At 57.7% G+C, this 42,556-nt stretch carries 28 protein-coding genes and 1 pseudogene; 14 read left to right on the top strand and 15 right to left on the bottom strand.

The features are described from left to right. The first annotated feature begins 228 nt into the window (after window positions 1-228). Complete coding sequence (locus HY011_35545) at window positions 229-675, top strand: four helix bundle protein (GenBank protein ID MBI3428269.1); 447 nt, start codon at window positions 229-231, stop codon at window positions 673-675. A 106-nt stretch (window positions 676-781) separates the two neighbouring features. Here HY011_35545 and HY011_35540 read toward each other — a convergent pair whose 3' ends face one another. The 3 genes from HY011_35540 to HY011_35530 all read right to left on the bottom strand — a co-directional run bounded on the left by HY011_35540 (window position 782) and on the right by HY011_35530 (window position 8,299). Continuing rightward, window positions 782-4,123, bottom strand: coding sequence for a TonB-dependent receptor (locus tag HY011_35540; protein ID MBI3428268.1), 3,342 nt, complete (start codon window positions 4,121-4,123; stop codon window positions 782-784). Window positions 4,124-4,293: 170 nt separating this feature from the next. Further along, window positions 4,294-6,990 (bottom strand): PIG-L family deacetylase, encoded by a 2,697-nt coding sequence (locus HY011_35535; protein ID MBI3428267.1) that lies wholly within the window; start codon window positions 6,988-6,990, stop codon window positions 4,294-4,296. 130 nt (window positions 6,991-7,120) lie between these two features. Beyond that, on the bottom strand, window positions 7,121-8,299 hold the full coding sequence (locus tag HY011_35530; protein MBI3428266.1) for an MFS transporter: 1,179 nt from the start codon (window positions 8,297-8,299) through the stop codon (window positions 7,121-7,123). Between the two features lie 458 nt (window positions 8,300-8,757). On the opposite strand from HY011_35530, the gene HY011_35525 reads away from it, so the two are divergent. From HY011_35525 to HY011_35510, 4 genes are all read left to right on the top strand, one after another. Further along, window positions 8,758-10,134: an MFS transporter gene (locus tag HY011_35525; protein ID MBI3428265.1), complete on the top strand. Its 1,377-nt coding sequence runs from the start codon at window positions 8,758-8,760 to the stop codon at window positions 10,132-10,134. 15 nt (window positions 10,135-10,149) lie between these two features. Continuing rightward, complete coding sequence (locus HY011_35520; protein ID MBI3428264.1) at window positions 10,150-11,097, top strand: hypothetical protein; 948 nt, start codon at window positions 10,150-10,152, stop codon at window positions 11,095-11,097. A gap of 4 nt (window positions 11,098-11,101) precedes the next feature. Beyond that, window positions 11,102-12,157 (top strand): hypothetical protein, encoded by a 1,056-nt coding sequence (locus tag HY011_35515; GenBank protein MBI3428263.1) that lies wholly within the window; start codon window positions 11,102-11,104, stop codon window positions 12,155-12,157. A gap of 107 nt (window positions 12,158-12,264) precedes the next feature. Beyond that, entirely contained in the window at window positions 12,265-13,476 is a 1,212-nt protein-coding gene (locus HY011_35510; GenBank protein MBI3428262.1) for a hypothetical protein, read from the top strand. A gap of 108 nt (window positions 13,477-13,584) precedes the next feature. Here HY011_35510 and HY011_35505 read toward each other — a convergent pair whose 3' ends face one another. From HY011_35505 to HY011_35460, 10 genes are all read right to left on the bottom strand, one after another. Beyond that, window positions 13,585-15,096 (bottom strand): AMP-binding protein, encoded by a 1,512-nt coding sequence (locus HY011_35505; GenBank protein ID MBI3428261.1) that lies wholly within the window; start codon window positions 15,094-15,096, stop codon window positions 13,585-13,587. Between the two features lie 12 nt (window positions 15,097-15,108). After that, the gene (locus HY011_35500; protein MBI3428260.1) at window positions 15,109-16,857 is read right to left on the bottom strand and encodes a hypothetical protein; all 1,749 of its coding nucleotides are present in this window, start codon (window positions 16,855-16,857) and stop codon (window positions 15,109-15,111) included. Window positions 16,858-16,864: 7 nt separating this feature from the next. Next, window positions 16,865-17,392, bottom strand: a complete 528-nt coding sequence (locus HY011_35495; protein ID MBI3428259.1) for a carbon monoxide dehydrogenase subunit G — start codon at window positions 17,390-17,392, stop codon at window positions 16,865-16,867. A 108-nt stretch (window positions 17,393-17,500) separates the two neighbouring features. Further along, the gene (locus tag HY011_35490) at window positions 17,501-18,574 is read right to left on the bottom strand and encodes a D-alanyl-D-alanine carboxypeptidase family protein (protein MBI3428258.1); all 1,074 of its coding nucleotides are present in this window, start codon (window positions 18,572-18,574) and stop codon (window positions 17,501-17,503) included. Window positions 18,575-18,782: 208 nt separating this feature from the next. After that, window positions 18,783-19,646 (bottom strand): xanthine dehydrogenase family protein subunit M, encoded by an 864-nt coding sequence (locus HY011_35485; protein MBI3428257.1) that lies wholly within the window; start codon window positions 19,644-19,646, stop codon window positions 18,783-18,785. Between the two features lie 45 nt (window positions 19,647-19,691). Next, window positions 19,692-21,158: a heme peroxidase gene (locus tag HY011_35480; GenBank protein MBI3428256.1), complete on the bottom strand. Its 1,467-nt coding sequence runs from the start codon at window positions 21,156-21,158 to the stop codon at window positions 19,692-19,694. 165 nt (window positions 21,159-21,323) lie between these two features. Continuing rightward, a complete protein-coding gene (locus HY011_35475) occupies window positions 21,324-23,642 on the bottom strand; it encodes a xanthine dehydrogenase family protein molybdopterin-binding subunit (GenBank protein ID MBI3428255.1) in 2,319 nt (772 codons plus the stop codon). 30 nt (window positions 23,643-23,672) lie between these two features. Continuing rightward, window positions 23,673-24,143 (bottom strand): (2Fe-2S)-binding protein, encoded by a 471-nt coding sequence (locus HY011_35470; protein ID MBI3428254.1) that lies wholly within the window; start codon window positions 24,141-24,143, stop codon window positions 23,673-23,675. A 658-nt stretch (window positions 24,144-24,801) separates the two neighbouring features. After that, entirely contained in the window at window positions 24,802-25,479 is a 678-nt protein-coding gene (locus tag HY011_35465; GenBank protein MBI3428253.1) for a DUF1080 domain-containing protein, read from the bottom strand. 158 nt (window positions 25,480-25,637) lie between these two features. After that, window positions 25,638-26,780 carry a M48 family metalloprotease gene (locus tag HY011_35460; GenBank protein ID MBI3428252.1) on the bottom strand — a complete coding sequence of 381 codons (1,143 nt, stop codon included), beginning with the start codon at window positions 26,778-26,780 and terminating at the stop codon, window positions 25,638-25,640. A gap of 467 nt (window positions 26,781-27,247) precedes the next feature. Between HY011_35460 and HY011_35455 the strand changes: the two genes are divergently transcribed. Beyond that, window positions 27,248-28,489, top strand: a complete 1,242-nt coding sequence (locus HY011_35455) for a PQQ-like beta-propeller repeat protein (protein MBI3428251.1) — start codon at window positions 27,248-27,250, stop codon at window positions 28,487-28,489. A gap of 120 nt (window positions 28,490-28,609) precedes the next feature. Here HY011_35455 and HY011_35450 read toward each other — a convergent pair whose 3' ends face one another. Continuing rightward, entirely contained in the window at window positions 28,610-29,944 is a 1,335-nt protein-coding gene (locus HY011_35450; GenBank protein ID MBI3428250.1) for a cation:proton antiporter, read from the bottom strand. A gap of 500 nt (window positions 29,945-30,444) precedes the next feature. On the opposite strand from HY011_35450, the gene HY011_35445 reads away from it, so the two are divergent. Together HY011_35445 and HY011_35440 are read left to right on the top strand one after the other, a co-directional pair. Next, entirely contained in the window at window positions 30,445-32,550 is a 2,106-nt protein-coding gene (locus tag HY011_35445) for an elongation factor G (GenBank protein ID MBI3428249.1), read from the top strand. A 239-nt stretch (window positions 32,551-32,789) separates the two neighbouring features. After that, entirely contained in the window at window positions 32,790-33,164 is a 375-nt protein-coding gene (locus HY011_35440; protein MBI3428248.1) for a RidA family protein, read from the top strand. Between the two features lie 108 nt (window positions 33,165-33,272). On the opposite strand, the gene HY011_35435 is transcribed toward HY011_35440, so the two are convergent. After that, window positions 33,273-33,464, bottom strand: a complete 192-nt coding sequence (locus HY011_35435; GenBank protein MBI3428247.1) for a 50S ribosomal protein L28 — start codon at window positions 33,462-33,464, stop codon at window positions 33,273-33,275. Window positions 33,465-33,660: 196 nt separating this feature from the next. On the opposite strand from HY011_35435, the gene HY011_35430 reads away from it, so the two are divergent. The 6 genes and pseudogenes from HY011_35430 (at window position 33,661) to HY011_35405 (ending at window position 42,459) form a co-directional block, all read left to right on the top strand. Next, entirely contained in the window at window positions 33,661-34,809 is a 1,149-nt protein-coding gene (locus HY011_35430; GenBank protein MBI3428246.1) for a SurA N-terminal domain-containing protein, read from the top strand. Between the two features lie 74 nt (window positions 34,810-34,883). Further along, the gene (locus HY011_35425; protein MBI3428245.1) at window positions 34,884-36,815 is read left to right on the top strand and encodes an ABC-F family ATP-binding cassette domain-containing protein; all 1,932 of its coding nucleotides are present in this window, start codon (window positions 34,884-34,886) and stop codon (window positions 36,813-36,815) included. A gap of 6 nt (window positions 36,816-36,821) precedes the next feature. Continuing rightward, window positions 36,822-37,301 (top strand): Cys-tRNA(Pro) deacylase, encoded by a 480-nt coding sequence (gene ybaK / locus HY011_35420; protein ID MBI3428244.1) that lies wholly within the window; start codon window positions 36,822-36,824, stop codon window positions 37,299-37,301. A gap of 158 nt (window positions 37,302-37,459) precedes the next feature. Beyond that, on the top strand, window positions 37,460-37,870 hold the full coding sequence (locus HY011_35415; GenBank protein MBI3428243.1) for an EVE domain-containing protein: 411 nt from the start codon (window positions 37,460-37,462) through the stop codon (window positions 37,868-37,870). A 35-nt stretch (window positions 37,871-37,905) separates the two neighbouring features. Then, window positions 37,906-40,947 (top strand): DEAD/DEAH box helicase family protein, encoded by a 3,042-nt coding sequence (locus tag HY011_35410; GenBank protein ID MBI3428242.1) that lies wholly within the window; start codon window positions 37,906-37,908, stop codon window positions 40,945-40,947. Between the two features lie 144 nt (window positions 40,948-41,091). Next, window positions 41,092-42,459: pseudogene (locus HY011_35405) on the top strand (site-specific DNA-methyltransferase). Window positions 42,460-42,556 lie beyond the last annotated feature (97 nt).

Raw genomic sequence — 42,556 nt, 5'->3', positions numbered from 1 at the left:
GAAAGGGCGACAGCCGTAGGATTGGCTGGTGCCCTTTCAGGGCTGGCCGAACCATTTGCACGACTCCCCAGGGTGCAGCCCTGGGCTGTTGGCTGATCGTCCCTTTGGGGCTTTTCGGAAATTCTTTTTCTTAAAAACTATAGCTTACCAAAAGGCGGAAGTGATTTATGACCTGACTTATCGATTTTGCGGCGCTTTCTTAAACGCGGTGACCGCACAATTGATCAGATGGTGCAGGCGGCCTGCTCCGGCAAACAAAATATCGCCGAAGGCAGTCGAGCGTCGGGGACGTCGAAAGAGATGGAAATCAAACTGACCAACGTCGCCCGCGCCAGTCTGGAAGAACTGCTGGTGGATTACGAAGACTATTTGCGTGTGCGGGATTTACTTCGTTGGGACAAAGATTCCAAAGAGGCGTTGTTTGTGCGCAAGCTCGGCCAACAACAACCGCTGACCTTTGAACTGTTCCGCGAGTTTTGCGAAACGCGCACGGATGAAGTCCTCGCCAACATCGCTCTCTGTCTGATTCACCAGGCCAACTATTTGCTCGACCAGCAAATCAGGCGCTTGGAAAAAGACTTTTTGAAAGACGGCGGCTTGCGGGAACGGATGACCCGCGCGCGCTTAAAAGAGCGTGATAAACAGAAGCAAAAGGGAAAGGGTGATGAGGACTAATGGGACGGATGGGACTAAATGGATGGATGTTACTGATGAGACTGATAACGTCCATCCATCCCGTTAGTCCCATTAGTCCCATCCATCCCATCCGTCCCATCCACAACTAAAACAAAAACCGCAACGCAAACTGCACTTCGCGTTCGCCGCCGCCCGCGACGCCATTCGCGCCGATGGTGCTGGTGATCGAACCGAAGGAAGCCGCTGTGCTGAAATTGGCCGCCGGTTGGTTGAAGTGCGGCGAATTGGTCAGGTTATAAAACTCCGTGCGGAATTCAATGCGCTTGCCTTCGGTGATGGCAAAGCTCTTGAACAGCGAGAAGTCATAATTGACCAGCTTCGGCCCGCGCAGCGTGTTGCGCCCCGCCGTGCCGTACCGCACGGTCGTCGGTGCGGCAAAGGCCGTCACATCGAACCATTGCGTGCCGGGGCCAACCGCGCCGCTGATGGCCGGGTAACGCAATTGATCAGGCCGCTGCGCGTTGCTTGGGCCGCCGTTGAGCGCGGCGTTGCTCATTGAGACGCTGAACGGGCGTCCGCTGAACGCCTGAAAAATACCGTTCGCTTGCCAGCCGCCCAGGATCACGGACGCCACGCCCTTGCTCAAATACTTTTGGCCGCGACCAAAGGGCAGTTCGACCGTATGACTCAGCGTGAAGCCGTGTTTGCGGTCGAAATCGGAGACGGCTTTGTTGTATTCGAGAATCAGCGGATTGCCCAGGCCACCGTTGTTGCTGGTGAAATCAATCGAACGCGACCAGGTATACGCCGCCGTGAATGCGACGTTTTTCGAGAGCCGTTTTTCGGCTGAAGCCTGCAACGAGTTGTACCAGGAATCCACGCCATAGGCGCGCAGGGTCGTCGTCGCGGTGCGACCGAACTTCTGGTTGAGCGGCACACCTGCCAAACCCGTGCCCGGTTGCGAGACCATCAGTTGCCGGTTGTAAGGCTGGTTATAACCGCGATTGCCGACATAACTCAGTTCGACACTCATGCCGGGCAGCACTTCGCGTTGTGCGGTCAGGTTGTAACTCAGCACGGTCGGTAGATTGTTGTGGAAGGGAATCGCAAACAGGCCGATGTTTGGCGCGGGATTGATGATGCCGTTCGTGGGAATCGGCACCGGCGTGAAGGCCGGAATCGTGGTGATCGAACCGGCGGCCAGAAAATCGCCCGCCGCGCCGATGGTCTGATCGGCGATGACCGGGAAGCTGGTCGAGAGCGTCCCGCCCGTGAAGCCGAAGCGCGCCGTGAAATAGCTGATGCCGAAGCCGCCGCGCAGCACGTTACGGTCTTTGTCGCCGAAACGATAGGCAAAGCCGACGCGCGGCGCGAGGTTGTTCCAATCGGTTTTCACGCCCGCCGACAGGCTGACATCGCCTACGCCCGCAACCAGCAGGTTGTTGGTTTCGGGGTCATAGTTGCCCTGGCCGCCCGCCAGCCGCGAAGTGATCGGCGTATAGATTTCATAACGCAGACCAAGGTTGAAGGTCAGCTTGCGATTGAATTGCCAGGTGTCTTGACCAAAGAAGAAGTAGTTGGTTGTGCGATTGGTCGGCGTCGTGGTGAAGACCGCGCGGCCAATTTGATCCGGCAGACCCAGCAAAAAGCTGGCGAAGCCGTTGGCCAGCGTGTTCGGTTGCGAGGGCGCGCCCTGTCTCAACGCCACACCCGAATTGAAATTGAAACGCCCGCGCGGGCCGAAGCTGGACGTGCCTTGAATCTGTAAGCGATCCATGCGGAAGCGGCGGATGTCCGCGCCCCACTTGAAGGTGTGATTGCCCGACACCTTCGTCCAGTTGTTCACGTAGTTGAAAATGTTATCGGCGTTGATCGTCGGCATGTTGGTGGACATGCCAAAGACCGGATAGCCCTCAATGGCGATCAATGCCAGGCCTTTGTGCGCGGGGTCGGATTCGTTGGAGCCGTTGATGCCGACCGATTTTGACAGTTCCTGATCGTTGCCCGGCCCTTGCGCGTTGATGAAATAGCGCGTGAAGCCAAAACGGGCCTCGGTCGTTAGCGTCGAACTGAAGGTGCGTGTCAGGTTCAGCGTGACGACTTGATTGCGGCCTTTGCCGTTGGCCAACGCATCCGCGCCGCCCACCGCCGTCGGCCCTGCCGCAATGCCGAAGATGCCGGGATCGGCCATCAGCGACTGGAAGTAATTGTACTTGCCAAAGAAAGTCGTGCGGTCGCTGAACTGGTGATCAATGCGCGTGTCAAAGGCGTAGGTGTTGAGCGAGAACGGCAGCGCAGGCGGCAGATAGTTATTGGCGAAGCCCGGCAGATTCGGCAGCGGCAGGAACTTCAAGATATTCAACGCCACGGGGCTGATGCGGCTGGCCGGAATCTTGTTGCCGTCAAACGCTGTGCGCAGCGTCGGATTGGCATTGCTGGCCGGATCCCAAATGATCGAAGCCGCCGGCAGCGCGCTGAAATCGCCGTTGCGGAAGGCTTCGGTCGGCACCGTTTGCACGACCGAAGGACGCCCGATGCGTTGATACTGGCCCTGATAATCGCCGAAGAAGAACGTGCGATTCTTGATGATCGGCCCGCCGAAAGTGCCGCCGAACTGATTCTTGATTGCATTCGGTACTTTCAACCGGCCATCGCTGTTGCGATTGCCCGTGAGTTGGAAATAGTTGCGCGCTTTGAAAGCGCTGTTGTTGTGGAATTCGTAAAGGCTGCCGTGAAATTGGTTCGAGCCAGGCTTGGTCGTAACGTTGACCACCGCGCCGACCGCGCGCCCGAATTCGGCGTCGTAATTGCTGGTCGAAACGCTGAACTGTTGAATCGCTTCGGCGGGCGGGATTTGTACGACCAGACCGAGCAGCGGTTCGTTGTTGTCTACGCCATCAATTTGAAAGTTGTTGGCCGAATTATTCTGGCCGTTGACCTGCATAAACTGCGTACCTTGCGGGTTGTCAAAAATGCCGACCTGCGAGTTGGACGGCTGCACGCCCGGCACCAGCGTCAGCAGCGATTGAAAGTTGCGGCCATTGAGCGGCAACTCCTGAATCTTTTTTGCCTCGAAAGATTGATTGACCTCGGCGCTTTCGGTTTGCAGCAACGACGCGGCGGTCGAAACCTCGACGCGTTCGCTGATTTGGCCGACTTCGAGGGCGGCGTTCAGCCGCAATTTTTCGCCCGTCGCCAGCAGCACGCCGGTTTGCACAAATTGCTTGAAGCCATTCTTTTCGACTTCGAGTTTATACGTGCCGGGCATCAGATAAGGCACGACATAACCGCCGTCGTTATTTGTTGCCGCGGTGCGTGCGTTACCAGTATTGGTTTCTGTGATGGTGACTTTGGCTCCGGCGACGGCTGCGCCGGAGTTGTCGGTGACGGTCCCGACGATGGAACCTGTGACGGCTTGTCCAAAAGTGAATGCTGCGCTCAGGAGTACGAACATCGCAGCACTGAGTAAACGAAAACTGCTTTGCATAAACCCTCCTAGTCATTGTCAAAGAAAGAGTCAGCGACCGCGCGCGGTGAGTGCGCCACGGAGTTAATCAATTTGTCAGCGTTGATTCATGCCAGCAGGAAAGCCAGATGCGCCTGATCTAGCGTCAGGCTGTGATCGCGATTGTACGCCCATACAGTGAAAGCGCCAGCTTAACGCGGGCGTTTTTTCAAACTGATGATATTGGAAAACAGCCGGTAACCACCTTGCACCCCGGCAGGCAATTGCCGGTAAAACGCATAGGCCGCATAGACGAACGTCCCTTTGCCATAGGGCGCATACATCAGCCCGCCCTTCTGCGGCGCTTGCTCGCGGTCGTGGCATTCCAGCAAGGGCGTGTATTTCTCGTCCCAAGTGCTCATCCATTTCGAGCCGCGCTCTTCGACCCAGCCATCGAAATCCGCCGCGCTGATTTTGTTCGGCCAGTTGAAAATCGGATTGGCCGTATCCAGCAGCGTGACTTTGGAATCTTCTTCCGAAACCTCTTCGGCGCGCGCGCCCAGTTTGTAGGGATACGGCCCGTAAGGCGCGGCGTCGAATTCCTGCGTTTGATACTGATAAACCAGATTGCCGCCGCGTTCGCAATAGTCGAGCAGGCGTTTGCTATACGCCTTCAAATCGTCGCGCACCGCCGTTGCGCGAATGCCGATGAGAATGGCGTCGTAACCGTCGAGATTGCCTTTCGCCAGATCGTTTTCGCTGAGCAGTGTCACCTTGACGCCAATTTGTTCGAGCGCCTTCGGGATTTCATCGCCGACGCCCATCACGTAACCGACGTTCAAATTCGGCGCGACGTTGGTTTCGATGCCGCGCACTTCCATCGTCGCCGGATGATAAAGGTGGCGCGGTTCATTGTCGCGATGGGCGATGACTTCGTAACCCTCGCTGTATTGTTTGTTGTTGTATTCGGCGACAGCCTGGACTTTGTATTCCTGCCCGGCAGCGACGCGCGGCACGGTTACTTTGAACGAGAAGTTAGCGAGTTCGCCTTCGTGCGTAAAGCTGAACGGGGCTTCGGCGGGCGTGCTTGTCCAGCCCGCAGGCAATTGCAGCCGCACTTTGCCAGTGGCGTTGCCTTTGACGTTGTTCAGCACGTTGACGCTGGCGTCGAAGGTTGAATTGGTTGCCGCGATGGAAACGACGCCGACTTGCGGCGAGAGCGCTACGCTGAGCGCGGGCGCGACGGTCAGCAAGCGGCGCTGTTCGCCCCAGGGCCGGTCAATGTAAGTGGTTTGCGCCGGTTGCGTCAGGTGGAAGCGCACGCCGTTGACGACGTAATTGAACCAGCCCATAACGTCGGGCGGTGCAAAGGGCAGGTGCAACAATTCGGGTTTGTTGATCTGGTAAATGTGCTCGCGCAAGTGATTGGCGCGCGACCAATAGGGGCGCGTGTATTCGGCATTCTCCGGCACTTGCAACTCAAACTGTGCGCGCAAGCGGCTGTTGTTGACGGGCAAGCCGCCTTCGGGCGGTTTGGCGTTGAGGCCCCAGCCTTTGGGCGGCGCGACGATGGTTTCGGCGCGCTCAAAAGCCACCGGACTGCGATTGACGACGCTCAGCGTGAGCGAGAATTTTTGCCCCGGAATCGCGACGTTGAAGGTTTCGCGTGGCCCGCCAAAGCCACCGGGGCCGCCGCCTGTTGCTGGCGGCGGATCAACCAGCACTTCCATTGCCAAGCCCAACGCCTTGTTCATCGCGTCGTTGAATTCGGTTTCCTTGTTGCTGAGCAGGAAGAGCAACTGGTCTTTGTTGTCGGCGGTGATACTGGACGCTTTGACCCTTTCGATCAGGGATAGCGTAGCCTTTTGTCCGGCAGCCAAATCTGTCGCAGTCAACCAGGGCTGGCGGGCGTCGAATTTCTTGATCGCCGCTTCCACGCTGTTGTTGATGGCGCTTAGTTCAGCGTTGACGTTGGTCGAACCGGCGAGCCTTGCCAAGCTGGGAATGGTCGTGTCCAGTCCTTCAAAAATACTTTCTTCCGTCGTGCGTTTGCCCACCAAGCTTTCTTCCAGCAACCACGAAGAGATGGACGAACCGGGCGCGGCCAGTGCGCCACCTCCGTTTTGCGAACGTTGAAAGCCCAGCCCGTAACGCGCAATTTGCAAATAAGAGCGGCCCAGCAACGGGTCATACGCGCCGACATCCACCTTGACTGTCGCTTCCTGTGGCTCCGCTCCGCGACCACCGCCGCCAAAGCCACCGACGCTGCGATACAGTTTCTTGACTTGCCAGGGGCGCAAACCTTCTTTGAAATGTTCGGGGAACATGTTCGGGTCGGCGGCGGCTTTGAAGACCTCGGCGCTCATCAATCCGGCGGTCTGATGATTGCCATGGCCGTCGCGCGGTTTACCGTGAAACCTGGAAATGATCACGTCGGGCCGATATAGCCGCACGGCGTGCACCACGTCTTTCAACACGACCTCTTTGCCCCAGTGTTCGAGCGTTTCGTCCATCCGCTTGGAAAAGCCGAAGTCGGTCACGCGCGTGAACATCTGGTCTACGCCGTAATAGCGCCCGGCGGCCAGCAACTCTTCGGTGCGCAGGATGCCGAGTTGATCGTACAGCTCCGACCCGACCACATTCGCGCCGCCTTCGCCGCGATTGAGCGTGAGCAGCCCGGTGCGCACGCCTTCGTGGCGCGTCAGCCAGGTGAGCATTGCGCCGTCTTCATCATCAGGATGCGCCGTGGTGTGCAAGACGGTGGCCGTCGTGCGCAAACGCAACAACGCGCGCCAGGCGGCTGCCGCGCCGGTGTTTTCGCGTACTTCCTGCACTTGTGCTTGGGTGGAGAAGAAAAACGTTGAACCGAGCAGGCAAAACATCAGCCCGAAGAAGAGTGCTTTTTTCATCGTTAGCTCCCGCGAAGAGCAGCGACGGCTTTTCTGCCCTTCTGGATAGTGTTCAATTGCGAATACGGCTCGTTTGACGATGGTTGACTCTAAAGACGTGAGGTCGTCTGTGACGGTTACATTTCCGTGACTATTCGTTCGGCGTAACCGTTACCGTAAACGCGATAGCCACGGCCACCGAATAAAGCAGGCCGCCCAGCCAGCCCAGCCAGGTCGGATGCACTGCAATGATCCAGCCGCCCAGGATCGGCGCAATGATGCGCGAAAAACTTTCTAAGGAGGTCGCTGCGCCTAATACGCCGCCGCGCCGATTAGGCGGGGCGGCCTGTGTAATCAGACTGGTCAATGAAGGCCGCGCCAACCCGTGGCCTAACGAGAAGAGCAACGCCACGAAGCCCAGCTTCCACCAAACATCTACAAAGGCGACCGCGAACAAGCCGGCGGCGCTCAGCGCCAGCCCGATGAGCAAGGTTTTGTGATCGCCGACCCGCTTTGTCAGCGGGCCAATGGCGCTCGCTTGCCAAATGATGCCCAGCAAGCCGACAAACCCCAGGTAATACCCCGTCTGCTCCGCCGTGAAAGCGAGTTGGGTTTTGGCAAACAGCGCAAACATCGTGACGTAGAGCGAGAAAGGCAGCGCATTGAACAGGAAGACCCAGAGCAATTGGCGCACGGCGGTGAGGTTCAGGTATTCGAGCACGCGCGTATAAGCTCTCACGCCCGTCACGCGCTGTTCGTCGCCTTGATGTTGGGTTTCCGGCAACAGAAAGTACGTCGCCAGAATGCTGGAGAAGGCCAACAACGCGGCGGCCAAAGCGGGCACGCTATACCCCCAGCGCGAGAGGAAGCCGCCGAACGTCGGCCCCAGCAGAAAACCCAGGCCGAAGGAAACACCGATGATCATCCCGAAATTCCGCGCGCGTTCTTGCGGCGCGGAAATGTCGCTGATGTAGGCCTGGGCAATCGTCAGGTTGCCGCCTGAAATGCCGTCAATGATGCGCGAGACGAACAGCCACAATAGCGCGTTCGGCAAATTCGGCGCGAGCGCCAACAGGATGAAGCCTAGCAACGAACCCATCTGGCTATACAGCAGCAACGGGCGGCGGCCATAGCGGTCGCTCCAGGCGCCGAGAAAGGGCGCGGCCAGAAATTGGCAGAGCGAATAGGAGGCCACCAGATAACCGATTGTTTGCGGGGAGGCGCCGACGGTGCTGGCGTAATAAGGCAGCAGCGGCAGGATCAAACTAAAACCCAACAGATCAATAAAGACGACGATAAAGATCGGGATCAGCCGTTTGTCTTTGAACATTATGTCTTTTGCTGGAAAGGGAATTCTTCCTGTAAATCTTGCGGACTGTTGCTGCCCTTACATGAACTTGGCGTGCCAATGCAGTTCAGACCAAGCGCGGCGACTGTGACAGTACCGCGCGTGAGCAAGCGGCACCGTAGGTTTGGCGCAAGGGGGCAACGTTCCAACCGCCGCTTGCTCACGCGCGCGGTACTGTCTCGTTTGCTCTTCCCTGGCGCTGCCCTTGAATTATGCGCAGGAAGAAGGAATTTTGATTGCTTTTGCGATAACGGAGCAAAGCTAGAGCAACGCCGACAACTCTGTCAACGGCGCGTTGTCAAAGCGGCAGGCTTCAGCGACAATGGCGCGCGTTTTTTCCACATCACCTGAATCCATCAACAAGCATTACTTTCGCACGTGACGGCGCTGGCGCGGCAAACCGCCCGGATTTCCCGTTACGGTTGCGCACGGAAGCTGCTATGAAACAACACGCGCAGTCCGCCCCGTCCACCTTATCCACGTCAGCGGGCAATCAACAAGCCTGGTTTGCGTTGACGGTTTTGTTCGCCATCAACACGATGAATTTTTTTGACCGGCAAATCGCGGCTTCTATTGGCAAGCCGGTCATTGATGAATTCAAGCTGACCGATTCTGATTTCGGCAACATGGCGATGGCTTTCACCTTGATCTACGCCTTTGTCGGCGTGCCCTTGGGCCGTCTCGCGGATCGCGGCAGACGCACAAAGATTCTTAGTATTGGAGTGGGATTGTGGAGTCTCTTTACGATGATGGGCGGCTTGGCCTGGAGCTATGGCTCGCTGTTTATTGCGCGGATGTTTGTTGGCGTGGGCGAGGCCAGTTGCTCGCCCGCCGCCAATTCGTTGATCGGAGATTTATACCCGGCGAATCGGCGCGCGCGGGCGACTTCGATTTTCATGATGGGGCTGCCGATTGGAATTTTTCTGAGCAACATGTTCGGCGGGGTCATCGCCTTGCATTACGGCTGGCGCAAGACGCTGATGCTGGCCGCGCTGCCCGGCTTGCTGCTCGCCGGACTGGCGCTCTGGATTCGCGAACCGGCGCGCGGCGGCACCGAAGCGGTCAAGATTGCGCACGAGCATCATACTGGCTGGGAACCTTACCGGCGCGTGTTCAGCATTCCGACGATGTGGTGGATCATCCTTTCGGGCGCGCTGCACAATTTCAACGCCTACGCCGTCAATTCATTTATGCCGCTTTACCTGGGCCGCTATCACGGCTTGCCGGTAGATCAGGCCGGTTATGTTTCCGCTGTCGTCTTGGGTGCGGTCGGCATCGTGGGGTTGCTGGGCGGTGGCTGGGGCGCGGACTGGGTGCGCAAACGCAGCGCCAAGGGACGCATGTTGCTGGCGGCGTTTTCATTGTTGATTTCGACGCCTTGTATCTTCCTCGCGCTCGAACGACCCAAAGGCTCGTTGCTGAGTTTTATGCTGTTGATGGGCGTGGGTTGGATGTTGATCTATGTTTATTACGTGACGGTGTATCCGGTTGTGCAAGACGTGGTCGAACCGAGTTTGCGCGGCACGGCGATGGCGCTCTATTTCTTTGCGATGTACATGCTGGGCGGCGCGTTCGGCGCGAAGATTCTGGGCAATCTGAGCGATCATTACGCCGCCGTCGCGCGCGCCAGCGGCTTGGTCACGGCGGAAGCGGCCCGCGCCAGCGGCTTGCACAGCGCCTTTTATATTGCGCCGGTGGTGTCGCTGGTACTGGCGCTCGTGCTTTTTGCCGGCGCGCGCACGGTGGCGCGCGATATGGAAAAATTGCAGGCCTGGATGCAGGCGGCGGCGGAACGGGCCGCCGCGAAATCAACTTGATGAGGTTAGCCGCCGATGGTTACGCCCGATCAAGACAGCCCGTGGAAAGATTTGCTCGACCGTTTCTTTGAGGCGTTCATGGCGTTCTTCTTTCCTGCCGCGCACGCGCAGATTGATTGGGCGCGCGGTTATGAGTTTCTCGACAAAGAGCTGCAAAAGCTCACGGCCGATGCCGCCCTGGGTCGCCGCGCGGTGGATAAACTGGTCAAGGTCTGGCTGAAATCGGGCGAGGATGTAGTGGCGCTCATTCACGCCGAGGTGCAGGGCCAGCGCGAACAGGCTTTTGCTGAACGCATCTATGTCTATCATCACCGCCTCAGCGACCGCTTCAACCAGCGCGTGGCGACCTTTGTTATTCTGACTGACGGACAACGGCGTTGGCGTCCGCGCGCCTTTCAATACGAATTGCTGGGTACGACGCTGCGGCTACAGTTTTCGGTCGTCAAGCTGCTTGATTACCAAACGCGCTGGGCGGAGTTGGAACAAAGCGCCAATCCTTTTGCGATTGTCGTGATGGCGCATTTGCGCATGCTGGAGGCTCGGCGCGCGCCGCAGCAACGGCTGGCCGACAAACTGGAATTGACCAAACTGCTCTATGACCGGGGCTATGACGAACTCACGATCATCGGGTTGTTTCGCTTCCTTGATTGGCTTATGTTCTTACCAGCAGATTTGCAGCACGAATACCGCGACGAAATTGACCGTTTCGAGGAGGAAAGAAAGATGCCTTACGTCACAACCATCGAACGCATGGGAATCGCGAAAGGAGTGCAAACAGGCGGCGGCGAGATTCTGCTCAACCTCTTGCAACTGCGGCTGGGCGAATTGGGGACGGAGACAAAAACGCAACTGCTGGCGCTGCCCTTTGAACGCATCCGGGAGTTGAGCCTCTTGGAACTGAAATCCGTGGACGAATTACAAGCCTGGTTGCGCGCGCACCAAGAGCAACCGCTTACCAACTGAAAATATGAATCCAGCGCGAAGACAATTTTTGTTCGGCGGTTTGACCTGTGTCCTCTTACCACTGGGCGGTTTGGCGCAAGATCAGCAAGCGCCCGCGTCCGTCGTCTATGTCTGCCCCATGCACCCCGACGTGCAAAGCAAAGTGCCCGGCAAGTGCCCCAAGTGCCAAATGAAACTGGTCGCACAACCCGCCGCCGCGACCGGCAGTGATGATTTTTATCTCTGTCCGATGCATCCCGAAGTGACCGACAACAAGCCGGGCAATTGCCCGCGCTGCAATATGAAGCTGGTCAAATCCGCGCCGCCCGAATCAACCGATTACCTCGTCAAGCTGGAAGCCACCCCCAAAGCGCCGCGCGCCGGAGCGCCGGTCAAATTGCGCTTCACCATCTTTCATCCGATCTCTGAAAAACAGATCAAAGAGTTCAACATCCTGCATGACATGCCGTTTCACCTCTTCGTCGTCAGTCAGGATTTCGAAGCATTCCAGCACATACACCCAGCCCAACAGGCCGATGGCAGCTTCATCATCGAAACCATGTTGCCGCGTGCGGGGTATTACAAAATCTTTTGCGACTTCTTCCCCAAAGGCGGCACGCCGCAGGTCATCCATCATTACTTGGTCACCGCAGGCTTTCGTGGCGACCTGCTTTCGGCGCAAGCCAAGCTTGTCCCGGATAAGCTGCTGACCAAGACGCTTGACGGCACACGCTTCGAGTTGCACTTTGAACCGGCGCAACCATATGCCGGCAAGCCAGCGGAATTGAAGTACCACCTGACCGACGAGAAAACCGGTCAGCCGGTCAACGATTTGCAGCCCTATCTGGGCGCGTGGGGGCATACGCTGATTCTGAGCGAAGACGCGACGGATTACCTGCATTCGCATCCCGCCCAGATGATTCCCGAAGGCGTGGAGCGCAGCCAGTTAACGGGCAGTGCCGATATTACGTTTGAGACCTTCTTCCCGCGTCCGGGCAACTATCGCATCTGGTCGCAATTTCAACGCAGTGGCCGGTTGATCACCGTGTCCTTTACGATCGCTGTGCCGCGGTTGCGCTGACCTCAAAATTTAGCCGCAGATGAACGCGGATAAACGCCGATCAACCCCATGCAAATCGGCGTTTATCCGCGTTCATCTGCGGCGCAACTACGTTTTGATTTCCAACGATGACCACCAAACTTTATTGGCAAGATTCCCATTTGACCCGGTTTACCGCGCGTGTCGTCGAGTCGTGGGTCGAAGAGCAACAGCGCGTGCTGGTGCTGGATCAAACGGCGTTCTATCCCGAAGGCGGCGGCCAGCCCTGCGATGCCGGGCGGATTGATGGCGCGGTCGTGCTGAATGTCGCGGCTGACGCAGCGGGCCGCATCCTGCATTATCTGGACGACAACAATGAATTCCGGGTTGGCGATACCGTCAACGGTTCGATTGATTGGGCGCGCCGCCGCGAGATGCTGCAACAGCACACCGGTCAGCACATCCTTTCGCAAGCCTTCTTTCAACTGTTCGGTGCCGAAACCAAAGGCTTCCGTATCGCCGATACTGTCACGCAGATTGATCTCGCGCTGGAATTGCAACCTGACGAAATCGAGCACGCCATCGAGCGCGCCGAAGAGTTAGCCAACCAAGTCATCTTCGACAACCGCCCGCTGCGGATTCACGAGGTCACACCCGAAGAGGCCGCCGACTTGCCCTTGCGTAAAGAAAGCTTCATCAGCGATTGCATCCGTGTCATTGAGATTGCCGATTTCGATTGGTCGCCCTGCGGCGGCACGCACGCCAAACAGACGGGCGAAGTCGGTTTGCTAGCGGTGCGCGGGTGGGAACGGGCCAAGCAAATGATGCGGGTGGATTTCGTCTGCGGCACGCGCGCCTTGCGTGACTATCGCCTCAACAATCGTATCGCCGACACGCTGGCGCGCCAGTTCACGGTGGGCCGCGACGAAACAGTCGCTTCGGTCACGCGGCTGGTGGATGAACACAAGGCGCTACAAAAGCGCAGCCGCCTGCTCGCCGAATCCGCCGCGCAACTCGAAGCACAAGAGCTTCTTTCAGCGGTGGGCGTCAGCAACGGCTTGCGCGTGATCGTGCGCACTTTCACTGACCGTGGCTTGGATGAAGTCAAAATGCTGGCGCACAAATTGGCCGCGCAATCGGGTGTGGTCGCTTTGCTGGCAACAGAACAGGCGAGCGGCGTCAAACTCATCTTTGCGCGTGCGGCGGATGCGTCAGGCGATATGAATGCCTTGTTGCGGGCTGCGTGTGAAGAACTGGGCGGGCGCGGCGGCGGCAAGCCGGATTTTGCGCAGGGCGGCGGCAGTCGCGTTGAATTGTTAGATGTGGTGTTGGCGCGCGCCAAAGAGAAAATCTTGATGTGAGCACCCTGGGTACGCACCGCTTCCAGCGTGCAGGTGTGATGTAAGACGCAATGGAAACCAAGGTACAAACTACCAAGACCGCACGCTGGAAGCGGTGCGTACCCAGGGTCAGCCTGCGAACTGTTCTTTAATCGCCCGCTTCAGAATCTTGCCGGTCGAGCCTTTCGGCAAAGCACCCAGAAAGACAACCCGCCCCGGTACTTTGAACTTGGTCACATAACCGCTGAGGTGCTGCTTCAACTCTTCCTCTGAAAGCGCCTGGCCGGGTTTCAGCACGACTGCCGCCAGCAGGTTTTCGCCATAAAGTTCATCGGGCACGCCGACGACGGCGGCTTCGGCGATGGCCGGGTGCGCGTAGATGCCTTCCTCGATTTCGCGCGGCGAAATGTTCTCGCCGCCTTTGATGATCAAATCCTTTTTGCGGTCGGTGATGTAAACGTAACCGTCCGCGTCCATCCAACCAACGTCACCGGTGTGCAACCAACCTTCAATGATCGAGTCAGCAGTGGCCTGTGGGTTGTTGAAGTAGCCTTGCATGATGTGCCGTCCGCGCGAGCAGAGTTCGCCAATCTCGCCGGGCGGCAAAACTTGGTTGTTGAAATCCATCACGCACAGTTCGACGCCGGGCAAGGCCGGCCCGACCGAACCGACGCGGTATTCAGCGTCGTGATGAAAGCCGGTCAGCGCGCCGGAGCTTTCGGACAAACCGTAGCCCTGCGTGACGCGGCAATTGAAGAGGCGCGCGAATTCCTGTCGCGTCGCTTCAGACAAAGGCGCGCCGCCGGAGCCGACGGCTTCGAGCGAGGCGTAATCGTATTTCGCGCGGTCGAGGTGATTGATGAGCAGCGTCAACATCGTCGGCACCACGGCCAGGCGTTGCACGCGGAAGCTCTCGATGAGTTGCAGCACCTGGCCCGCGTCGAAGTGTTTCAGAATGTAACTGGCATTCCCCATCCGTGCGCCCAGATTCATCATCAGCACGCCGTAAATGTGACTGAGCGGCAACACCTGCATGCCGCGAATCTGGCCCAGGCCGCTGCTGTTGGCATACACCGCATCGGCGATGAAAATCAGATTGTCGTGGCTGAGCATCACGCCTTTGGGGTTGCCCGTGGTGCCTGAAGTGTAAAGCAACAGCGCCAACTCGTCCGGCGCGCAATCCACCACTTGTTCAAACGGCTGGGCCTGGTCGTAGGCGGCGGTGATGTCGGTGACTCCTGCAACCGCAGTCGCGCCGATGACCAGCACTGTGTTGCAGCCGGGCAAGTCAGCAGACGCTTCTTTCAACCGCGCTGCCAATTCGGGCGAAGTGATGACCAAGCGCGCGCCGGAATCCTGCAAGACATAGCGCACTTCGCGCGCCGTCCACATCGGCGTGACCGGCACGATGACCGCGCCGATGGCCCAGATGGCGGTGAAAGCTGCGGCGACATCGGGCGAATTGAGCATCATCACGACGATGCGGTCGCCCGGTTGCGCGCCGTGCGCACGCAACACTTCAGCCAAACGGCAGGCGGCGGCATAGCGCTCGACATTGGTAAAGCTGTGGCCTTCAAACCAGGTCGAGACGTACTCGCCGTATTTTTCGAGGTTGTCGAGGGTGATGCGTGCAGCGTTCATGTTTTGGTTTCATCAGCGAATGGCAAGGGTGACTTCGTTACTGCCGATGCCATTGCGCCAGATCGTCAGCCGGTATTCACCAGCCGTCAATCCCGTGGGTAAAACGATGTTGATTTGATTCGAGCCTGTCAGGCCGGGCGTCGCGCCCGCATACAGCACGGTAACGGGCACGGCGTTGAGTGTGGCGCTGACATTGCTGCCGACATCAAGGGCAGCATCCGTGGCGTCATTGCCCAAGCCGGTGCCGAACAGCGCGATGATATTCGGCTCGCCATTGGCGCGCGTCGCCGCAAAGGGCGCGGGCCTATAAGTCAGGGCATCCAGCGCGACAGCGGGGCCGTTGCCCGCTTGGTTGGTGGTGAACATGGCCGGCGCGGTGGGCAAAATCGTCGTCGCCCCTTGGCGCACCGTGCCATCGCTGCTGCTGACTTTGACCAACGCCGGGCCGGGCTTGCTGTCGGCAGGGATTTGATAATTGATCTGGGCCGGGGAAACGAAAAACAGCGGGGCTGCGCGTTCGACGCCCGCATAATCCAGCACGCTCACGCGCACGCCCGCCAAATCGGTGGGCAAGGGTTGGGTCAACGCCGCGCGGGTATCGCCCGCCAAATTGCTGCCAAAGGCCGCTACGATGGCTTTTGGCGTGATCGCCGCAGGGCTGAAACTGGCGGCGGAAACCGTTTTCACCCCGGTGCCCGCCGCGCTGAAGTCTACGATGAATAAACCGCCATCCAGATCGCTCAACAGCACGCGATCCAGGCCCAGAAACGGATAGACGCCCCAATTGCCCGCGTAGCAAAAATTGTTTGGGCAAAGCGGGCCGGGATAGCAGTCATATTCGCCGACGCGCACGGGCCGCGTGGGATCGGTGATGTCGAAGACTTGGGTGCCCGCTTGATACCACGCGACAAACAGCAGGTTGCCGACGATGACGGGGTTGTGCGGCGTGAAGGCGTCAATGCCGATAGACGCGGCGGTGATGGTCGAAAGCAGGCGCGGCGTGGCGGGATCGGTGAGGTCATACAAGCGCGTGTCGCCGTTGTCGCGTTCGCTGCACGTGGCCCATACGCGCCCGTCATTGCTGGGCCAACTGCTGTGCGAAGCCAGCCCCGAAGCGACCACGCCCAGACGGCGCGGCGCAGTGGTTGCCGTATTGCGCACGTCATAAATTTCCGTCGAGCCGCCCAGGCCGGAAGCATATAAGCGCCCGTTGATGGCGAGCGCGCTGTGCACCGCGCCGGTGGTCTGGCAATCAATGTCCCATTTGAAAACCGGGCGCGCCGGATCGCTGACATCAATTACTTTGACGCGCGGCGTGCGCGAATCGGCTTCATAAAGAAAGCCTTCACTGACCGAAATCTCGTGGACGTTATTATGCCCGCTCTGGGCGGCGGTGATGTTGCTGAGTTGCCGCAGGTTTTTGGGGTCGCGCACGTCAACGATGTAAAGCCCCTTGCCGTCATCGCTGGAAAAATAGCCGATGCCATTCAGGACTACGGCATCGCGCAAGGAGGGGCCGCCCGGCGGTTCAAAAACGCCCGCCACTTTGGGCGCGCGCGGATCGCTGATGTCAATGATCGTGACGTTGCTGCCTTGATACGAGCAGAGATAGGCATACTGACCTTCGCCCCAAATATCGCCGTAACGATTGTGTATACCGGGGTAAGGGTTAAGTTGACCGAGCAGTTTGGCGTTGAGCTGGGCGAATGCCGTGGGGGAGGCGAACAACAGCAGGAAACAAAGCTTTAGCAGATTGGACATCAAAACCTCACGGTTGTTCAGGGGGCGTCGCGGAATCTTCGGCACTTCCCGCCACACGATTCATCAAACGTTTGACCAACCCTGGCTTGGGAGCTTCATCAGGGTTGGCTTCAGCCTCGACAGCTTTGAAAAATTGCCCGGCCATCATTTTGGCCGCCGCTTGTACCATACGCTGGCCCACGCTGGCGATATTGCCGCCGATGCTGACATCGCCAGTGTAATTGACGATGGTTTCATTGCCTTGTTCGACCAGATCGAGCAGGCCGGCGCCTTTGACAAAGCCGACCTTGCCCGTGCCCTCGACAATCATTTTGTAATGCTCAGGCTCACGCAGTTCGTCAAGCTTGATTTGGCCGTTAAAGACGCCTTTGACCGAACCCACGCCGGCCTTCAACGTCATCTTGTAAGTTCCATCCTCGTGCGCTTCAAGCGCCTCGCAACCCGGCACGCAGCGTTGAATCACCACCGGGTCAATCAACATCCGGTACAATTGCGCGCGCGGGATTTTGAGCGTGTGCGAGCCTTCGATCTTCATAGATTGGTTTCCACTCTCAAGGGAAGCGGTAAGGTGGGCGCCCAACTTACCGCTATGCGACGAAGCGTAACCAGGCGCGGCTTGCCCGGCTACGCATTTGAACGGAGCTTAGCGAGTAACGCTAGCCAACGCAAATTTCCCCTTGGCCGCCAGCGCGGCGGCTTCTTCAGGCCGGTATTCCCAATGCCAGTGCTCTTTGTTGACCGTGCGAATGAAGCTCAGGCGCGGGCCGTTCTTTTTCAGCCAGTCGTAAACTGGGCTTCCATCAAACCCGCGCGTGTTCAGATCAAAGGCTTGGCCATGCTGATGATTGGAACGGCCCGGCTCAGCGGCTTTATTTCCTTGCCCTGCTTTGAAAGCCTGGAAAAGCCGCACCTGGCTCGGGAACGTGCGGAAGCCGCTTTCCACCGCAATGACCAGATTCTTTTTGGCGGCGGCTTCGATCAAGCGCAAATAGGGTTCGAGACTGTCCAACGTGATTTGTTCCATCTCACTGCCCACGCCCACGATGTTGACCAGCAATTTGGGGCCTAGATAGCGACCGCGTTCCCAACAGGCGTTCGGCCCCTTTTCATCCAGCCAACTCGGCGACGAAAAGGCCGTGCCCCAACCGGGCGTCAGATTGGCCGCCGCCGTCCAGCCGAGTTCCGCCCCCGGCTGCGGCAGTCCCGCGACGAGTGAACCCTCACTGAGTTTGACGAATTTACCAAGCGGGTCGGTGTTTTTGGATGCTTGGGCAACCAGCACGAAAGCACCCGGCATGAGCTTGGTACCAGTCGAAGTGAAATCGGGCGGCCCATTGCGGATGAGCGCTTTGTTGTCGGTCACGGTGAAGTTGTCACCTTGCGGCGGCAACTCCAAATTGTCTGGCGCGAAGCCGATGATCTCATTCAAAAACTGCCCTTCCAAATTGGCCGCCAACGTCCAGCCCACCGGCAGGTTGAGGGTTGCGTTGACCGGTTGCGCCCGCACAAAAACGGTGCGTGCCTCATCCACGCGCACCTCTGTGACGCGCACTTCCGTCCGTTTGGGAATGATTTTGGGCGCGCCTACCAGCGCGCCGGGCGGCAAGGGGTCACCCGCCGCGAAGGTGGCAGTGAGGGCGAGATTGTCGTCGCGGCGAATGCGGGCCTCGTTGTTCTCGATCAAAAATGTTTTGTCGGCAAAGGTGGAAATTTTCATGGGCGCAGTCTCCGGGAAAAAGTTTTTGGTGGTGGCCGGTCAGGCCGAGTGTTTGGCGAGTGCTGGTAATGGCCCACTCAAAACAGACAGGCGGGGCTAATCAGCAGCTTGCCTGCTCAATCGGGCAGCGGTTGGCGCGAAAAAGTAACCGTCAGTGAAGGCGCCAACTTAGCGCTGGTGCATTCACTGACGCCAGAAGTAAAACTCGCTAGGCTCTGCTCCGGGCGGCATTGATGGCCCGCTGTGCGTAAACCCGGCTCAGATGCCGCCGGTAATCTGCCGAAGCATGGATGTCGCCCAGCGCATCGCTGGCATCGGCATCGGCTTGGCCGCTTGCCGCTCTGATGGCGGCTGCGTCCAGGGTTTTGCCGCGCAATGCATCTTCGACGGCTTTGGCGCGGTAGGCCTTGGGCGCGAGGCCGGTGACGCCGATGCTGATTTCTTCGCATTGTCCATTGTTGAGTTTGAGTTGCACGGCCACCCCGACCAAGGCGAAACCAGAGGCCGACTGCGCGACCTTCAAATAGGCCGCCGCCTTTGGTTGTGCGGGCACTGGCACGCGGATCTCGGTCACGATCTCGTTGGGTTCAACGGCGCTGGTCAGCATGTCCACGAAAAAATCCGCCGCCTGAATCGCGCGTTCGCCGCTGCTGCTGCGGACGACGATTTCGGCATTGAGCGCCAGCATCGCGGCGGGCCAATCCGCCGCCGGGTCAGCGTGCGTGAGGCTGCCGCCGATGGTGCCACGATTGCGGACTTGCGGATCGCCGATTTGCGCGGCGGTTTCGGCCAGCAGGGGGCAGTGTTGTTTGATTTCGGCGGATGCAGCGATAGCCGCATGTGTGGCGTTGGCGCCGAGGCGGATGACGCCGTTCTCAATCTTAATTGCACGCAACGCCGCAATGCGTCCGATGTCCACCAGCACGGCGGGCGCGGCCAGCCGCAGTTTCAGTACCGGCAGCAAACTGTGGCCGCCCGACAGAATCTTGACGTCGTCGGCGTGCTGGTCGAGCAGTTGCAGCGCTGTCTCGAGGGTGTCCGGCGCGTGATAGGCAAAATTGCTGGGAATCATAGTGTCTCCACGGTTGTTAGACGCGGCGGCTTGAACCGTTTAGGTTCAAGCCAGCAGCGCTTGTTTGACCAACTCGGCGATGCCGAACTTGCCTTTGTTCATGAACGACGGCTCCGGTTTCCAACTCGGCCATTGCGCCAGGAAGGAATGCTGGTCGCCGAGCAGTAGGCCGATGAAAACTTCTGCCACGATGCGTCCGCCCACCGGGCCTAGGCGTATCGGGGTGCTGTCTTTTTTGAATTGCTGTTGCGCCTCGGCCAGCACGTAATACCAGAGTGGCGCGTTGTCTCGGAAGGCCGGCGACAAGTCAGTCAGTTTGGGATTGTTAGGGCCGTCTTCTTCGGTGGCTTTGCCGACGCGCAGTTTGTCGTCGGGGATTGGTTCGATGTCCATCAGCCGCGCCACGCTTTGACCCGACGGCAGGCCCATGCGCACGCCGCGTTTCAAATTGCGTTCGGCCAGTGAGCGAATCTGGCGCGCGACCGATTCGGGCAACATGCCGAGCGGATTGACCAGCGAACTGTCAATTTTGTAGGCGGGCTGCACGCGCTTAATCCCGAATTTCGGCGCGTTGTTACCCAAGTCGAAATAGAGGCTCCAATCAATCGCCCAGTTGGCCGGAAACTCGCGGAAGCCGTTGAGGCCCAGCACGCCGTCGTCGGGCGTGAAGATGGCGAAACGCCCTTTGCCGTCAATGCCGCCGCTCAGAATGGTGGTGTTGAGCCGGTATTGCGGGCGAATCATCGAATGGCCGAAGCGATAGGCGGCCACGGCGAATTCCACCGGCATGTACGGCTGGCTGCGCCAGTGAAAGAAACGCAGGTTGGGTTTGTGCTCATAAATGCTTTCCTTCTTTTTCAGGTGCGGCAGCACGGCTTCGACCGTGTCTTTGCCGACGATGGTGGGCAGGAAGTCGTTGAGCACGACCCATTGATAATGCCAGCGCACCTGGCGTTGCACCTCGGCAAAGCTGGGCGGCTGTCCGCCCGTAGTCAGAAAAGCCGCCATCCGGTTGTGAAAGCGCAGCATCGTCGCGTGCAATTGCGACACGATAACGTTTTCATCGTTGCGCGGATCGCCGATCAGGGCGCGCGCGCGGCTGCCGGGCGTGCTCGCGGCGTGGCGCGGCAGGTCGCGTACCTTGGCGTCAAGGGCGCTGCCGGTCAGTGCGCGTCCCAGTTTGAAGCGCAGCCCATCGTCTTCGTAAAGATAGGGCTGGTCATCGGGGCCGCGTCCGTAAAGCGAATCCAGGTCGAAGCGCGGGCTGCGGAAATCGGTCAACTCATCCGGGTCGTTTTGCTTTTGCAAACTGCTCATCGGATCGAAGGTCAGGTCGTGATCTATGAATTGACCTAGATAGGTGAAGCCCGCCGCGATGCCCGTGTTTTCTTCGGCGTCCGCTTCGGTTTCCGGCGTCGGGGTAGCCTCGGCCTCCGCTGTCATGTGACCGAGCTTCGCCAATTCTTCCAGCGCGGTATCGGGGAACTCCGCCGCCGGTAATGTGCGGAACATACGTCCGAAACGCCCTTCGAAAAGTTGTGAACCGGCGGTGGATTCAAGACCGCGCAGCCCACCATGATGGCGCAGCATCAAGAGCGCAGGCGGCGCAGGCGGGGTTGCAGCGGTTTTCGTGAGCGGTTGTTTTGCCATTTGAACTGCCTCCTTTTTGCCGAGCGGTTAAGGGTTCATCGCGCGCCAGATTTTTTCTGGCCGTAATGGTAAATCGAGATGTTTGACGCCGAAGGGCGCGAGCGCATCAATCACGGCATTGGCGACGGCGGGCGTCGAGCCAATCGTGCCTGCCTCGCCGACTCCTTTTGCGCCGAGCGGATTGACGGGCGAAGGCGTGACCGTGTGATCGAGTTCGTAATGCGGCAACTGATGCGCTTTGGGCACGGCGTAATCCATCAACTCGCCGGTCAGCAACTGGCCGTTTTCGTCATAGACGACTTCTTCAAACAACGCCTGGGCTAGGCCCTGCGCGATGCCGCCGTGCACCTGGCCTTGCACGATCATGGGGTTGATCTGGTTGCCGCAATCGTCCACGGCGATGTAGCGCTTGATCTCAAGTTCGCCCGTGTCGCGGTCAATCTCAACCACGCAGATGTGCGTGCCGTTGGGATAAGTGAAGTTCTTCGGCTCGAAAAAATGCGTCGCGTTCAAACCCGGCTCGAAATCTTCGGGCAAGCTGGCGGCAGTGTGCGCGGCCAGCGCGACTTCCTGAATCGTCAGCGCCTTGTCATTGGGCGCGCCGACGAATTTGCCGTTCTCAAAGGTCAGGCTCGATTCATCCGTGCCCAGCAAGTGCGCAGCCAGCTTGCGCGCCTTGTTGACGACTTTTTCGGTGGCGTAAACCAATGCTGCGCCGCCGACCGCCAGGCCGCGCGAGCCGAAGGTGCCGATGCCGTATTGCACGATGGCGGTGTCGCCGTGTACGACGAGCACGTCGTTCATATCAATGCCCAGCATATCGCCGACGATCTGGGCGAAAGCCGTCTCTTCGCCTTGTCCGTGCGGCGAAACGCCGGTCAGCACGGTGACTTTGCCGGTGGGTTCGACGCGCACCGTGGCGCTTTCCCAACCACCGGCGGGCATTGCGGCGCTCGGCCCCATCGCGCAAATCTCGACGTAGGTCGAAACGCCGACGCCCATCACGCGGCCTGCGGCGCGTGCGGCGGCTTGCTCTTGGCGCAGCTTGGCGTAATCGGCCATCGCCATCGCTTTTTGCAAGGCCTGTTCGTAATCGCCGCTGTCGTAGACCACGCCGCAGGCGGTGGCGAAAGGGAAGTCGTCGGGTTTGGGAAAGTTCTTGCGCCGCAGTTCAATCGGGTCCATCTGCAATTCGCGCGCGACGCAATCCATCAGGCGTTCGACCAGATAGGTCGCTTCGGGCCGCCCCGCGCCGCGATAGGCGTCGGTCGCCATCTTGTTGGTGAAGACCTCGGTGCATTTCATCGCGATGGCCGGAATCTTGTAACAGCCCGAAAGCATCAGCCCCGTCAGCGTGGGAATCGCGGGCGTCAACAATTGGTGGTACGCGCCGATGTCGGCGATCACGTCGTATTTCAAACCCAACAGCGTGCCATCGTTCTTGACCGCGACTTGCACGGTTCCAGTTTGGCCGCGCCCGTGGATGGTGGCCTGCATGTTTTCGCGGCGGCCTTCGATCCATTTGACGGGCTGCTTGTGTTGCATCGCAATCCAGCCGAGCAGCGCCTCTTCGGCATACACGTTCAGCTTGCACCCGAAACCGCCGCCGACTTCGGGCGTGATGACACGCAGTTTGTTTTCGGCCACGCCGAGCATGATCGCGACCTGTGTGCGCAGCAGATGCGGAATCTGCGTGGATGACCAGAGATTGAGTTGCTGTTCGCCGGGGAAGTATTGCGCCAGCACGCCGCGCGGTTCGATGGAGATGGGCGCCAGGCGCTGGTGATTCAGCTTTTGGGTGATGATCTTGTCGGCCTGGGCAAAGGCGGCGTCAATATCGCCCGCGCCCGCCTGATGGACGAGCGCGATGTTGGTGCCGAACTCTTCGTGGATGAGCGGGGAATCGGCCAGCACGGCTTTTTCGCCATCGCTGATGACATCCAGCGGTTCGTATTCAAGCTCGATCAGGTCGGCAGCGTCGCGCGCTTTGTATTTGTCTGTAGCGACAATGGCGGCGACGGGCTGGCCGACAAAGATGACTTTGCCCTGGGCCAGTACAGGATACTTCGGCACTTTCAATTCGGGATGCGCCATCGCACAGGGAACGAAGCCGATTTTGCCAGTGACGTCCGCGCCCGTGTAAACAGCGGCGACGCCGGGCGCGCTTTTGGCCGCGTCAATGTTGATTGAAGTGATGCGCGCGTGCGCGTAGGGGCTGCGCACGATGACAACGTGCAGCGTGTCGGCCAGCTTGATGTCGTCTACATAATGGCCGATGCCTTGAATCAAGCGTGGGTCTTCGGTGCGTTTGACCTTTTGGCCCATGTATTTCGCCATAAATGACATTGCGGTGCTCTCCTTTCGTTCGGGCTTTTGTTAAGCCTGGGCCTGCATTTTGTCCGCCGCGTACTGCACGGATTTGACGATGTTCTGGTAGCCAGTACAGCGGCACAGATTACCTTCCAGCCCGTGCCGAATCTCGCTTTCGCTGGGATTGGGATTGGCCGTGAGCAGTGCGCACGTGGTCATGATCATGCCCGGCGTGCAGTAGCCGCATTGCAAGCCGTGACATTCCCAAAAGCCTTCTTGCACCGCGTGCAATGCGCCATTGCTGGCCAGACCTTCGATAGTCGTGACTTCAGCGCCAGCGGCTTGAACAGCAAGTACACAGCAGGATTTGACTGCCGCGCCATTCAGGTGAACGGTGCAGGCGCCGCAGATGGATGTTTCGCAACCGATGTGAGTGCCGGTCAAGCCGGCGACATCACGGATGAGATGGACGAGCAGCAAGCGCGGTTCGACATCCGCTGCGTGGGCTTGCCCGTTGATGGAAAGATTGATCTTCACGCGAGGCCTCCTTGTGAGACGCTGTGTTTGGGCGAGGGCGGGCGCGGCACAAAACACCTGCGAAGCGCGCTTACACCCCTCGCGCAGGAATCGGATTGAATTGAAAATTAGCGACTGGTCAGAAAGTGAAGGCTGCTTTGAAAGCGCCGCTTGCCAGCGGTGATTACGATCAAAGCGGCGCGCATCTTAACCCGCAGTTTTAAGCTTGGCAATGGACTGTAAGATAAGCATTGTGCAAGGAGGAAAATATTGGCTGAGGACGCTGCTCCTGGCTGGGGACGTGACTCGTGCGATGTTGCTTGAGCGGAACTAAGACCTGACTTTTGCCAAATGCCAATGCGCTGCGCTCCTTGTGGCTGAGGTCGTAAAACAGACGCGTCGTGCTGGCGTAACCGTGAAGCGTCCTGGCAGAGCGCCCAACAATGAAAGCGCAGTGGATCAGGAGAGCACTCGAAATTGGGTTCAAGTTTCACCGATCAACCATGATGGTTTGGTTCGGTAAAACATTTCTTGGCCTGAAGGTTTTTTTTAGCAGGAATACTTGAAGCTGGCAGCGCGGCGGATGTTAGCTGTGGCCGAGCCGGTTCAAAGTCCGGCGTATCAGCCAAGTTGACCGATGCGCCAGACCATGCACTTGTGCTGAAAAAGCAGGGCCGAATCAATCCAGCCGTTTGATTTGAATGTTGGCAAACCGCGCGGTGCTGCCCGGGTCGTGCGCTTGCAGGGCGATGGTGCCTTTGTCGAGAATGCGCGCGAAATCTTTGCCAGGCTGTTGATCCACCGGTTGTTCCCAATCCACGGCGACTTGACCATTGACCTTGATCGTCACGTGTTTGCCTTTGACGATGATGTCATAGCTATACCACTCATTATCCTTGGCCAGGTTTTCTTTCACGTTGACCACGTCATACAGGCTGCCGGTTTTTTTCCAATCGCCGTGGGTTTGATTGACCTGCACTTCAAAGCCCTTCTTGGGCCAGCCGGTCGTTTGATATTCGGTGTGAAAATAGATGCCGCTGTTTGATTTGGGCATCGTCAACGCGTCAATTTTGAGTTCGAAGTTGACGAAGGGTTGCGGGTCGCCGACATAGTACAAATGAGAGCGGTTGCCGTGCGCCTGCAATGTGCCTTCTTGCACTGTCCAAGAGGCTTGATTCTCCTCGGCGACTTTCCAGCCGTTCATCGTTTTGCCATCGAAGAGCACTTTGAAGCCTTTTTCTTTTTTCAATTTTGGCGGTTTCGGCAACACCGGGGCGGGGCTTGGAGTTTGTGCCAACGCAGTTGCGGCGCAAAGCAACAGGGCGCTGGCAAGCAGCGATAAGCTTTTGATCTTCATCCGTAGCTTTCTCCTTGAAAGTTGATTGAAATGATTTGAACGTACCAGGTAGTTGGTTGTCTGCGGCGGCATTGTGCGAATAAGAAAGAAAAAAGGCAAGGCGCTACAGCGCCTTGCCCGTAATTGAAGTGGAAGACAATGATGAAAAACGAAACTGGCTAATTGCCCGTCGGTTTATCGTTTGGTTTATCCGGTTTCGGTTCGCCGCGTTTCAGCGTGGGGCGATCAGCGGGCGCTTTGGAATCTTCAGCACCGCCGCTAGCGCCCGTGTCGGTACCTTCCGGTTGTCCCGGCTGACGGCGTTTGAGCGTGGGCCGTTTGTTTTCAGCGGCGGCATCGGAACCACCACGACCTGCGACCTTGGCATTGGTTATCGAGATCAGGCGCCCCTTGACCTGATTGAACTCAGACGTATTGAGCGTGTATTCGTTGCGGTCGGGGAAGCGGGCGATCAGCGCGTTGACGTTGGCAATGCGATCCGCCGTCATCGGATGCGTGCTGAAGATGCGCGCCAGCGTGCCGGGCTTTTTCTTGTCCTTGGTTTGGAGCTTTTCAAAGAAGCTCGCTAAGGCGTGTGGGTCATAGCCGCAGGCCCACATATATTGCGCGCCCAGACGGTCGGCTTCATTCTCGGCATTGCGGGAAAATTGCAAGAACCCCATCGGGATCAGCAGACTCGCTGCCTGTCGCGCGCCAAAACCGCCCCAGCCGCCCATGAAGATCAAGGGCAAGGTGCCCCAATTGACGAGTTGCCCTTTGGAGGCTTGCTCGACGCCATGACGGGCGCAAACGTGGGCAATCTCGTGCGCCATCGGCCCCGCTAATTCGGCTTCATTGTCCGCTTCGAGGATCAACCCTTTGTTGACGTAAAAAAATCCGCCGGGCAAAGCAAAGGCATTGACCTCGTCGCTATCAATCACCTTAATCGTGAACGGCACCTTCGCGTCTGAGTGCAGCACCAGGTTTTGACCGACTTTGTTGATGTATTCGACGACGATGGGGTCTTCCACCAATTTGGCCGACTGATCCACTTCGCGCGCGAACTGGCGGCCAATCGCCACTTCCTTTTCAAGGTTGTAGAAATTGACTTGGTGTTTGTTGATATTCCGCTTGCCGATCATCTCGGGATTCTCTTCTTCAGAAAGCGGTGTTTTTTGGGATTGGGTCGGGTTTGTGGCAGCAGGCTTGTTGGTGGTTTTATTGTTGGGATTGGTTTGGGCCTTTGCGGACGCAGCGGCTAACACTAAGCCGAATGCCAAACTCAAACTACATAACCTAGCAGACGCGTTCGGTGATTCCATTGCAACTCTCTCCTCAAACTAAAGCTGACGAGTGATCTTACTTCGCTGTCGTGCCAACGACAGCGAGTGGGAGTTCGCGACGATTGGATGGTTTGGCTTACGTAAGCCGCCCCGCGATGAACCTGGCATCAAGGTCAAATATCAAGTTATTTGGATTTCCAGGTTGGTTACCAATCGTAGATTGGGTGCCAGCATTATACTCAGCAAGACCTTTTTGGGGAGTCTGTTTTTAATTAATTATCCCTATGGTAGTCTCTGTAAATATTCAGAAAATTAACTACTTATTATTGAGCGTTGAGTCTTCAGGCAGGTTGTATGTAACCAGCTTCGTGCCATGTTAGTCATACACTGTAACTCATAATTACGGCCTTGTTGTTTTACTTGCTGTGGTCTAAACAAAGAAACCGGGTGTTCGATGCCCGGTGCGTAGCAAAACAAGCTCACAGTTTCATTAAGGAGATTTGCTGATGAAATATCTAGTTTCTCTGCTGCTTTTGGGCGCTCTGGCGCTCGTTCCGCTCACGAGCGGCAATACCGCAGCCGAAGCGGAATGGCCGCAATGGCGTGGCCCGCTGCGCAATGGAGTGTCCGCCGAGACGGGGTTTCTGAAACAATGGCCCGCCAGCGGCCCGGCTGTTACCTGGGCTATTTCAACGCTTGGCGAAGGCTATGGCTCGCTCGCCATCAAGGCCAGCCGCATTTATGTGCAGGGCACGAGCGGCGCGGCGAGTACGGTCTTTTGTTTGAATAGCGCCGATGGCAAAACGATTTGGTCAACTTCGCTGGGGCCGAAAGTAAGCGAAAGCCGCGGCAATGGGCCGCGCGGCACGCCGACGTTGGATGGCGACCGAGTTTATGTGTTGACCGAAAATGGCGACCTGGCTTGTTTACGCGCACGCGATGGTTCGGCGGTCTGGCGCAAGAACATTTTGAAAGATTACGGCGGACGCAATCCGGGCTGGCTGATCAGCGAATCGCCTTTGGTGGATGACAATCGTGTAGTCGTTTCACCGGGGGGGAGCGGAGCGGGCATCGTCGCCCTGGATAAAATGACCGGCCAGGAGATCTGGCGAGCGAAGGATTTGAGTTCAACCGCGGGGTACGCCTCCAACATTGTGGCCGACATCGGCGGGGTGCGCACATACATGAACTTTACGGCGAATGCCGCCGTCGGCGTGCGCGCCAGTGATGGCAAGCTGATGTGGCAGTACGACAAGGTGGCCAATCGCACGGCCAATTGCACCACGCCTGTGTTTGCCGACAACAAAGTCTTTTTCTCTTCGGCTTACGACACCGGGGCGGCGTTGCTCAACCTGTCGGCGCAGGGCGGGGAAGTGAAGGCGCAAGAGGCTTATTTCACCCGCGATATGATGAATCATCACGGCGGGATGGTGTTGGTGAACGGCTACCTGTACGGTTTCTCGAATCAGATTCTGACCTGCATGGAATTCAACACCGGCAAGGTAATGTGGCGCGACCGCAGCGTTGGTAAAGGCGCTGTGACGTATGCGGACGGTATGCTCTTTTTGTTGGGTGAAAAACAGATGGTCGGTTTAGCGGAGGCGAACCCGAAAGCTTATGTCGAAAAAGGGCGCTTCCCAATTCAGGACATGGGCCGCGAAAGCTGGGCACACCCGGTAGTGCTCAACGGCAAACTCTATATTCGGAATCAAGGTGCCTTGACCTGTTACGACATAAAGGCGAAGTGATTTGTTCCGGGTACGCATCGCTTTCCGCATACGGGCTGATTTACCACTACAGTTGCTTTGATTGTGGTAGTGAAGCCTGCACTCTGGAAGCCGTGCGTACCCAGGTTGCAGGCTGCGCACTCATTCCAAGCTTTCTTCAGTCTCGCCCATCCCGGCAACGGATTCGTAAACTTCCACCCCCACCGCTTCTTCGCAAAGCGGGAAGACCCGCCGCAACAACAGCGGCGTCACCATTGTGGTCACCAGCACCATAATCACCATGATCGAGAACACTTGCTGCCCGATGACTCCGCTGGACAGCCCCACACCAGCCACGATCAGCCCGACTTCGCCGCGCGAGATCATGCCGATGCCGACGCGCAGGGCTTCTTGATTGGTGAAGCCGCAAAACCGCGCCCCCGCGCCACTGCCGACAATTTTGCCAATGATGGCGACCAGCAGGATGGCCAGCAGCAGCCCGAGTTTTGAAGTGTCGGCCAGCAATTCGCGTCCATTGGCTTCCAGGCCAATCGAAATAAAAAAGACTGGGACGAAGAAGCTGTAGGTGAGTGGATGAATACCCTCGTCAATTTTGTGTTTGAACCGCGTGCGGGCCATCAACACGCCAGCGAGGTACGATCCCGTGATGGCGGCGACTTGTCCCACATATTGTGCGATGAAAGCATAAAACAGTGCGAGCGCCACAGCGCCTGCCAATAACGCCTGGCTGGCAGGCGTGCGCGCAAACCTGTCCAGCAAAGCTTCGAAATACTGCCAGCCGAACCAGGTGGCAAGAACAAAGAAAGCCGTCATCAGCACGACGACCAGGCTCAACTCGGCAAGCTTGCTGCCATCAAACAGGCGCAGGGCGAGCAATTGCGGCAGCGTGGTGTCGGTTTGGGTTTGTGCGTTGCCAATGGCGGCAAAGGCGACGACGAAGGAAAGCACGATGATGCCCATGACGTCATCAATCACCGCCGCGCCCAAAATGGTCGAGCCTTCCTTCGAGCGCAATTGCTTCAATTCCATCAGCGTTTGCGCCGAGATCGAAACGCTGGTGGCCGTGAGTACTGTGCCGATAAAAATGGCTTCGCGCCAGCCGTAGCCGAAGCCGCGCGCGACCAGGGCGCCGCCCAACATCGGCAAGATGACGCCACCTGTCGCCGCCCAAAAGGCTGCGCGCCCGACGCGTTTCATCTCGACCAAATCGGTTTCCAGACCGGCCACGAACATCAGCAGGATGACGCCAATTTCAGCCAGGTCTTTCAGCGTATGGTTGAGTGCCGCATAAGCCTCCGCCCCGCGCGCAAAGACGCCCAAGTGCAACACGTCTAAAAACGTAGGGCCGAGCAGCAAACCGATGAGGATCTCGCCAAAGACGGCAGGTTGACCGAACCGCACGCTGAGCGCCCCCGCAGCCTTAGCGCACACGACGATGATGACCAACAGCAAAAGCAATTGCAGTAAATGTGGCATGCCTAAAATCCTATTTTCTGACAGTCGCAACAGTGATGAAGTTACAGACAGCATATAGGCGAAGCCCGGAAGCAGGCAATTCGAGCGGCACGCCTGGCCCATCTTCACACCCCAAATCGCCTGTGCTAGTATCCGCCCGTAATCGCATCGGACGATTCCCGCGCACGAAATTTTCAAACTGAATTCGCCAATTTATTTGGAGGAAGAGCGGATGAGCAGGCAACGACTCTCTGCACGCTTCGCAATCATTCAAACGGTTCCGCCTCTACTCGCCTTGCCCGTGGCCGCCCGCGACCGGCACAAACGGATTCTCAAAAAACCGCTAACGGTACCGCGCGCGTGAGCAAGCGGGGCTTCCGTGTTTCACTTACCGGAAAACCCGCTTGCTCACGCGCGCGATACTGCTTTCACGTTGAAACTGCCTGCCCGCGCTGCACGATGCGGCTGGCCGTTTCGTTTTTCCATCAACTCGATAACCATTTCCGCAAAGGAGCCAAGTGATGAAAACATACTCGACACAGGAGATCAGAAACTTGGGCATTGTAGGTCACGGCGACGCGGGGAAGACCTCCCTCGTCGCCGCGATGCTATTTGCCGCCGGAGTCGGCAACCGTCTCGGCAGGGTGGATGACGGCACCGCTCCGACCGATTTTGACGAAGAAGAAATCAGCCGCAAACTCAGCCTCAATCTCGGCACCGCCTACGCCGAATACAAAAATACCAAGCTCAACCTGATAGACACGCCCGGCTATGCCGCCTTCATTGCCAACGCCAAAGGCGCGTTGCGCGTGACGGAGGCTTCGTTGTTCGTAGTGGATGGCGTGACCGGCCCCGGCGTGCAGACCGAGAAAGTCTGGGATTATTGCAACGAATTGAAACGCGCCCGCCCGCGCTTTTTCGTGATCAATAAGTTGGACAAGGAACGCGCGGATTATGGCGTCGTGCTCAATCAATTGCGCGAGACCTTCAGCATCCACTGCGTCCCGTTCACGCTGCCCATCGGTTCCGAAAAGAATTTTCGCGGCGTGGTGGATGTCATTTGCATGAAGGCCTATGAGTTTGACGCCAACGGCAAGGCCAAGGAAGTTCCCGTGCCCGAAGACGGACGCGGTTATATCAACGAGACACACGAGCGCCTGATCGAAGCGGTCGCCGAATCGGATGACACGCTGATGGAGCATTTCTTTGAAGCGGGCACGCTGCCCGACGATGAATTTATCGGCGGCATCAAAAAAGCGATTTTGTCCGGCGTGCTCATGCCGGTCTTTGCGGGTTCTTCCACCACGCTGGCCGGGATCACGACGATGATGGATATGCTGGTGGATTACGCGCCCTATCCCAGCGATCTAGGCGCCGTCAAAGCGTTGACTTCGCCGGACGCGGGCGCGGAAGAGGTCGAGCGTGAAGAGACCGATAGCGCTGGCCCGGCAGCCTATGTGTTTCGCACGCTCTCGGAAAGCTTCGGCAAGATCACGCTCATGAAAGTTTTCTCCGGCGTGATTAAATCCGACGCGACCCTGCAAAACATGCGCACCAGTCAGGCGGAACGGCTCGGGCCGCTGCACGTCATTCAAGGCAAGGGCGTTGAAAAGATTGCCGAAGCACACGCCGGTGACATCGTTGCGGTCTTGAAGTTGAAAGACACCACCACGGGTGACACGCTTTGTGACAAAGCCGCGCCGATTTATTTCGAGCCGGTCAAATTCCCCGAACCGGCCATCAACTTCGCCATTGAACCCAAATCGCGCGCCGACGAAGACAAGCTTTCCGGCGCGATCCATCGCATCCTGGAAGAAGACCCGCAACTGCGCTACAACCGCAACGACGAAACCAAAGAGTTCGAGCTCGGTGGCAGCAGCCAGCAGCATATCGAAACCGTCGTGGCGAAACTCAAGCACCGCTACAACGTCGAAGTCACTTTGCATCAACCCAAAGTCCCTTACCGCGAAACCATCAAAGCGCGCGTAGAGGTGCAGGGCCGCCACAAGAAACAGACCGGCGGGCGCGGTCAATTCGGCGATTGCAAATGCATCTTCGAACCATTGCCGCGTGGCGAAGGCTTCCATTTTGAAGACAAAATCTTCGGCGGCGCGATCCCGCAGCAGTGGCGGCCCGCCGTCGAAAAGGGCATCAAGGATTCCGCCGTGCGCGGCGCGCTGGCCGGTTATCCGCTGGTGGATTTCAAGGTGCAACTGATTGACGGCAGCTACCATACTGTGGATTCCGACGATCACTCCTTTCAGATGGCCGGGCGCAAGGCGTTCAAAATGATGATCGAGAAGGCGCACCCCACCTTGCTGGAACCGATCATGCACGTCGAAGTCGTCGCGCCGCAGGAATACGCTGGCGACCTGATGGGCGACTTGAACTCGCGCCGGGGCCGCATCCAGGGCATGGACGCCAAAGGCAACAACCAGGTCATCAAAGCCCAAGTGCCGATGTCCGAAATGCTGACTTATCCACAAACGCTCAACTCGATCACCAGCGCGCGCGCGTCGTACCACATGGAGTTTTCGCATTACGACGAAGTGCCGTCACACCTGTTGCAAAAGATCGTGCAGCAGGCGGTGGCGGAAGGGCGTGTGCGGAAGGAAGAGGAAGACTAGAAGCGTTAGCCAATTAGCAATTCATAGGCGCGTCCCACCAGTGGGACGCGCCTATTCTTTTGGAAGCGGCGGCTGGTTTGCTTAGTTCGCGGTTGGCCATTCTCGAAAAGGCCGACTTGAACTCAACAAGTCACGGTAAAGCTGAGATTCCAGCGGCAAGCACTTCAACAAACTGCGTTCATCCTGTAGAATCTCATTTCAATCAAAGCACCAAACCCAATCAAGCAGGAACACAACCGATGGAAAGTATCCAGACCGGCCGCGCGCCACAGGCGATTGGCCCTTACTCGCAGGCTGTCAAAGTCAATGGCTTGGTCTTTTGTTCAGGCCAAATCCCGCTTGACCCCGCGACGATGCAGGTGATCGAAGGTGACGTGAAGGCACAGACCGAACGTGTCTTGGTGAACCTGAGTGCCGTACTCGAAGCGGCTGGCTCGTCGTTGGAGCGCGTTGTCAAGACGACCGTCTTCTTGCTGGATATGAATGATTTTGCGGCGATGAACGAAGTCTATGCCGCTTATTTCAGCAACAATCGTCCGGCGCGTTCAACTGTGCAAGTGTCACGCTTGCCCCGCGACGTGCGCGTCGAAATTGAGGTTGTGGCCTTGGCTTAAGCTTGAGTGGTGAAACGAATGCAGGCAGCAAAGACAAAAAGCGCGAGTCCTCAATTGAATCCCTTGATGAACTCGCGCGCTTTGAAACTGGATGGGAAAATGCGGACGCTAAGCGGCTTTGACAACCTTCCCGCCTTTAATACAGCGGGTGCAAACTTTGATGCGCTTGCCGGCGCCGTTGATCAGCGCGCGGACGGTTTGTAGGTTCGGATCAAAGCGGCGGCGGGTCCTGTTATTCGCGTGGGAAACATTGTTGCCGAATTGCGGGCCTTTGCCGCATAGTTCACAACGAGTAGCCATAATTACCTCCAAAGTTTTCCCCAAAGTGTTGGGTGGTTATCTAGTTAGTGATTGATCAGTGCGAAAAACGAAGTCGGCTTTATAACAGACACCTGCTCAAGCGTCAAACACGGGCGCACTAATCGGCAGGCTCAACGTCATTGTAAGCAGTTATCATCAGTTAGCAGAGTATCTAAGCAAAAGGAGCTAAGACAAAGTGCGTAAATTATTGATTGCATCGTCAGTGATCGGCCTCGCGCTCGTTGCCACAGCGTGCGGAGGAGGGGGCGGAACCAGCGCCTCCAGCAATGGGAAAGAAGCAGCAGCGACCGTCAATGGGAACAACATCACTGTTGACGACGTGGATCGCATCACCGCCCAGCGCGCCGGTGCGCAAAAGGGCCAGCTTTCGCCACTGGAATTGGCGGCGGCGCGCTTGCAGGTGCTGGAAGAGATGATCCAACAGGAAGTCCTCTATCAACGCGCCCAAAAAGAAGGCATCAACCCCACCGATCAAGAGATCAATGAGTTCATCCAAAAAGGGAAGCAGGAAGGCGGCCTGACCGAGGAAGAATTCGATAAACAACTCAAGGAAAGCGGTCAGACGCAGGATTCCTTCCGCGCCGATGTGCGCAAACAGATGGCGATTCAAAAACTGCAAGACAAGCTTGGCGCGACGCTCAAGGTGCAAGACCGCGAGATCAGCGATTTCTTCAACTCCAATCCGAAACAATTTGTGGCCGAGCCAGGCGTAGGCTTGTCGGACATCATCGTTGACCCCGCCGACAACGGCATGAAAAACGATGTCAAAGGGGACGTGGCTGCCCAGCAGAAGATCAACGAAATTCGCCAGCGGCTCAATACTGGCACCGATTTCGCCACCGTCGCCCGTGTGCAATCCGAAGATCAAAGCGCCATGAAAGCCGGCGACTTGGGATTCGTGCGACAAGCCGATTTTGCGGGATTGGCGCAAGCCGGCCTGCCCGCCGAACTGGGCAACCAGATGATGAGCAAGAACGAAGGCGATTTGCTCGGCCCCGTCAAGGACGCGCGCGGACGCTGGCATATTTTCAAGCTCACGCAGAAACGCACCGATAGCCGCCAACTCACATTGGACGATCCGGACGTGCGCAAACAGATTTCCGATTACATCCTGAATCAACGGCGCTCGTTGTTGAATGAGGCGCTGCTGACGCGCGCGCGCGACGAAGCCAAGATCGAAAACTTCCTGGCCGCGCGCACGCTCGAAAACCCGAACAGTTTTGGCGTGTTGCGTCCGGTCGCTTCAGCACCGGCGGCTTCACCAAATGCCTCGCCAGGCGCTGCGGCCAGCCCCGCCGCTGTGGCATCTCCGAAAAGGAAGTAGGCGGTAATTCAGTAGTCAGTGGCCGGGAATTTCAAACCGGCCACTGACTGCCGACTACTGACTACTGACTACCTATGCTTTTCCGTTTATCCGAAGTCACCAAAGCCTACGGCGCACAGGAAGTGTTGCGCGGCGTGAGCTTTCAACTCAATCCCGGCGAACATGTGGGCCTCGTGGGCCGCAACGGCGCGGGGAAAACCACGATCTTTCGTCTGATCACGGGTGTGGAGACGCACGATCAGGGCGAATTGGAGCGCCTGAAAAGCTTGCGCGTCGGGGTGTTGGCGCAGCACGTGGATTTTGCCGGGGCCGATACGATCCTTGAGGCCGCGCTGTCCGTCTTCAGTGAGTTGCGCGCCTTGGAAGCGCAGATGCGCGAACTCGAACACGCGATGACAGAGGTGCAAGGCGACGACCTTGAGCGCGTAATGCACGATTACAGCGAAGCGCAGCACGCTTACGAACACCAAGGCGGTTTCACTTATCACGCGCGCGCCGAAGCCGTTTTACTCGGCCTGGGATTTGCCAAAGATGCGTTTGAGAAGAAGGCCGAAAGCCTTTCTGGCGGAGAAAAAAACCGCCTCGGCCTGGCGCGCCTGCTGTTGCTCGAACCTGACATCCTGTTGCTGGATGAACCGACCAACCACCTTGACGTAGATGCGGTCGAATGGCTGGAAGAGTTTTTGGCCGCTTACAAATCGGCCTACCTCATCATCTCGCACGACCGCTTCTTCCTTGATCACACCGTGACGCGCGTGCTCGATCTTGAATTCGGCAAGGTGGATAGTTACAAGGGCAATTACAGCGCCTACCTCGAACAGCGCGAAGAGCGCCGCGAGCAGCAGCAACGCGCCTACGAACAGCAGCAGGAACTCATCGCCAGAACCGAAGATTTCATCCGCCGCAACCTGGCGGGGCAAAAGGTCAAGCAGGCCAAATCCCGCCGCAATATGCTTGAACGCATGGATCGGCTGGAAAGCGTCAACAATCTCGACACCGCCAACTTCAAACTCAAACCAGCCGCCCGCACCGGCGATCAGGTGATGATTCTCGACGAACTGGCGATTGGTTATGCGCCGAAGATATTGGCGCGCGGCTTATCATTTACGCTTCGGCGTAGCGAACGCCTTGGCATCATCGGCGGCAACGGCACGGGCAAGACGACGTTGCTGCGCACGCTGCTAGGTGAATTGAAACCGCTGGCTGGTGACATTCGTTGGGGCACCGGCGTCAAACTGGGTTACTACGACCAGCGCTTGCACACGGTGGATGATCGCAACTCGGTGCTGGATGAATTGCGCACCGTTGCTGCGGCGACGACGACGGATGGCGAGTTGCGCGGCTTTCTGGGCCGGTTTCTCTTTAGTGGGGATGACGTCTTCAAACCAGTAGCCGCGTTGTCCGGCGGCGAAAAGGGCCGGCTGGCACTGGCGAAATTGATCTATTCGCAGGTCACGCTGCTGATCCTGGACGAGCCGACCAACCATCTGGACATCGCTTCCTGCGAGGCGCTGGAGGCGGCTTTGAACGAGTATGGTGGAACGATCATCACCGTCTCGCACGATCGCTATTTTCTGGATCGCATCGCTACCCAGATTCTCTACTTCGGCAAACAGGGCGTAGAGTTTTACGACGGCAGCTACAGCGAATTTTATGAGGCGCATCACCGCGCGTTAACCGAAGTGCAGGCCCGCCTTGCCGAAGCGCAGCGCGTCGAGCGAGAAGCGCGCCTGGTGGAAACCACCAAGACCGCCGTCAAACCCGGCAAAACCAATAAGTCGCGCCAACAAGGGCCAAAACCGGCGGACATCGAGGCAATGATTCAAGCGACGGAAGCGGAAATGCACGAGGTTTCTGCCGCCATGTCCGCCGAAGAAGTCGCTCGCGACCACGTTCGTTTAACTGCCTTGAGCGAACGCTACCGGACACTGGAAACGCGCTTGCAGGAACTCTACAAAACTTGGGAGCAAGCTCTTGAAGCCGCCACCGCGGCTGCGGGGGGCTGACGCAGTATGAAAACCCTTGCGGCGCGCTTGCTCGATCAACTCAAAATCAATTACGAGTTGCGCGCTTATGAAGTCAATGAGGACGAGTTAGATGCCATCACGGTGGCACGCAAGGTCAACATGCCGCCGGAGGCGACGTTCAAAACCTTGGTCGCGCGGGGCGATAAAACCGGCGTGGTCATGGCTTGCCTTCCCGGCGACACTGAACTGGACTTGAAGAAATTTGCCGCCGTCACGGGCAATAAAAAAGTAGAGTTGGTGGCCGTCAAAGAAATTCAGGCGTTGACGGGCTATCTGCGCGGCGGTGTTTCGCCCTTGGGGACGAAAAAGAAATATCCGCTCTTCCTTGACGAAACAGCGCTGATGCACGACCTTATCAGCGTCAGCGCTGGGCAGCGTGGCTTACAAATGATCTTAGCGCCCCAGGATTTACAGCGTGCCGCCCAAGCCCAATTGGCCGCATTAACAAAACCGTTGTCAGCTTGATCTGCCAACTACAGTATTGCCCCCCAAATACTCATACGTTTGAATTCTCCCAGTCGTTCACGTTGGGAACTAAACAGCCAGGGTGTCAAAGAATGCCCGGCGCAAACACACACACACTCGCAGCATCAATGCCCTGCGGTGCTGAGAGGAGAGATTGCATGCCTAATCGTTGGTTGTTTAAGACGGAGCCAGAAGCGTATTCCTACGATGATCTTGAGCGGGATAAAAAGTGCATTTGGGACGGCGTCAGCAGCAACCAGGCGCTCAAGAATTTGCGCGCGGTGAAGCTGGGTGACGAGATTTTGATCTACCACACCGGCAACGAGAAGGCGATTGTCGGGCTGGCCGAAGTCATCAAGGACGCTTACCCAGACCCCACTGCCAATGACGAACATTTGCTGGTCGTCAACCTCAAACCCAAACGCCGCTTAGCCCAGCCGCTGACCCTGGCCGAAATCAAAGCCAATGAAGCCTTCAGCGAATTCGATTTGGTGCGGCTGCCGCGCCTTTCGGTCGTGCCCATCAGCAAAGAGTATTGGGAATTGCTGCAAGACCTGCTCAAGTTCTGAACTGCCGGGCGGGCTGCGGAAGACGGTTGAAAGCAATGCGGAATCAATTCTTTGAACAGCCGGTGCTCAACTCGCCTTATGCCTACCCTGCTCGACATTGGGAGCTTGATGCACTAGGCCAACCAACTCAGCGCATCCTCGAACAGCGTCGCGAGTCAAAGTACATCACGCCGATTCCGAAACCCAAACAGCGCAAGAGCGCCGCGCAACAAGCTGATTTGCGCTTTAGCGACGACACCGGGATTTCGACGGAAAATCAAAAATATGATCCGGTGCCGATCATCAATGAGATGCGGCATTACATTAACCAATGGCGCGCCTTGCCCAATCCCGCCGACTGGCAGGTCACGCCTGAAACCGCCCGCTTGTTGCAACACTGGCGGCATCATCCGTTTAGCGGCGTGCGCCCGTTCTTTTGTCAGGTCGAAGCCGTCGAAACCGCCATCTGGCTGACCGAAGTCGCCCCCACGCTTGGCCCGCGCGGCAAGAAGTTTCTCGATCATCTCGCCAACGCCAACCACGATGCGAACCCTGAACTGTCGCGGCTGGCGTTGAAACTGGCGACCGGCGCAGGCAAAACCACGGTGATGGCGATGCTGATTGCTTGGCAAACAATCAATGCCGTGCGGCACCCCGGCAGCAACAGGTTTACGCGCGGCTTTCTGGTCGTCGCGCCGGGGCTGACCATCAAAGACCGGTTGCGCGTATTGCAGCCCAGCGACCCTGACAGCTATTACGCCGACCGCGAACTCGTGCCCAGCGATCTGCTCGAAGACGCCAAGCGCGCCAAGCTCGTCATCACCAATTATCACGCCTTCAAATTGCGCGAACGGCTTGAGCTGACAAAGGGCAACCGCTCTTTGTTGCAAGGACGCGGCGCGGCCTTGAACACGCTCGAAACCGAAGGCCAGATGTTGCAACGGGTGATGCCCGATTTGATGGGGCTGAAAAACATTCTGGTGCTCAACGACGAAGCGCATCATTGTTACCGTGAGCGACCGCCCCGCGCTGACGAAGAAGCCTTGACCGGCGATGACAAGCGAGAGGCCCAGCAGAACAACGAAGCCGCGCGGCTCTGGATTTCCGGTCTCGAAACGGTCAAGCGGAAGCTGGGCGTGGCGCGCGTGCTTGATCTATCGGCCACGCCGTTTTTCCTGCGCGGTTCCGGCTACCGCGAAGGCACGTTGTTCCCGTGGACGATGAGCGACTTTTCGCTGATGGACGCCATCGAATGCGGCATCGTCAAATTGCCGCGCGTACCCGTGGCCGACAACATTCCCGGCGAAGACGCGCCCAAGTTCCGCAATCTGTGGGAACACATCAGCAAAAAGATGCCGAAGAAAGGCAAGAGCAAGGCGGGCGAACTCGACCCGCTCAGCCTGCCGGTTGAATTGCAAACCGCGCTCGAAGCCCTTTACGGCCATTACGAAAAGACCTACGAGTTATGGCGGGCGGCGGGCATTCGCGTGCCGCCCTGTTTCATCGTCGTCTGCAACAACACTTCGACCTCGAAGCTGGTTTACGATTACATCTCTGGTTTTGACCAAGTCAATGAAGACGGATCGTCAATGCCAGTGGCCGGGCGGCTCGCGCTGTTTCGCAATTTCGATGAGCACGGCAACGCCTATCCGCGCCCGCGCACGCTGCTGATTGACAGCGAACAACTCGAATCCGGCGAGGCGCTGGATGACAGCTTCCGCAAAATGGCTGAGCCGGAGATTGAACGCTTTCGCCGCGAGATCATCGAACGCACCGGCGACCGCCGTCAGGCCGACAACCTGACCGACCAGCAACTGCTGCGCGAAGTGATGAACACCGTCGGCAAGCCCGGTCAATTGGGCGAATCCATCCGCTGCGTCGTCTCGGTCTCGATGCTGACCGAAGGCTGGGATGCCAACACCGTCACGCACGTCTTGGGCGTGCGCGCGTTCGGCACGCAGTTGCTGTGCGAACAGGTGATTGGCCGCGCGTTGCGCCGTCAGTCTTACGAACTGAATGAGGACGGTTTGTTCAATGTCGAATATGCCGATGTGCTGGGCATTCCTTTTGATTTCAATGCCAAGCCCGTTGTCGCCCCGCCGCAAAAGCCACGCGAAACCATTCAAGTCAAAGCCTTGCGCCCTGACCGCGACGCGTTGGAAATTCGTTTTCCGCGTGTGGCGGGTTATCGCGTCGAGTTGCCGGAAGAGCGGTTGACCGCCACTTTCAACGCTGATTCCGCGCTGGAATTAACGCCTGATCTGGTCGGCCCTTCGATCACGCGCAATGAGGGTATCATCGGCGAGGCCGTGGATTTGAACCTGAAACATCTGGGCGACATGCGGCATTCCACGTTGCTGACACACCTGGCGTCTCGGTTGCTTAACACCAAGTGGCGTGACTCGGGCGAAGGCTTCAATCCCAATCTGTTCTTCCAACTCAGGAAAATCACCAAGCAATGGTTGGACAGTAGTCTGGTCTGTAAAGGCGGCACTTATCCGGCGCAGTTGCTGTATCAGGAGCTATCCGATATGGCTTGCGAACGCATCACCGCCGCCATCGTGCGCGCCGAAGAAGGCCGCCGCCCGATCAAAGCCGTCCTCGATCCTTACAACCCGACCGGCTCGACGCTGCACGTCAAATTCAACACCTCAAAGACGGAACGCTGGCTGACGGACGCGCGGCGCTGCCATTTGAATTGGGTCATCCTCGACAGCAGTTGGGAAGCCGAGTTTTGCCGCGTCGTCGAAGCGCATCCGAAAGTGCGAGCCTACGTCAAGAATCACAATCTGGGGTTGGAAGTGCCGTACCGGTTCGGCTCGGAAAACCGCAAATACATTCCCGACTTCATCGTGCTGGTAGACGATGGACACGAAGACCCGCTCAATTTGATCGTCGAGATCAAAGGCTACCGCCGTCAGGATGCCGTCGTGAAGAAAGAGACGATGGATGTGTATTGGGTGCCGGGCGTGAACAATCTGGGCAGCTATGGCCGCTGGGCGTTTGCCGAATTCACCGATGTGTTTCAGATGGAAGAGGATTTTGCGGCGAAGATCGAAGCCGAGTTCAACCGGATGATTGAGACCATCGTCGCGTAATCTTTGGAGTGCTGCGGCTTGACGCAGCTTTTGCGTTCGCTGTCGAAATCTCGCGGGACAGCGAAGGCTTTGGCGGCGAACGAAAAGCGGTGTCGAGCCACCGCACTCCATAGGCTTTGCGTGAATTGAATTCCGTACACTGATATGGCAAAGAACCAAACCAAGAAATCCGTCGAAACCCTCACGCACGATGATGCTTCGCGCAAGAACATCCCGACCGCCGAATTCCAATCCGTGCTGCGGCAGGAAGACAAGCATCCCGTCCGCGTAGCCTACGAACGGCGCGACCGCGATCTTGATCCGCAGTTGGTTTGGCGCGGCAAGGATGAGCAGGATTGGTCGGATTTGGTCGTGCAGGCGCCGCCGCTTTACATCCAGGAAAAGGTTCATCCCAAGGTGTTGATTGACGATCTGCTGCGCCGGTCAAAGGCCGAGCACAAGGCCGCCGAGCTTCAGTTCGATCTGTTCGCCGATTTCAATGGCTTGCCTGACGATGACGCCAAGACGGAGTTTTATCAGCACGACGCGCATTGGGCGAACCGGATGATTCTGGGCGACAGTTTGCAGGTGATGGCGAGCCTGGCCGAACGCGAAGGGCTGCGCGGCAAGGTGCAATGCATCTATCTCGATCCGCCCTACGGCATCAAGTTCAACTCCAATTTCCAGTGGTCAACCACCAGCCGCGATGTCAAAGACGGCCACACCGACCACATCACGCGCGAGCCGGAGCAGGTCAAAGCCTTTCGGGATACGTGGCGCGACGGCATTCATTCGTATCTGACCTATCTACGCGACCGGTTGACGGTGGCGCGCGATCTGCTGACGGAGGGCGGTTCGATCTTTGTGTAGATTGGGGATGAGAATGTGCATCGGGTGCGGGCGGTGATGGATGAGGTTTTTGGCATTGACTCGTTCATCAGTTGCATCGTCTTTGTGAAAACATCCGGCTCGACAGGCGATTTTCTTGGGCCGACTTTTGATTATTTGCTTTGGTACGCCAAGCGAAAAGAATCGGTGAAGTACCGAAAGTTTCTACTCAAGAAAGCGCCGGGGCAGAAAGGTGGAACTGGCTACAAGAGCGTCCAACTAGCCGATCTCTCTCGTCGGCCACTCACAAAAGATGAGATTGACGATCCAGATTCACTGCCAAGTGATGCCAAGATTTACTTCCGCGATAATCTCACGAGTCAGAGCGTTGGGCGTGACAAAGGGGAAGGCGCAGCTTCTTGGTTTGGTGTGAATTTTGAAGGTCGCGTGATAAAGCCGTCGCTGAGCGTGCGCTGGAAAACAAATGAGCAGGGATTTGACCGGCTCATTAAGGCGAACCGGGCAGAGGCAAGTTCAACCAGCAACTTGGGCTATATTCGCTATCTTGACGATTATCCAGTTTACGAACTCACAGACGTTTGGAATGACACGCTTGGTCAAAACCAGTTTGGTGGCCCAAAAACTTATGTTGTCCAGACAGCTCTCACCGTCTTGGAACGATGCATTCTTATGACCACCGACCCAGCCTACGCAGCGGATAGTCAGTGACCGACGCAAGGCCAAGTTCATCACGCCGATTCCGAAGCCGAAAAAGCGCCAACGCGCAGGCGCTCAGGAGGAG

Source organism: Acidobacteriota bacterium, assembly GCA_016196035.1.
GTDB lineage: Bacteria > Acidobacteriota > Blastocatellia > RBC074 > RBC074 > JACPYM01.
The sequence above is the reverse complement of the archived record's forward strand: the minus strand, read 5'-3'. Positions and strand labels throughout refer to the sequence as shown.

Excerpts from the sequence above, each read along its gene's own strand:
- HY011_35435 (MBI3428247.1), bottom strand. The coding sequence starts at position 33,464 with ATGGCTACTCGTTGTGAACTATGCGGCAAAGGCCCGCAATTCGGCAAC.
- HY011_35535 (MBI3428267.1), bottom strand. The coding sequence starts at position 6,990 with ATGAAAAAAGCACTCTTCTTCGGGCTGATGTTTTGCCTGCTCGGTTCA.
- HY011_35505 (MBI3428261.1), bottom strand. The coding sequence starts at position 15,096 with ATGAACGCTGCACGCATCACCCTCGACAACCTCGAAAAATACGGCGAG.
- HY011_35415 (MBI3428243.1), top strand. The coding sequence starts at position 37,460 with ATGCCTAATCGTTGGTTGTTTAAGACGGAGCCAGAAGCGTATTCCTAC.
- HY011_35460 (MBI3428252.1), bottom strand. The coding sequence starts at position 26,780 with ATGGAATCACCGAACGCGTCTGCTAGGTTATGTAGTTTGAGTTTGGCA.
- HY011_35410 (MBI3428242.1), top strand. The coding sequence starts at position 37,906 with ATGCGGAATCAATTCTTTGAACAGCCGGTGCTCAACTCGCCTTATGCC.
- HY011_35520 (MBI3428264.1), top strand. The coding sequence starts at position 10,150 with ATGGTTACGCCCGATCAAGACAGCCCGTGGAAAGATTTGCTCGACCGT.
- HY011_35455 (MBI3428251.1), top strand. The coding sequence starts at position 27,248 with ATGAAATATCTAGTTTCTCTGCTGCTTTTGGGCGCTCTGGCGCTCGTT.
- HY011_35500 (MBI3428260.1), bottom strand. The coding sequence starts at position 16,857 with ATGTCCAATCTGCTAAAGCTTTGTTTCCTGCTGTTGTTCGCCTCCCCC.
- HY011_35480 (MBI3428256.1), bottom strand. The coding sequence starts at position 21,158 with ATGTTCCGCACATTACCGGCGGCGGAGTTCCCCGATACCGCGCTGGAA.
- HY011_35515 (MBI3428263.1), top strand. The coding sequence starts at position 11,102 with ATGAATCCAGCGCGAAGACAATTTTTGTTCGGCGGTTTGACCTGTGTC.
- HY011_35475 (MBI3428255.1), bottom strand. The coding sequence starts at position 23,642 with ATGTCATTTATGGCGAAATACATGGGCCAAAAGGTCAAACGCACCGAA.
- HY011_35540 (MBI3428268.1), bottom strand. The coding sequence starts at position 4,123 with ATGCAAAGCAGTTTTCGTTTACTCAGTGCTGCGATGTTCGTACTCCTG.
- HY011_35465 (MBI3428253.1), bottom strand. The coding sequence starts at position 25,479 with ATGAAGATCAAAAGCTTATCGCTGCTTGCCAGCGCCCTGTTGCTTTGC.
- HY011_35545 (MBI3428269.1), top strand. The coding sequence starts at position 229 with ATGGTGCAGGCGGCCTGCTCCGGCAAACAAAATATCGCCGAAGGCAGT.
- HY011_35490 (MBI3428258.1), bottom strand. The coding sequence starts at position 18,574 with ATGAAAATTTCCACCTTTGCCGACAAAACATTTTTGATCGAGAACAAC.
- HY011_35440 (MBI3428248.1), top strand. The coding sequence starts at position 32,790 with ATGGAAAGTATCCAGACCGGCCGCGCGCCACAGGCGATTGGCCCTTAC.
- HY011_35510 (MBI3428262.1), top strand. The coding sequence starts at position 12,265 with ATGACCACCAAACTTTATTGGCAAGATTCCCATTTGACCCGGTTTACC.
- HY011_35525 (MBI3428265.1), top strand. The coding sequence starts at position 8,758 with ATGAAACAACACGCGCAGTCCGCCCCGTCCACCTTATCCACGTCAGCG.
- ybaK (MBI3428244.1), top strand. The coding sequence starts at position 36,822 with ATGAAAACCCTTGCGGCGCGCTTGCTCGATCAACTCAAAATCAATTAC.
- HY011_35530 (MBI3428266.1), bottom strand. The coding sequence starts at position 8,299 with ATGTTCAAAGACAAACGGCTGATCCCGATCTTTATCGTCGTCTTTATT.
- HY011_35495 (MBI3428259.1), bottom strand. The coding sequence starts at position 17,392 with ATGAAGATCGAAGGCTCGCACACGCTCAAAATCCCGCGCGCGCAATTG.
- HY011_35445 (MBI3428249.1), top strand. The coding sequence starts at position 30,445 with ATGAAAACATACTCGACACAGGAGATCAGAAACTTGGGCATTGTAGGT.
- HY011_35450 (MBI3428250.1), bottom strand. The coding sequence starts at position 29,944 with ATGCCACATTTACTGCAATTGCTTTTGCTGTTGGTCATCATCGTCGTG.
- HY011_35485 (MBI3428257.1), bottom strand. The coding sequence starts at position 19,646 with ATGATTCCCAGCAATTTTGCCTATCACGCGCCGGACACCCTCGAGACA.
- HY011_35425 (MBI3428245.1), top strand. The coding sequence starts at position 34,884 with ATGCTTTTCCGTTTATCCGAAGTCACCAAAGCCTACGGCGCACAGGAA.